49 protein-coding genes and 1 tRNA gene (1 of these 50 running past the window's edge) are annotated in these 57,671 nt (G+C 54.0%); 24 read left to right on the top strand and 26 right to left on the bottom strand.

Annotated features, from left to right (window positions below; genetic code table 11):
* Positions 1 to 194: 194 nt before the first annotated feature.
* On the bottom strand, positions 195 to 953 hold the full coding sequence (locus A3L12_RS01215) for a tRNA (adenine-N1)-methyltransferase (protein ID WP_088881914.1): 759 nt from the start codon (positions 951 to 953) through the stop codon (positions 195 to 197).
* Positions 937 to 1,572: a DUF257 family protein gene (locus A3L12_RS01210; RefSeq protein ID WP_088881913.1), complete on the bottom strand. Its 636-nt coding sequence runs from the start codon at positions 1,570 to 1,572 to the stop codon at positions 937 to 939. The genes A3L12_RS01215 and A3L12_RS01210 overlap by 17 nt, the downstream gene beginning before the upstream one ends.
* A gap of 55 nt (positions 1,573 to 1,627) precedes the next feature.
* Here A3L12_RS01210 and A3L12_RS01205 point away from each other — a divergent pair, with 55 nt between their 5' ends.
* Positions 1,628 to 1,975 (top strand): signal recognition particle protein Srp19, encoded by a 348-nt coding sequence (locus tag A3L12_RS01205; RefSeq protein ID WP_088881912.1) that lies wholly within the window; start codon positions 1,628 to 1,630, stop codon positions 1,973 to 1,975.
* On the opposite strand, the gene A3L12_RS01200 is transcribed toward A3L12_RS01205, so the two are convergent.
* A complete protein-coding gene (locus A3L12_RS01200) occupies positions 1,976 to 2,218 on the bottom strand; it encodes an Lrp/AsnC family transcriptional regulator (RefSeq protein WP_088881911.1) in 243 nt (80 codons plus the stop codon).
* 331 nt (positions 2,219 to 2,549) lie between these two features.
* Between A3L12_RS01200 and A3L12_RS01195 the strand changes: the two genes are divergently transcribed.
* The 5 genes from A3L12_RS01195 to A3L12_RS01175 all read left to right on the top strand — a co-directional run bounded on the left by A3L12_RS01195 (position 2,550) and on the right by A3L12_RS01175 (position 8,716).
* Positions 2,550 to 4,496 (top strand): ABC transporter substrate-binding protein, encoded by a 1,947-nt coding sequence (locus A3L12_RS01195; RefSeq protein ID WP_232462935.1) that lies wholly within the window; start codon positions 2,550 to 2,552, stop codon positions 4,494 to 4,496.
* 64 nt (positions 4,497 to 4,560) lie between these two features.
* A complete protein-coding gene (locus A3L12_RS01190) occupies positions 4,561 to 5,562 on the top strand; it encodes an ABC transporter permease (RefSeq protein ID WP_088881910.1) in 1,002 nt (333 codons plus the stop codon).
* 12 nt (positions 5,563 to 5,574) lie between these two features.
* Complete coding sequence (locus A3L12_RS01185) at positions 5,575 to 6,753, top strand: ABC transporter permease (RefSeq protein ID WP_088881909.1); 1,179 nt, start codon at positions 5,575 to 5,577, stop codon at positions 6,751 to 6,753.
* Positions 6,746 to 7,726, top strand: a complete 981-nt coding sequence (locus tag A3L12_RS01180; protein ID WP_088881908.1) for an ABC transporter ATP-binding protein — start codon at positions 6,746 to 6,748, stop codon at positions 7,724 to 7,726. The genes A3L12_RS01185 and A3L12_RS01180 overlap by 8 nt, the downstream gene beginning before the upstream one ends.
* Positions 7,727 to 7,735: 9 nt before the next feature.
* Positions 7,736 to 8,716: an ABC transporter ATP-binding protein gene (locus A3L12_RS01175; protein WP_088881907.1), complete on the top strand. Its 981-nt coding sequence runs from the start codon at positions 7,736 to 7,738 to the stop codon at positions 8,714 to 8,716.
* Here A3L12_RS01175 and A3L12_RS01170 read toward each other — a convergent pair.
* Positions 8,661 to 9,275, bottom strand: a complete 615-nt coding sequence (locus A3L12_RS01170; protein WP_088881906.1) for a hypothetical protein — start codon at positions 9,273 to 9,275, stop codon at positions 8,661 to 8,663. The two genes, A3L12_RS01175 and A3L12_RS01170, sit on opposite strands and share 56 nt — an antisense overlap.
* 73 nt (positions 9,276 to 9,348) lie before the next feature.
* Here A3L12_RS01170 and A3L12_RS01165 point away from each other — a divergent pair, with 73 nt between their 5' ends.
* Both A3L12_RS01165 and A3L12_RS01160 read left to right on the top strand, forming a co-directional pair.
* Positions 9,349 to 11,505, top strand: a complete 2,157-nt coding sequence (locus tag A3L12_RS01165) for an ATP-dependent DNA helicase (RefSeq protein WP_088881905.1) — start codon at positions 9,349 to 9,351, stop codon at positions 11,503 to 11,505.
* 45 nt (positions 11,506 to 11,550) lie between these two features.
* Complete coding sequence (locus tag A3L12_RS01160) at positions 11,551 to 12,108, top strand: dephospho-CoA kinase (RefSeq protein WP_088881904.1); 558 nt, start codon at positions 11,551 to 11,553, stop codon at positions 12,106 to 12,108.
* On the opposite strand, the gene A3L12_RS01155 is transcribed toward A3L12_RS01160, so the two are convergent.
* Positions 12,094 to 12,903 (bottom strand): ZIP family metal transporter, encoded by an 810-nt coding sequence (locus tag A3L12_RS01155; RefSeq protein ID WP_088881903.1) that lies wholly within the window; start codon positions 12,901 to 12,903, stop codon positions 12,094 to 12,096. The genes A3L12_RS01160 and A3L12_RS01155 overlap by 15 nt on opposite strands.
* A 71-nt stretch (positions 12,904 to 12,974) precedes the next feature.
* Between A3L12_RS01155 and A3L12_RS01150 the strand changes: the two genes are divergently transcribed.
* On the top strand, positions 12,975 to 13,388 hold the full coding sequence (locus tag A3L12_RS01150) for an RNA-binding domain-containing protein (protein ID WP_088881902.1): 414 nt from the start codon (positions 12,975 to 12,977) through the stop codon (positions 13,386 to 13,388).
* Between the two features lie 124 nt (positions 13,389 to 13,512).
* On the opposite strand, the gene A3L12_RS01145 is transcribed toward A3L12_RS01150, so the two are convergent.
* The 5 genes from A3L12_RS01145 to A3L12_RS01125 form a co-directional block, all read right to left on the bottom strand.
* Positions 13,513 to 19,713: a NosD domain-containing protein gene (locus A3L12_RS01145; RefSeq protein WP_198300053.1), complete on the bottom strand. Its 6,201-nt coding sequence runs from the start codon at positions 19,711 to 19,713 to the stop codon at positions 13,513 to 13,515.
* A 127-nt stretch (positions 19,714 to 19,840) separates the two neighbouring features.
* Complete coding sequence (locus tag A3L12_RS01140; RefSeq protein ID WP_198300052.1) at positions 19,841 to 20,215, bottom strand: hypothetical protein; 375 nt, start codon at positions 20,213 to 20,215, stop codon at positions 19,841 to 19,843.
* A 163-nt stretch (positions 20,216 to 20,378) separates the two neighbouring features.
* Complete coding sequence (locus A3L12_RS01135; protein ID WP_088881899.1) at positions 20,379 to 21,539, bottom strand: 60S ribosomal export protein NMD3; 1,161 nt, start codon at positions 21,537 to 21,539, stop codon at positions 20,379 to 20,381.
* A gap of 83 nt (positions 21,540 to 21,622) precedes the next feature.
* Positions 21,623 to 21,925 (bottom strand): DUF424 domain-containing protein, encoded by a 303-nt coding sequence (locus A3L12_RS01130; RefSeq protein ID WP_088881898.1) that lies wholly within the window; start codon positions 21,923 to 21,925, stop codon positions 21,623 to 21,625.
* Between the two features lie 65 nt (positions 21,926 to 21,990).
* Positions 21,991 to 26,262 (bottom strand): S8 family serine peptidase, encoded by a 4,272-nt coding sequence (locus A3L12_RS01125; RefSeq protein ID WP_088881897.1) that lies wholly within the window; start codon positions 26,260 to 26,262, stop codon positions 21,991 to 21,993.
* Between the two features lie 204 nt (positions 26,263 to 26,466).
* Between A3L12_RS01125 and A3L12_RS01120 the strand changes: the two genes are divergently transcribed.
* The 8 genes from A3L12_RS01120 (at position 26,467) to A3L12_RS01085 (ending at position 35,781) form a co-directional block, all read left to right on the top strand.
* Entirely contained in the window at positions 26,467 to 27,135 is a 669-nt protein-coding gene (locus tag A3L12_RS01120; protein ID WP_088881896.1) for a hypothetical protein, read from the top strand.
* Positions 27,132 to 28,106 carry a hypothetical protein gene (locus A3L12_RS01115; protein ID WP_088881895.1) on the top strand — a complete coding sequence of 325 codons (975 nt, stop codon included), beginning with the start codon at positions 27,132 to 27,134 and terminating at the stop codon, positions 28,104 to 28,106. Before A3L12_RS01120 ends, A3L12_RS01115 begins: the two co-directional genes overlap by 4 nt.
* Positions 28,107 to 28,109: 3 nt before the next feature.
* Positions 28,110 to 29,231, top strand: a complete 1,122-nt coding sequence (locus tag A3L12_RS01110; RefSeq protein ID WP_088881894.1) for a hypothetical protein — start codon at positions 28,110 to 28,112, stop codon at positions 29,229 to 29,231.
* A complete protein-coding gene (locus tag A3L12_RS01105; protein ID WP_088881893.1) occupies positions 29,204 to 30,607 on the top strand; it encodes a glycosyltransferase family 39 protein in 1,404 nt (467 codons plus the stop codon). The genes A3L12_RS01110 and A3L12_RS01105 overlap by 28 nt, the downstream gene beginning before the upstream one ends.
* 128 nt (positions 30,608 to 30,735) lie before the next feature.
* Positions 30,736 to 33,087: a phosphoenolpyruvate synthase gene (gene ppsA, locus A3L12_RS01100; RefSeq protein ID WP_088881892.1), complete on the top strand. Its 2,352-nt coding sequence runs from the start codon at positions 30,736 to 30,738 to the stop codon at positions 33,085 to 33,087.
* A 124-nt stretch (positions 33,088 to 33,211) separates the two neighbouring features.
* Positions 33,212 to 34,078, top strand: a complete 867-nt coding sequence (locus A3L12_RS01095; protein ID WP_232462898.1) for a DUF2334 domain-containing protein — start codon at positions 33,212 to 33,214, stop codon at positions 34,076 to 34,078.
* The gene (locus A3L12_RS08495; protein WP_088881891.1) at positions 34,053 to 34,415 is read left to right on the top strand and encodes a hypothetical protein; all 363 of its coding nucleotides are present in this window, start codon (positions 34,053 to 34,055) and stop codon (positions 34,413 to 34,415) included. The genes A3L12_RS01095 and A3L12_RS08495 overlap by 26 nt, the downstream gene beginning before the upstream one ends.
* The gene (locus A3L12_RS01085; RefSeq protein WP_088881890.1) at positions 34,384 to 35,781 is read left to right on the top strand and encodes an MATE family efflux transporter; all 1,398 of its coding nucleotides are present in this window, start codon (positions 34,384 to 34,386) and stop codon (positions 35,779 to 35,781) included. Before A3L12_RS08495 ends, A3L12_RS01085 begins: the two co-directional genes overlap by 32 nt.
* Before the next feature lie 65 nt (positions 35,782 to 35,846).
* On the opposite strand, the gene A3L12_RS01080 is transcribed toward A3L12_RS01085, so the two are convergent.
* From A3L12_RS01080 to psmB, 6 genes are all read right to left on the bottom strand, one after another.
* Positions 35,847 to 35,934 (bottom strand) — tRNA-Leu (locus A3L12_RS01080).
* Positions 35,935 to 35,990: 56 nt separating this feature from the next.
* Positions 35,991 to 36,674 carry a ribose-5-phosphate isomerase RpiA gene (gene rpiA, locus A3L12_RS01075; protein ID WP_088881889.1) on the bottom strand — a complete coding sequence of 228 codons (684 nt, stop codon included), beginning with the start codon at positions 36,672 to 36,674 and terminating at the stop codon, positions 35,991 to 35,993.
* A 4-nt stretch (positions 36,675 to 36,678) separates the two neighbouring features.
* Positions 36,679 to 37,029 carry a hypothetical protein gene (locus A3L12_RS01070; RefSeq protein WP_335755177.1) on the bottom strand — a complete coding sequence of 117 codons (351 nt, stop codon included), beginning with the start codon at positions 37,027 to 37,029 and terminating at the stop codon, positions 36,679 to 36,681.
* 39 nt (positions 37,030 to 37,068) lie between these two features.
* On the bottom strand, positions 37,069 to 38,403 hold the full coding sequence (locus A3L12_RS01065) for a pyridoxal-phosphate dependent enzyme (protein WP_088881887.1): 1,335 nt from the start codon (positions 38,401 to 38,403) through the stop codon (positions 37,069 to 37,071).
* 9 nt (positions 38,404 to 38,412) lie between these two features.
* The gene (locus tag A3L12_RS01060; protein ID WP_088881886.1) at positions 38,413 to 40,359 is read right to left on the bottom strand and encodes a beta-CASP ribonuclease aCPSF1; all 1,947 of its coding nucleotides are present in this window, start codon (positions 40,357 to 40,359) and stop codon (positions 38,413 to 38,415) included.
* Positions 40,360 to 40,369: 10 nt separating this feature from the next.
* The gene (psmB, locus tag A3L12_RS01055; protein WP_088881885.1) at positions 40,370 to 40,981 is read right to left on the bottom strand and encodes an archaeal proteasome endopeptidase complex subunit beta; all 612 of its coding nucleotides are present in this window, start codon (positions 40,979 to 40,981) and stop codon (positions 40,370 to 40,372) included.
* Between the two features lie 108 nt (positions 40,982 to 41,089).
* Here psmB and A3L12_RS01050 point away from each other — a divergent pair, with 108 nt between their 5' ends.
* Entirely contained in the window at positions 41,090 to 42,253 is a 1,164-nt protein-coding gene (locus A3L12_RS01050; protein WP_088881884.1) for a hypothetical protein, read from the top strand.
* A 113-nt stretch (positions 42,254 to 42,366) separates the two neighbouring features.
* Here A3L12_RS01050 and A3L12_RS08400 read toward each other — a convergent pair whose 3' ends face one another.
* Both A3L12_RS08400 and A3L12_RS01040 read right to left on the bottom strand, forming a co-directional pair.
* On the bottom strand, positions 42,367 to 42,717 hold the full coding sequence (locus A3L12_RS08400; protein ID WP_232462897.1) for a hypothetical protein: 351 nt from the start codon (positions 42,715 to 42,717) through the stop codon (positions 42,367 to 42,369).
* Between the two features lie 236 nt (positions 42,718 to 42,953).
* Positions 42,954 to 43,667, bottom strand: a complete 714-nt coding sequence (locus tag A3L12_RS01040; protein WP_198300051.1) for a hypothetical protein — start codon at positions 43,665 to 43,667, stop codon at positions 42,954 to 42,956.
* A gap of 403 nt (positions 43,668 to 44,070) precedes the next feature.
* On the opposite strand from A3L12_RS01040, the gene A3L12_RS08250 reads away from it, so the two are divergent.
* Positions 44,071 to 44,244, top strand: coding sequence for a hypothetical protein (locus tag A3L12_RS08250; RefSeq protein WP_157726680.1), 174 nt, complete (start codon positions 44,071 to 44,073; stop codon positions 44,242 to 44,244).
* A gap of 464 nt (positions 44,245 to 44,708) precedes the next feature.
* On the opposite strand, the gene gdhA is transcribed toward A3L12_RS08250, so the two are convergent.
* Positions 44,709 to 45,968 (bottom strand): glutamate dehydrogenase, encoded by a 1,260-nt coding sequence (gene gdhA, locus A3L12_RS01035; protein WP_088881882.1) that lies wholly within the window; start codon positions 45,966 to 45,968, stop codon positions 44,709 to 44,711.
* A 595-nt stretch (positions 45,969 to 46,563) separates the two neighbouring features.
* Here gdhA and A3L12_RS01030 point away from each other — a divergent pair.
* Both A3L12_RS01030 and A3L12_RS01025 read left to right on the top strand, forming a co-directional pair.
* Complete coding sequence (locus A3L12_RS01030; RefSeq protein WP_088881881.1) at positions 46,564 to 48,120, top strand: sodium-dependent transporter; 1,557 nt, start codon at positions 46,564 to 46,566, stop codon at positions 48,118 to 48,120.
* 141 nt (positions 48,121 to 48,261) lie between these two features.
* Positions 48,262 to 49,005, top strand: coding sequence for an alpha-glucosidase (locus tag A3L12_RS01025; protein WP_232462896.1), 744 nt, complete (start codon positions 48,262 to 48,264; stop codon positions 49,003 to 49,005).
* A gap of 14 nt (positions 49,006 to 49,019) precedes the next feature.
* On the opposite strand, the gene A3L12_RS01020 is transcribed toward A3L12_RS01025, so the two are convergent.
* Together A3L12_RS01020 and A3L12_RS01015 are read right to left on the bottom strand one after the other, a co-directional pair.
* The gene (locus A3L12_RS01020; protein WP_088881879.1) at positions 49,020 to 49,337 is read right to left on the bottom strand and encodes a P-II family nitrogen regulator; all 318 of its coding nucleotides are present in this window, start codon (positions 49,335 to 49,337) and stop codon (positions 49,020 to 49,022) included.
* A gap of 50 nt (positions 49,338 to 49,387) precedes the next feature.
* Positions 49,388 to 51,352: a 1,4-alpha-glucan branching protein gene (locus tag A3L12_RS01015; protein WP_088881878.1), complete on the bottom strand. Its 1,965-nt coding sequence runs from the start codon at positions 51,350 to 51,352 to the stop codon at positions 49,388 to 49,390.
* Between the two features lie 134 nt (positions 51,353 to 51,486).
* On the opposite strand from A3L12_RS01015, the gene rqcH reads away from it, so the two are divergent.
* Positions 51,487 to 53,436: a ribosome rescue protein RqcH gene (rqcH, locus tag A3L12_RS01010; RefSeq protein ID WP_088881877.1), complete on the top strand. Its 1,950-nt coding sequence runs from the start codon at positions 51,487 to 51,489 to the stop codon at positions 53,434 to 53,436.
* Here the strand turns inward: rqcH and A3L12_RS01005 are convergent.
* Together A3L12_RS01005 and nikR are read right to left on the bottom strand one after the other, a co-directional pair.
* The gene (locus A3L12_RS01005) at positions 53,433 to 53,843 is read right to left on the bottom strand and encodes an amino acid permease (protein WP_088881876.1); all 411 of its coding nucleotides are present in this window, start codon (positions 53,841 to 53,843) and stop codon (positions 53,433 to 53,435) included. The two genes, rqcH and A3L12_RS01005, sit on opposite strands and share 4 nt — an antisense overlap.
* A gap of 12 nt (positions 53,844 to 53,855) precedes the next feature.
* Positions 53,856 to 54,272, bottom strand: coding sequence for a nickel-responsive transcriptional regulator NikR (gene nikR / locus A3L12_RS01000; RefSeq protein ID WP_088881875.1), 417 nt, complete (start codon positions 54,270 to 54,272; stop codon positions 53,856 to 53,858).
* Positions 54,273 to 54,350: 78 nt separating this feature from the next.
* On the opposite strand from nikR, the gene A3L12_RS00995 reads away from it, so the two are divergent.
* Together A3L12_RS00995 and A3L12_RS00990 are read left to right on the top strand one after the other, a co-directional pair.
* A complete protein-coding gene (locus A3L12_RS00995) occupies positions 54,351 to 54,797 on the top strand; it encodes a hypothetical protein (RefSeq protein WP_088881874.1) in 447 nt (148 codons plus the stop codon).
* A gap of 255 nt (positions 54,798 to 55,052) precedes the next feature.
* Entirely contained in the window at positions 55,053 to 56,378 is a 1,326-nt protein-coding gene (locus tag A3L12_RS00990) for a TrpB-like pyridoxal phosphate-dependent enzyme (RefSeq protein WP_088881873.1), read from the top strand.
* On the opposite strand, the gene A3L12_RS00985 is transcribed toward A3L12_RS00990, so the two are convergent.
* The 3 genes from A3L12_RS00985 to A3L12_RS00975 form a co-directional block, all read right to left on the bottom strand.
* Positions 56,342 to 57,004, bottom strand: a complete 663-nt coding sequence (locus tag A3L12_RS00985) for a Ribonuclease P protein component 3 (protein ID WP_232462934.1) — start codon at positions 57,002 to 57,004, stop codon at positions 56,342 to 56,344. The genes A3L12_RS00990 and A3L12_RS00985 overlap by 37 nt on opposite strands.
* 65 nt (positions 57,005 to 57,069) lie before the next feature.
* On the bottom strand, positions 57,070 to 57,522 hold the full coding sequence (locus tag A3L12_RS00980; protein ID WP_088881871.1) for an RNA-binding protein: 453 nt from the start codon (positions 57,520 to 57,522) through the stop codon (positions 57,070 to 57,072).
* 83 nt (positions 57,523 to 57,605) lie between these two features.
* Positions 57,606 to 57,671, bottom strand: partial view of a 50S ribosomal protein L15e gene (locus tag A3L12_RS00975; protein ID WP_088881870.1) — the end only. 519 nt of this gene lie beyond the right edge of the window; the window shows 66 of its 585 coding nt (coding positions 520-585); the start codon falls outside the window, past its right edge; the stop codon is at positions 57,606 to 57,608.

Genomic DNA, 57,671 nt, shown 5'->3' with positions numbered 1-57,671 from the left:
CAGATCTGACCATCTAACCCTTCGTAACCGTGGAGTGTTTATAAATCTGTTGTTAACCAAAGGTTCAATGCCCGGGAGGATCCCCAAACGATAAACTAAAGGGTCAAAAAACGTTCGAGAAAAGCCACGTAAGATAAAAACCTATGGGGAGCGTGTTCTCTGGAGTTTACCTATGGATGAAATGGGATGGACGATCAAACCTTCCGCAGGAACGTTATGTAGCCCGTATGGGCGAGCATCCTCGTCTTCGGCCTCATACATTCCTCCTTTACCTCGTGCTCCCTGACGAGAACTTCCACGACCCTTGGCTTGTAGAACTCCTTCCTGTACTCCTCAAAGGCCCTGAAAAAGCGGTGAACCTGATTCATGCACGGCGTGTAGGCGACGAAGTAACCTCCGGGCCTCAGGGACTCCACGGCGTGCGGTAGAACGTTCTCCGGCCGGGGCAGGTCGAGGACGATGTGATCGGCTCTCTCCTCTATGCCCTCGTAGATGTTTCCGATCTTTATCTCAACCCTATCGGAGAAACCGGCGAGTTCTACGTTCCTTCTGGCTATTTCGGCGTGGTCCTCCCTGATCTCGTAGCCGATGATCCTTCCGGTCGGTCCCACGACGTTGGCCAGGAATATCGTGAGCGCACCGCTTCCCACCCCCGCTTCCACGACGGTGTCCCCTGAGGATATGCCCGCGTAGGCGATGATTATACCGGCGTCCTTCGGGTGAACGATCTGAGGTCCACGTCGCATTTTGGCCACGATGTCGTTAACATCCGGCTTCAGAACCCTGAACTCCTCCCCTTTGTGGCTGACTATCGAGCTCCCGTAGTCCCTTCCGATGAGCTCGCCGAGCCGAAGCACCCCCAGATCCGTGTGGAACTCATCCTCGGAGACGGTTACGAGGTATCTCTTCCCCCTCCTGTCGATCAGGAGAACCCTGTCACCCTTCCGGATCAAAGGTATCACACCCCTTCTTTAGCGTTACTCCTTCATCCGACAGCTGGAAGACCACGGGTGCCATCTCCTCCAGCATGGCAAGATGCGTCGGCTCCAGCACGTCCACGTTGAGGAGGTGTACGCTCACCCAGTCCTCCATTGGAATCGTGGTTAAACCCGTTATAAGGCTCTTTACCGCCTTGTCCCCTCCGAAGTGGACGTAGTGCGATAGACCGAAGGTTACCAAGTACCCGGGCTTCATCGGGAAACGCGTTATCCTGTTAACGATGGCGTAGTACTCCCTGAGGAACGTCTGGGGGTCGTAGACCGGAATCCTCTCATCTATGACTTCCCCATAACCAACGGTGCCGGGTCCCACCTTAATGACCTTTATCTTCTTCAGGAACTCTATTATACGGGAGTACTCACTGCCGGAGACCTTCCTTACGTAATTCCTGAAAAGGATACTGCCAACGCCGAAGAAATCCACCACCGTAATCCCGTTCCGCTCTACAAGGGCCGGGACGAGGAAACCCCAGGAGAACATTTCCACGGGGTAGCTCGATCCGTACTCGATTATAACGTTATCCCCCCTCCTGATCTTTTCGAAGAGGCAGTTCTCCAAGAGGGACGTTCTCATAGACCCACCAAAAGGATTTTTAATCATCCTCTTTTAAACCTTACCGGGTGGAAGGATGAAGAAGTTCGTGGTGTGGCCGAACGAACTGGATTCCCGGCTCAGCAGAAGGTACGGCAGGCAGGTGGGGAAGGAGTTTGCGGTTGAGGCTCCCGGAATCAAGGAGATAACGGATGCGGCAAAATCTCTGGGGATGAAGATAATCGAGCTTGACGGCTCAAAGCTCAATCCGCGCCTGGCCGGTCTCGATGAGGAGTACCGCCTGAAGGGAATGCTCAGGATCGGGAGCAAACATCCAAAGGGAAAAAGCCTGAGAATGCTGGGACAGAAGATCAGGGAAATCAGAAAAACCCGGACTAAGACAAAGGGCAGGAAGAGGCACAGATCCGGCGGGAAAAAGAGGTGATTACTCTTCCTCCGCCTCCACGACTATGGCCGTAGTGGTGTCTATAACGCCGTCGATGTTGTGTATGTCATGGAGTATCTTTCTCGTCAGCTCTCCGAGGTCCTTGGCCTCGAGATGGACTATCGCATCGTAGGGGCCCGTAACGGCATCGGCCTTTCTAACGCCCGGGATCTGCTTGATCTCCTCTATAACGCTCTCGACCTTTCCAATCTCCACGGTCAACAAAACATACGCCCTGACCATTTTTTCACCACCGCGAAAGGCTCTACACCTTTATTTGACCACAGCATCATTTAAGCTTTTCGCAGAGCACGTTACCCCTTCACACTCCTGGGGCTATCAAATGCATAGAAAGGTTTATTTATGCCTCTGATGTATAGATGGGCGCCCTAATGAAGGGGGGTGGCTATTGGTGAAAACAAAAACCCTGCTGGCTTTGCTGGTTGTGTTTTTAGTGGCGTTTTCCGTGGCCTCCAGTGGCTGTATCAGCGGTGGTCAGTCCGGCACCACCTCCACCCAGCCCGGTACCACAGAAACCACAACCCAAACCAAATCCACGTCGGCAATACTCGAGATGGGGAAGGTTTACGTCATAGAGACCGACAAAAGCGTCGTCGTGGTCGGACCCAAAGGCTCCAGTCCAACCGTAAGCATTCCCTCGGGCAAGAAGGTAATAAGGGTGGAATACGAGGTCGACACCGCCAACACTCCCGACGTCAAGACCCTGATGGAACAGGGGCAGGGGTTTGGTGCGATCGATCCGGCCTTCTTCCGTGACGAGCACGTGGATGCCCTCATCATAGCGGCGAGGCGCCAGACCGATCCGACGATAAGGACCGAGCTCTTCAAGGCGGTTTACATCCTCGGAAACAAGCTGGTTCCTGAGGTCATCCTCGGTCAGAACAGGCAGCTACGCGTTTACTGGGACTGGGTAAAGGGACGCTACTACCACCCGACCCTTGCAGAGCGCTACGATCTTCTCAGCGAGGACAAAAACGCTCCCTCCGTAAAGGTGGGAATCAAGGACTACACGAACGATCCGGACACGTACGTTATAGCCACCTTTGGCTGGCCTGAGAGCTTTGATCCCGCAATGACCTACGAGACCTTCGGATGGGAGATATGGCACGAGATAGGCGACACCCTCGTCACCTACTGGAAGGAGAACACGGAAGAGGTCAGCCCGGATCTGGCCGTAGCCTGGGCCCACAACGAGGAAGGCACGGAATGGTACTTCCTGATCCGCGGTGGTGTGAATGCCTACGACCCGTGGAACGAGAAGACCTACCCGATAGACGCCACGGATGTGGCCTTCACCTTCCTCCGTGTGGAGAGGCTTGGACACAGCGTCAGCTGGATGGTCAATTCCTTCATGGACGTTAACCACTCGGCGGCCCTGACGGAGGATGAGTTTGACCAGTACCTCAAGGACCACCCGCTCGTGGCCGAGTTCAACGGAAAGAGCACCCAGATCAAGAGCCTCGACGAGCTCAAGCAGTTCTTCGGTTACAGTGGGGACACCGCGGGAGTCTTTAAGCTCGTCCTTCCGGCTCCCTACGCCCCGGTACTTGGAGTACTCGCGGACCCGTTCCTCAGTGTCGTCCCGATGGAGTACCTCCTCGGCGACAAGTATCAGGAAGCACTCGAGGCGAGCAACAACGGGCACGACCCGAGCGCCTGGTGGAACTACCTTAGCGAGGGCAAGAGCGACCCGACCCACCAGCTCATGCACGACAAACCCGTTGGAACCGGACCGTTTTACGTTGCCGACTACCAGAAGGACGCCTACATAGTCCTCGAATACAACCCCCACTACTGGAACGCCACGTCCAGCCCGGGACACAGGAGGGTAATCTACGTCATCAACAGCGACGCCATGGCAAGGATCAACCTCTTCAAGACGGGAACGGCCGATGTCGTTGCCATACCGCCCGAGAAGATGGACACCGTCAAGGGACTCGAGCTCAACGGCTTCAAGTCGATCGTTCAGACGGACATCCTTCAGCCCATACTGACATTCCTCGTCTTCAACACGCAGAAGGAACCCTTCAACGACCCGCTCGTCAGGGAGGCCCTGGCCTACGCCGTTCCCTACGACCAGATATCCCAGCTCGTCTATCAGGGACTCCTTGAACGGAACTACGGGCCGATACCGAAGCCATGGCCCGGATACACCGAGGAGGGAATAATCAAGTACACGTACGACCTCGCCAAGGCCCAGCAACTTCTCCAGAAGGCCGGCGTCGATCCGACCAAGTACAAGATCGAGCTGATCTACAACGAGGGCAACACGGCACGTGAGAAGATAATGACCCTCCTCCAGAACGTCTGGAGCCAGCTCGGCTTCCAGGTAACGGTGAACAGCTACAACTGGCCCACCTACCTCGACAAGACCGAACACGGCGAGTACGACGTTTACGTCGTCGGCTGGGTTCCGGACTACCTCGACTCCGACAACTGGGTCGGACCGTTCCTCTACGGTGCCACGAGCTTCAAGACCCTTGAGGTAAGCGTGAGCTGATCCATGGTTTTCTTTTTTCCATGATTTCTCCTTTGATGGTCAGGAGGGAAGAGGGGGGAGAAAGTTGGCCAACCTGAAGAAGTTCCTAATAAGAAGGCTCCTCACGTTCATACCCACACTGATTGGAGTCACGCTCATAGTTTTTCTGATCGCCTACGTTATTCCAGCTGACGTTGCCAGGGCATGGGCCGGCGGTGAGAAGGCCAGTCAGGAGTACATGGAGCAGATAAGGAGGGAATACCACCTCGACGACCCCTGGTACGATCAGTACTGGTTCCTCATCAGCGGACTTGCGAGGAACAGCATAGTGGATCCGAGAACCTCCAACTACGTCTTCGACGATATAAAGGAGAGATTTCCCGTAACCTTCGAACTGGCGCTGGTGGCTTTCTTTTTCATACTGATAATAGGCGTCCCGCTGGGCCTGATCTCCGCCCTCAAGCGCAACACTTGGGTGGATACAATTATAAGGTTCTTCGCGCTCACGGGCGTTTCCATGCCCGTCTTCTGGCTGGGTTACCTGCTCATATATCTGTTCTTCGTCAAAGTTCGCTGGATAACGCTCGCGGGTTTCCCGGCCCCTCCGCAGCACGTGATAACACACATCCCCATGATAGACGCCCTCCTTACTGGAGATTTCTCAACCTTCAGCCAGCACCTCCACAGGCTCTGGTTGCCCGGGTTCACCCTCGGTTTTATGGGATCGGGGGTTATAGCCAGGTTCGTCAGGAACAGCTTCCTTGAGGCCATAAACAGTGATTACGTGGGATTCCTCAAGGCCAAGGGGGTTCCGAAGATGGGCATCTACCGTCACGCACTCAAGAACGCGATGGTGCCAATAGTTACGGTCCTCGGCCTTCAGTTTGGGGGCCTCCTCGGCGGGACGCCCATTACCGAGACGGTCTTCGGCCTGCCCGGAATGGGCTCCTACGTCATAGAATCCATCAGGAACCTCGACTTCCCGGCGGTGGTGGCCATAACGACCGTCTTTGCCCTGATCTTCCTCATAACCAACCTGGTTGTAGACGTGCTGTACGCCCTCATAGACCCGAGGGTGAGGTACTGATGAGGTGATAAAATGGGAAGGGAAGAGTACGAGAGGAACTTCCTTGACAGGTTCTCCGATGCGCTGGTTGAAGGCATTGGTTCCTTCATTGCCCTCTTCAAGAAGGACTGGAAGCGGAAAAACCGTTCCAAGATGGAAGAGTGGAAGCTTACGCTCTACGCCCTGAACCGCTCTCCGCCCGGGTTAATAGGCCTGATCCTCGTGTTGATGTTCGTGTTCCTCGGCATCTTCGGACCGAGGCTGGCACCTTGGAGCTACCGGTTCTTCCCGAGCAACTACAACTTCAACACCTACCTCGCCCCTCCCGGTTCAACTTACGTCATGAACGTCATCGAACTGCAGGGGAAAAACGTGATTCAGTACACCGCAACGGTACACTACCCCCTCGGCGCGGATCACTACGGCAGGGACCTCGTCAGCCTCATCCTCTACGGTGCAAGGGTGTCCTTCGTGATATCCATACTGGTCATAGTCCTGGGCGTTCCGCTGGGCATCGTACTGGGTCTGGTGGCGGGCTACTACGGTGGCAAGGTGGATGAGCTCATCATGCGCATCACCGACGTTTTCTTGGCGTTCCCCGCCCTGATACTGGCCATAGCCTTCTCCGCCGTCCTACCTCAGAGACTTCAGAACTTCATTTCGGCCCACGAGTTGCTTCAGAAGTTCGTGCTGTGGCTCTTTGCCCTCGAGCAGCAGGATGCGGGTAACCTCGGAAAGCTACTCGCGGTCATACTGGCGATGATAATCGTCTGGTGGCCGGCATACGCGAGGATCACGCGCGGTTCCACCCTTACGGAGAGGGAGAACCTCTACGTTGAGGCGGCGAGGGCCATAGGGCTCAGCTCGAGGACCATAATGTTCAAACACATCCTGCCAAACATCATAGGACCGATACTCGTTTACATCACCCTCGACTTCGGCGGTGTTATCCTTATGGAAGCAGGTCTGAGCTTCCTCGGACTCGGGGCCACGCCGCCAATAGCCGACTGGGGCAGGATAGTCTACGACGGCTCCCAGTACTTCCCGGAGAAATGGTGGCTGGTCACGTTCTCCGGCCTGATGATAATGCTCGTTGCCCTCGGCTGGAACCTCCTCGGCGACACCATGAGGGACATCCTCGATCCCCGGACGAGGAGGAGCATAGAGTTCAAGGTCAAGAAGTCCAGAAAGGAGGGCGAGAGCAATGCCTGAGCCCATTCTCGAGGTCCGCGATCTTACCGTCCACTTCTACACCTACGCCGGCATAGTAAAGGCCATCGAGGGGGTTTCTTTTGACGTCTACCGGGGAGAGACCTTCGCCCTCGTTGGAGAAACCGGCTGCGGGAAGAGCGTTACATCCCGGGCACTGACCCAGCTCATCGAAAGCCCCGGGAAGATAGTGAGGGGAAGGGTAATCTATCACCGCGAAGACGGAAGCTCCGTTGACCTGCTGAAGCTTTCTCCGGAGGAGATCAGGGACATCCGGGGTAAGGAGATAGCCTACATCTTTCAGGACCCGAACGCATCGCTCGATCCCCTGTACACAGTGGGTTACCAGATAGCCGAGGCCATGGTGGTCCACAGAACGGTCAGGGACTGGAAGGAGGGCCTTAAACGGGCCGTGGATGTGCTCCGGCGTGTTCTCATCCCCGATCCGGAGGAGAGGGTGAAGAACTATCCCCACGAGATGAGCGGGGGGATGAAACAGCGCGTTGTCATAGGAACCGGCGTCTCCAACAACCCGAAGATACTCATAGCGGACGAACCCACGACCGCGCTGGACGTAACCGTGCAGGCCCAGATACTCGATCTGATGAACAGGCTCAAGAAGGAGTACGACACCACGATTATACTCATCACCCACAACATGGGCGTCGTCGCGGAGATGGCCGACAGGGTGGCCGTCATGTACGCCGGTAAGATAGTCGAGATAGGTTCGGTGGAGCAGATATTCAAAAACCCGCTCCATCCCTACACCCGGGGGTTGCTCAGGGCCGTTCCAAACCCGATGACGAAGATAGAGCATCTCGAGGCGATACCCGGAACCGTTCCGAACCTGATAGAAGCCCCCAGTGGCTGTCGCTTCCATCCGAGATGTCCCAGAGCCGTGGAAATCTGCAGTAGAGAGGTGCCCGAACTGAAGGAGGTAGAACCGGGCCACTTCGTGGCCTGCCACCTTTACTGAGGTGATACCATGAGCGAGCCGCTACTCGAGGTTAAGAACCTCAAAAAGTATTTTCCCATCAGGGGTCTCCTGAGGACCACGGGTTACGTTAAAGCGGTGGACGACATCAGTTTCACGATAGAAAAGGGCGAAACCTTCGGTCTCGTAGGGGAGAGCGGCTGCGGAAAGACCACGACCGGTAGAACGATCCTCCGTCTTATAGAACCCACGGCAGGCCAGATCATCTTTCAGGGCAGGGACGTGACGAAGCTCAAGGGCGAGGAGATGAAGTGGTTCAGAAGGAAGGCCCAGATAATGTTTCAGGACCCTTACTCCTCCCTGAACCCCCGCCAGACGGTCTTTGAGATAATCATGGAGCCCGTCAGGTTTCACGGCATAGAGGTCGACGATCCGGAGGAGTTCGTGGTAAGACTGCTCGAGAGCGTGGGGCTGAACGAGATGCACCTCTACCGCTATCCCCACGAGTTCAGCGGGGGCCAGAGGCAGAGGATAGCCCTTGCAAAGCTTCTCGCCCTCAAACCCGAGTTCATAGTTCTGGACGAGCCCACGTCAGCCCTCGACGTTTCCGTTCAGGCCAACATCCTGAACACCTTAAAGGACCTCCAGAGGGAGTTCGGCTTCACTTACCTCTTCATCAGCCACGACCTCGGCGTGGTCAAGTACATGAGCCACAGGATAGGGGTTATGTACCTCGGAAAACTGGTTGAGGTGGGGCCCGCGGAGGAGGTGTTCAACAATCCCCTTCACCCCTACACGAAGCTTCTGCTCTCAGCCATCCCCATTCCGGATCCCGATCTGGCCAGAGAACTGAAACAGAAACGCATGAAGATAACCGGAGAACCGCCGAGTCCCATAAACCCGCCCGGAGGATGCCGCTTCCACCCGAGGTGCCCCATGGCCAAGGCAGGACTCTGCGATAAAAAAGAACCTCCCCTCATCGAGGTTGAGAAGGATCATTACGTGGCCTGCTGGCTCTACGGGGGGGAGTGATCCCCTTTCCCGTTTTTATTTCCAGCCACGGGAGGGCCATCCCGGCACCGGCGTCTATTCTGAGAAGCTCCCTGTAAACGGGGTCGCTGGCCTTACCGTCCCTGAATTCAACCTCCAGGAGGGCGTAGCCCAGAGGCCTGACCGGGGCTTTTTCAAGGTCTCCCGGGTGCTTTACGCCGAGGACCTTCCTCATTATCTCCAGAGCGAGGAGGGCTTCCCTGTTCCTTCGGGCGAGCTCATCGTCCTTCCTCAGGTGCCGCCAGTGTCCGGTGGGTATGCCGATCATCCTCCAGACGTTCCAGCGCCTCATATGGCCCATCCTCTCGTTGAATCTCTCACCGCTGAGCTCGTAGAGGGTCAGGAACAGCGACCTCAGATATTCCCCGACGGACTCACCGTCGAGGAGTGCTGTAGAAGGCCTCTCCTCAACCCTCCTCAGATCGTCGGCCCTCCTTATCAGGGTCGCCCGCCTTTCCACCGCATCCACCCTCATCGAGAAGTAGGCATCCAGACCGTACCTCCCGGTGTTCGTCTCGAAGAGCACGTAGGGAACCCTCAACGTCCCACCCCCAGTATGGTGATGGGGATAAGGATATAAAACCGCCGGTGGAAGACCTCAAGAGCTGAGGCCCATGAGAGTCGAGGATCTTCCTGTGGATGAGAGGATCAAAAAGGTCATCCTGAGAAGGGGAATCAAAGAGCTCTACCCCCCGCAGGCAGAGGCGCTGAAAAGCGGGGTTCTGGAGGGGAAGAACCTCGTTCTGGCCATCCCCACGGCGAGCGGAAAGACCCTCGTGAGCGAGATAGTAATGGTCAGCAGGCTTCTCAGTGAGGGGGGAAAGGCCGTTTACCTCGTTCCGCTGAAGGCCCTCGCCGAGGAGAAGTACCGGGAGTTCAGGGCGTGGGAATCCCTCGGGCTTAAGGTAGCTGCCACCACAGGCGACTACGACTCCACAGAGGAGTGGCTGGGAAGGTACGACATCGTGGTGGCAACCGCGGAGAAGTTCGACTCCCTCCTGAGGCACGGCGCGAGCTGGATAGGTGATGTGAAACTCGTGGTCGCTGACGAGGTCCACCTCATAGGTTCCTACGACAGGGGGGCCACGCTGGAGATGATACTGAGCCACATGCTCGACAAGGCCCAGATACTGGCCCTGAGCGCTACCGTTGGTAACGCCGAGGAGCTGGCCGGGTGGCTCAACGCCTCCCTGGTGATGAGCGACTGGCGCCCGGTGGAGCTGAGGAAGGGGGTTTTCCACCTCGGTGAGCTGGTGTGGGAGGACGGGAAAAGGGAGCACTACCCCGAAAACTGGGAAAGTCTGGTCGTTGATGCGGTCAAAAAGGGAAAGCAGGCGCTGGTATTCGTCAACACCCGGCGCTCCGCCGAGAAGGAGGCGGTCTCGCTCTCATCCCGGATATCAAAACTCCTCACGAAACCCGGGACGAGGGGACTTAAGGAACTGGCCGATTCGATCAGGGACACTCCGACGGGGGAGAGGCTCAAAACCGTCCTCCGTGGCGGGGTGGCCTTCCATCACGCCGGCCTGAGCAGGGAAGAGAGGACGCTGATAGAGAACGCCTTCAGGGAGGGTCTGATAAGGGTTGTAACCGCAACCCCCACCTTAAGTGCGGGGGTGAACCTTCCGGCCTTTCGGGTGATCATAAGGGACACCAAGCGATACTCCGGCTTCGGATGGACGGACATACCCGTCCTCGAGATCCAGCAGATGATGGGTAGAGCAGGAAGGCCGGGCTACGACAGGGTGGGGGAGGCCATAATCGTCGCCAGAACCCGGGACCCGGAGGAGCTGATGAAGCGCTACATCCACGGGAAGCCGGAGAAGCTGTTCTCGATGCTGGCCAACGAGAACGCCTTCAGGAGCCAGATTCTGGCGCTGATAACGAACTTCGGGGTGCACAACTTTCGGGAGCTGATACGCTTTCTCGAGAGAACCTTCTACTTCCACCAGCGGAAGGATACCAGCACGATTGAGTATAAAGCCAAGGAAGTGGTTTACTTCCTCATCGAAAACGAGTTCATAGACATGGACACGGAGGATGAGTTCATAGCGCTCCCCTTCGGAAAACGCACTTCCCAGCTCTACATCGACCCGCTGACGGCCAAGAGGTTCAGGGATGCCTTTCCGAAGCTTGAGAGGAATCCAAACCCCTTCGGGATCTTCCAGCTTATCGCCTCAACGCCGGACATGGCAACGCTGAACGCGAAAAAACGCGAGCTTGAGGACTACCTCGATACGGCCTACGAACTTGAAGGGGAACTCTACACGGAAATCCCCTACGAGGACTACAGGTTTCAGGGCTTTGCCGGAACCGTGAAGACCGCAAAGGTGCTCCTCGACTGGATAAACGAGGTTCCGGAGCAGAGGATATACGAATCCTACGGCATCGACCCCGGGGACTTCCGCAGGCTCATCGAACTCGCCGACTGGTTGATGTACTCGCTCATAGAACTCTACAGGCTCTTCAACCCAAAGAAGGAAGTCATCGAATGCCTTCGCTCACTGCACCTCCGCCTGAGGCACGGCATCCGCGAGGAGCTCCTCGAACTCGTTAGCCTGCCCGGGATCGGGAGGAAGAGGGCGAGGGCGCTCTACAACTCCGGATTCAGGACGAAGGAGGACATAAAACGGGCCAAAGTCGGCGATCTCCTTCGGGTTGAAGGTATAGGCATGGGGGTCATCGAGAACCTCGCCAGGTACTTCGGTCTGGAACCACCGAGGAGGGTGAAGGAAAGGAAACGGAAGACACTGGATGACTTCCTCGGGTGAGGGTCAAACTTTTAAATCCCCCTCCCCTATCCCGGCGTGGGCACGATGATAGTTATCGTAACGGGAATGCCCGGCTCGGGAAAGAGCAGGATCGTCAGGGAGTTCGAAAGAAGGGGCTTTCGGAGCGTTTCTATGGGGGACATCGTGAGGGAAGAGACCGTAAGGAGGGGACTCGAGCTCAGCCCTGAGAACGTTGCCCGTGTCAGCATAAGGCTCAGGCAGGAGCTGGGGCAGAACGCGGTTGCGAAGCTCACCGTCGAGAGGGTGAGGAGCCTGTTGAAGGAAAGCGACGTGGTGGTCGTTGACGGCGTTCGCTCGCTTGACGAGGTCGGAACCTTCAGGAGCGCCTTTCCCGACGAGAGAATAGTAATAGTGGCGGTTCATACCCCGCCGAAGCTCCGTTTTAAGAGGCTTAAAGCGCGGGGAAGGCACGACGACCCCGAAACCTGGGAGGACTTCGAGGAAAGGGACTGGAAGGAGCTGAAGTTCGGTATAGGCAACGTGATAGCGATGGCCGACTACATGATCGTGAACGACGTTCCCCCGGAAGAGTACGAAAGGAGAATAGGGGAACTGATAGAGAGAATATTAGCCGAGCATTGAGTCGAGGAACAGCATAACGTAGAAGCCGATGAAGAAGCCGAGGGTTACGAGGGTCTCGCTCGTCTCTCCCCTGTATATCTCCGGCACCATCTCCTTTATCGTGACGTAGAGCATAGCCCCGCCGGCCAGTCCGAGGCCGTAGGGCAGAAGCCACGAGAAGAGGTCGAAGAAGTAGGCCCCAACAAGGACCATTGCCATCTCCGAGAGGCCGCTGAGAACACCCATCACAACCGGCTGGAGGCGTTTCCCCCCTATCGCCGCCAGCGGCAGAGAAATCACCGTTCCCTCCGGGAAGTCCTGAATGCCTATGGCCACGGTGGTGATGAGACCGAGCTCGAGGCTGTAAACGAGGGAAACCCCGACGGCGAGGCCCTCGGGCAGGTTGTGGATCATCACGGCTATCACGAGAAGCCACACCTTTCTGATCCTGTCCTTCATGGAAGGTGGTCCTTCATAACCCTTCACGAGGTGTTCGTGGGGCAAAAAGCGGTCTATTACGTATATGAGGAGAATCCCAAGCGCTATCCCGAGCCCGGCTGGGGTAAAGGAGCCTGTGGAATTTATCGCGGGGATTATAAGGGATGTGAAGCTGGCCACGAGCATAACCCCTGCGGCAAAGCTGAGGGAAAGGTCAACGCCACCTGCCGGGAGCCTCTTTGCGAACAGCGCGATCATGGCCCCGAGGGAAGTCATCAGGGCAACGAAGAGGCCCGCGTAAAAGGCCACCCACATCGTCTGACCGTTCGATAATCCCGATATCCATCCGGCGAGGCCGGTTATGAAGTTCTCGAGCATTGTTAGGTCACACTAATTAACCGGAGGATGGATTTATAAGCCTTTTCCGGAAGTTTAAGGGGGGTGAGGAAATGGAACTCTTCGAGGAGGTCGAGGTCGAGGCTCCCGTTTATCCAACCGAGGACATCGAGAAGGTCAGGAGGGCGATGCTCAACCTGATCCCGGATCTGGAGTTCGAAGCCTTTGAGGGCAGGGATTACGTCACGCTCACCGGGAAAACGAGGAGCAGGAAGGCACTCAGCAGGCTCTACGAACTCTTCAGGGGGCAGGCGATACTCGACACGGCCAGATCCTTCCTCGAGGAAGGTCACTTCGGGGAGGAGATAATAATCCGGGTGAACAAGCAGGCCGCCTATGCGGGGGTTGTGAACTTCAACGAGGAGGGCCCGCTGGGGCCGATAACGATAATCATAAGGACGAAGGACCCCGGCAGACTGATGAAGTGGCTCGCACCGAGGACAAAGGACGGCGTTCCGATTGAATAGTTTCAACAAGACTCCAGGAGAATTGAAAGAATAATAGCACTATCGTGCAGTATCAAGTGGGGTTAATTGAAAATTAAAAAATTTTAGTATAAAAGAATGGAAGAAGGGAGAGGTTGGAAAGGTTTCAGCCCATTTCCACTATTGTTATGGTGTCTCCTGCGCTGAATCCGCTGGTGTCTCCAAGGTCCTCGCCCGGCAATGGAATGTCGGCTCCAAGCTCGGTATCCTGCCAGAGGCCAACGAGGTAGCGAATGCCGGTGTAGTTTGCGAGGTTTGGATACACGTTGCTCATGAAGTAGTAAGCTCCTGCCGCCGTGCTGTCCGCGTCAGTACCATAAATCGTCACTACGAAGGCTCCAGTATTGTCATCCTGGAACACTTGTATAATGAAGTATCCCTCCGTGGCATTCCACCACGGTTTTGGAGCGCTCCACGTGAAGTTAGTGTTAGGAGTTACGATGGTTACGTTGCTACCGTTGATCAGCATGTGCACTGGGGCAATGTCCTCGTAGGCTGCGGTTACCGGGTTGACCAGTGGGCCGCCCACCGAAATAACCACGTCACTGGCATTCACGGCACTCATGTTAAAGTCCTTGGCAGGCACTGACTTTGTCCTTGCGCCACCAACTGTACGACTCATATAGAAGGCGGTTGAGTAAGCGTCAGGCGTTCCAAGGTTGTTGAAGACGAAGTAAACAGTGCCGGCACTCCCAACCCTCTGCACATACTCATCCACCGTGGCATAAGGCTTCTTCTCGACTGTAACCTGCACCGGTGTTAGGTCGCCTATCGTAACGTTGTAAACTCCCGGCTCTTCAAGAGTGTAGTTGAACTCAACTGTAGTGTTGGCTCCAGCCGCAAGCTCAACTTCTCTGGTAGCCTTGACTTCGCCGTTAACTTTGAATTCGACAGTGAAGGTGCCTGACACTTCTCCGATGTTCTTAACCACGGCACTTGCCGTGATATCGAGTGGAGCGGTGCCGTTGAGAGGCTCTACCGTCAGGTTGCTGAACTCTGGTGTTGCAGGCTTGAGGACCGTAACTTCTACTGGTGTTAGGTCGCCTATCGTAACGTTGTAAACTCCCGACTCTTCAAGAGTGTAGTTGAACTCAACTGGAACCACTTCACCGAAGGGTACGGTCACGGTCACGTTCTTTACTGTTATATTGTTGACCATGAGTTCAGCCGTGTAAGTACCGTCGAGGTCGCCCGTGTTGGTGACGTTTGCCTTGACGTTAATTGTCAGTGGAGCGGTGCCGTTGAGAGGCTCTACCACGAGGCTTCCATCGACAAGGCGGATGTTTGCCCCGGTTACATAGATGTAAACCTGCTTTGAGACTTCAACACTGCCCTTGCTGAGTGTGATGTTGTAGTAGCCCGCCGTCCAGTCGGTGGTGTTTACCGTGTAGAGGAAGGCTCCGCCCTCGCTCACCTTAACGTTCCCGTTGAACTTAACATCGCTTGCGTTGTCGGCCTTGACGATCTCAAGGGCAACGGTGCCGTTGATACCGAGGTTGGTATCGGCCGTGACGTTGAAGAGCTCTCCTGCTTTAACGGGCTTCGCTGGGACAACAACATTCTCGATCACTGGGGTGTCTGTAATTGTTACGGTCTTGGTTGCGTTGGCATTGCCATAGTATGTGGCCTCTATCCTGAGGTCGCCGGGCTGGACGTCATTCATATCCATATCGAAGTAGTACTCGTAGCTACCGTTGACGAGATCGGCGCTCGAAGTTGCATTTCCACGCACCCAGTAGAATTTGAGGGTTATTGCGTCATCTTCAGTGACGTTGTCGAGCTGGCCGGTAATCTTTATCTTGCCATCTGGGTAGTACTCGTTCCTGTCGGTGTTCAATGACAGGACGCCCTCGTTGGTAACGTTGACTTGGATGGTATGTTTATACTTACTCCAGTTCACGGTCACGTTGTAGAGACCGGGTTCGATGAACTTGTGGCTGAAGGTGAAGACATTCTCGTCCCCGCTCGTATCGAGCTTGACTGGAACCTCGAAGACGTTCTCCTGATCGACCTTGGTTATGTTGACCGTCACATATTCTCCTGGTGCGAGTAATGTTGTTCCCTCGAAGGTTACGTTCTGGCCAACGACAACGGTTCCAACCGGTTCGATGTAAAGTGCAGGATCCTCCACTATCTCGAATTGCTTCTCAATCCAGAGGTGACCATCGGTGACGTTCATGTAGTGGGTTGGATAGTTTTCTGGGTCTTTGCTGTAAATGTTTTGGGTTATGTCAAACGTCACGTTGAGGAGCCTGTATCCATCGTTGTAATCTCCAAGGCTGACGCTAAGACCTGATGCTTCGGTGGTTGTGACACCGAACGCCCATACCGTGACGTCATACTCACCAGCAGTCAAGTTCGCCGTCGTATTGAGGATCATGAACATCTTGCTTCCAAGGACAACCTTGCTTGGGACATACACTGGAGTAAGCTCGTCGGTCACTTCGAGGGTGAATACCTTCACCTCCCCGTTGTCGACGGTTATGTTTATCGGCCATGAACCAAGTTTGGTGCTTCCATTGGTCGTGAAGGTGACGTTGAAGACCTTCAGATGGGTGGTCGAGTTGAATGCTTCCGCTTCACTAACCTGGGGTTCTAATGGAGCACCGGTGATGTTAAGATCTGAAGCTGAAACGTTTGCGGTTGTGGTGACCTGAATCGTTACTGATGTACCGAGGTTTATCACCGAGCTATTCTCGCTCAGCGTGACCTTGTGGTCTGAAATCGTTATCGGGTTGCATGCCTCGACGTTCGGGATGTCGGTCTCGTTGACGATGACCTTGAACTCGCCGGGCGCGTTGAAAGTTACGGTGAAGTTGTAGGTCTTGGCAGTCGAGTTAATTATGATACTGCTATTGGTCGCATTTGCACCTGCATCTACCCACTGCCCGGCAGCGTTCTTCTGATAGACTGTTATGTTCACGTTGGTGCTATCAAACTCGTCGATCCTGAGGAACGTTCCGTTGAAGGTTACGGTGTCACTTGGGTAATAGGCTCCCCACGGCGACTCCTTGTGCTTGAGCGTAAGGTTCTCTTTAATCGTCACATTCTGGACTGTTGTGTAGTTGCTAGTGCCGTTGCTCATGAAGAAGACCACGTTATAAGTCCCAACGGGCAGGTTATTCATAGTACTCGTATCCACGATGTAGTCAACGTACTCGTTTGTAACCGGGACATTAGTAGCAACCGGGTATTCGTGACTTCCATTCACGAGGGTGAGGTTGTACTCTGTGGTTCCATTCCAGTTGGGCTTTGTGATGGCAAGACTTATCTTAAACGGTTCGCCTTTAACGACTTCCGTTGCGTTAAGCTCCATCGCTGCCGGCTCATCTTCAGGCAGTATTACAAAGTCTTTCGTGTACACAACGCCAAGGTTCTTGACTTTGATGGTCAGGGTGGCGGTGCTTAAAGTCCCGTCAATTACGGTAACCTTTGCCCCGTTCAGGAAGGTCAGGTTGCTGGCGCTTTCGTTTTCGTACACGTTACTGTTAACAGAATTGTTACCGTCAACCTCTGTCCAGTTGACACCGGGAGTTAGTTCGACTGTAAGGTCGTAGTGGAGGCTCAGAGTCAGATTGTTTTGAGTGCCGTTGGTGAGGTTGGCGTACTCCACAAGCTTCTGATTAGCGGTGCCGTTGTTTATCGGGAGGAGCTTTATGACTGGCTGGAGGACATGTACTTCTGTATTGGTAGTGAAGTTTATGCCATGTTCATTGGTGATGTTGAGGGTAAAGGTGCCGTTCGTCCTCATGGTGAAGTTGTTTGAGAAGTACCATTTTCCTTCAGTGGAGTTATACTTTACGAAGTTCAGCGTGCTTTCAAATGCCGGAACGTAGAGTTCGGCGTTATCCGGGGTGGGCAGCGCATAGTGTTCTGGAACCTCGGGACCTTCTAAAGTTGCGTTTATCTGAAGTTCGTCGTTGATGAGGATGTTCCCCCCACCAGTGACTTCTTTGCCTGCTCCTATTGACCACACACTTGACTCTGTAACTTCGTAGACGTAGAGATCTGTGAGTGTTTGACCACACACGTAAACCCTCAGGATCCCATGTCCGCTAACTGTTACGTTGAGCTCGTAGGTCCAGTAGGTCACGTTGTTGATAATTTCGGAGCTTATTGTCTTCAATGACGGTGCTAAAGCATTTGATACATTACCAGTAATGTTCGAGAAAGTAACATCGTCCGGGCTGAGACTACTGTTGTCCGCATTGAAGCGTATTGTTACTGTTTCGCCGCTTATGAAGACATCATCGTTGCCATCCGTCACGTCAACGAACTGGATGCTCGGTGTTGCAACGGTTATCCGCTTTGATATGTTTGATGTTGCCCCATCATCGTCCGTGACTGTGAGGGTTACTGTGTAGGTTCCTGGCTTGGTGTAAGTATGCTGAACTGTTTTACCTGAAGCCGTTATTCCGTCTCCAAAGCCCCATGTCCAGTTTACAATAGAACCGTCAGGATCGTAACTTGATGAAGCGTTGAAGGTTACCGTTTGATTTACCTCTGGATTCTCTGGGGAGTAAGTGAAGTTTGCAACCGGATTTAAATTATAATTCTCCCGCGGTTGCACTAGCGGGTATTCATCCTTGTTGTTCGCATCTATTATATACTGGGTATCACCGATTCCATCTCCGTCCGAATCTGAACCGGTGTAATCACTCCAGTAATTCCCGGGGTGGCTCGTGTGTGTTGTGCCGTTGTAGGTGTACTTAATCGGAGTTGGCGAATTCCAGATGTTGATTGAATTTTCAGAATAAACGTTATTTGTGTTGTTGAAATTGTTGAGGTAGATCGTGTTGTTGTTTGATGAATCGAGCCAGATGCCAGCCCACGCGTTTGATGTGATGTTGTTAGAGACTATATTGTTATTGCTGGATCCATAGATGAAGATTCCAGCCCCGCTGTTTGAAGTGATGTTGTTAGAGGTTATATTGTTATTGCTTGAGTAATAGAGATAAATGCCCTCTCTGTTGTTTGAAGTGATGTTGCTGTTCTTAATGGTGTTGTTGCTGGAGAATCCAAGTTCAATTCCAACATCAGTGTTACTGATATTCAAGTTCTCTATGAGCATTCCAGTAGTGTTAGCAAGTATGACCTGTCCGGCATCCTCAGGGACATTTCCCCCAACCCTGTTCTTGAAGTAGTAAACCGGCTTACCGTTAACAGTATTGTTCTCTATAACATGAGTATTCCAGTGCTCTATCTTATAACCCTCTATGACGATTCCATCGTTAGTCATTGTATTATTGGTTACAATATTGTAGCTGGAGTAGTAGAGGAAGATGCCACGTTCCCCGTTTGATGTGATGTTGTTGGAGGTTATGGTGGTGTTGCTGGATCCGCGGAGCCAGATACCAGCCCAATTGTTTGAAGTGATGTTGTTAAAGGTTATATTGTTGTGGCTCGAGGAATCGAGATAGACTCCATTCCCGCTGTTTGAAGTGATGTTGTTAGAGGTTATATTGTTGTTACTTGAGGAATCGAGATAGATGCCATTCCCGTTGTTTGTTATGACATTAGAGGATATTGTGTTTCCTGAGGATTCCACCCATACCCCACCGTTACCCCAGCCACTGCCGCTGCCGGTTATCGTGAATCCCTGAATCGTGACGTTGTCGGCGGTGATCGTGACGACGCTCCCACTTCCGGTACCGTTTATGATACAGTTTGCAGGACCGTTCTCGGACTTCAGGGTTATCGATTTGTTCACAATAACGTTCTCATTATAAGTTCCATCCCTGACAATTATTGTGTCCCCCGGTCTGGCGTTATTAATAGCCTCTTGAATCGTTGTATAATCGTCGGGAACGTAAAACACCCTCATAGGAATGGTCAGTACAAGTCCTGTAATGTCTGAAGTTATGTTGTTTATGTGGAACTCCATTGGAAAATCAGGATACAAATCAAAATCGAAAGTTCCGTCGTTATCTTTATCATACCCCACTCTGAGAACAATGTCCGGGCCATAAGCCTGAATACTGAACGAACCAGTTGAATCTGTCACTGAACGAATGCAGGGGTCGCAGTTGGAGATTTGCACAACAACGCCCTTAACAGGATCCCCTTCAGGGGTTTTGATTGTGCCTGAAATGGTATGTTTTTCCATGGACGTGTGATTTTCGTAGGTATAAGTAACCGTTGTCCCCGCGTATATGCCTGCCGTTCTGTTAAACCATAACTTTACGATTCCAATACCCTTAGCCAAAATAAAGTACCCATATCCTTTGGTATAATTAGAGGGATATGGGCTATTTCTTGTATCGATGTCCACTCTAATACAATCGTTGAATACTTTCCCGTTAATCACCTGTTGACCAACAGTTTTTACTTTATAATCTATTCCAATAGAGCTCCAATTGTCGCCAGATTTAAACCATCTTGGCAATGAAAAATACATATAGAAAAGTCCTTGATTACTACCAGGGCAACCATGACTAAACCCTGGTTATGTTGGTACCATCCTCGTTTCTAAGGGAAGTATAGCCGCCTATCGTGCAATCACGGAAATAACCAGATCCACCATACGCTTTGTTTAATGTGAAAACAAAATCCTCCCCATCGTAATCCTTGATTGAATTATGGCATTGAACTACAGCCCAAACAGTGGAATTAAGGTTGTCATAGCTGTCCACCACGTTATATTTGATAGCATGCCCCACCGTTATATTAAAATAATCCAAACTACTAAAGTATTCACCACTGGGCTCATCTGGATTTGCTGAAGCTGCTGGAACTATGCCCGGGAAAAAGCTGAATAACACTAAAACCACGCAAATACCGGCAAGAAACTTTTTCTTCATCACCACCACCCCTATATTTATTCATTTTCGTTTTAAATATTGATGTAAGAGCATATATAAAGATTTCTGATATTTCATATTCGTATATACGGTCGTTCTTCCCCCGGAATGTCTCTTACTGGTTGAAAATCAATGAAGGCATTTTGATCCTTCTTTGCCCTGACGTGCTTTATCAAATCTTTTCCACGTAATATTTTCCCTTCACCTTAATGAGCCTGTAGACTCTACCTTCTTCCAGATCTATGTGGGGACGTTCTATTTCAAAAGTTTCATAACTTTCCATGTCCATGAGCTGGACTTCCCCCGGAGTTACGCTCGTCACCATGGCGTTAATCTCCTCGTGCTCCACCCTCTCTATTCCATCTCTCTTTACGGTTCTCCAGTCCCGGTGCTCCTTTTCCAGCGTTTTGAGGTTCCTCATCTCCATGCCCCTGCCGTCGATTCCCTCGACCTCGTAGACGTTTCCCTTCCTGTCCTCCACGATGTCCCCCTTTAAAAACCCGGGCAGGCGAACGCTCACGCTCGTCCTGTAGACCTCTTTGCTTGTCATCCTGTCCTGACCGACCAGCTCGTAGGCCTCGCTTATACTCCCACCGAAGCGCTCCTTTATCGCATGGGCGAGCTTTCTTGCCGAGGAGGTGGACCCCATGTAAAAATCGAGCCCCTCCTCCTTCTCTATGGTGTCCTGAATGAAGCCCATCCTGTCCCTGCGCATTATCTCGTCCACCTTCTCCTCAACGAGTTCCCCAACGGCCTTACGCTCCTCCTCCGTGAGCGGTCTGCCCTCGGCCCGAACCTGAAGGATGGCCTCGAAATAACCTCCCAGGAACCTTGAACAGCGAGGGCAGACGGTCTGGCGGACGTAAACCGTAACCTTTCTCGTTTCGTCGTGGAGTTCGCGCTGAAGCTCGTGTATCCGGGCCTTAACGCGAACCTCGTAGGTTATTATTGCCGGGAAGTGCTCGATGTGCCAGTCAACGGGCTGGAAGCTGACGAGGGCCTTTCCAACCGGAAGTTTTTCAACCTCCTCGAGCTCTTTCGGAGAAACCACCTCGAACTCCCTGACCCTTTCATCGAGGGAGTTACCCAGAACCTCGAGGAGAGCGCTCTCACTTACCTCGAACAGCAATTCCTCGAGCTCGTAGCTTTGAGGATCGACCCAGACGCCTCGTTTCTTATAGCTGCCACAGTTCTGGCAGAGCTCGGTGTCTATTTTGTCATCTATAAGCAGTACAGGGTTTTCCTTTCTAAAGCACACCTGACAGAGGCCCTCTATCAGCGGGCCGCCCTCGCTCTCACCTATCCCGCACCTGTAACAGAACCTCTCGCTCATGTTGGGCCATTTGAACGGGGTGGAATATAAAGGTTATCGCCCCGGGGGAGGGAAAACACTAGGAAAGAGAATGACAGTCCGGTTCATAACTTCAGCATCTTCGCCATCTGGGCGTGGGGAACTCCCTGGATCCGCAGTATCCTCGCTTCATCGACGTAACCGAGCTCCACGGCCCTGCCAACGCATCTTTCCCCGGTTAGGTTGGCTATTGTGGCTTTCTCTAAAAGCTCTTCCAGTGCATCCTCTTCAACAAGTTCACCCTTGTAGAACCTCTCCTTAACTTCCAGTTTAAGCTTTCCTTCCCTGAACGTTCTTCCGAGGAGCTCCTCGTCGCATGCAGCCAAAAGAACCTCCCCCTGAACCCGGTATACCCTAACGTATATCACGAATCAGCCACCTGTAGTGAAGAGGTGCGGAGGTTTAAAAGGATTGGTAAAGAAAAGACAGGGCATCAGCCCTGAGTCTCGATTTCCTCTATTGCCTTGTTGAGGAGGCTGTAGGCCCTTATGATGTTCATGTAGGCCATGCGGAGGTTCGGCAGTGCCCCTATCCCCATGCTCTCCGCCTCCGGAACCATGAACTTCTTGGCCTTCTCATAGTACGTGTCGGCGAGCTGCTTGTAAGCCATTGCCTCCTGCAGGGTTTCGTTGTCGACGCCGAGCTCGAGGGCCTTCTGGTAGAGCTTGTCGAACTTTATGTCGTACATCCAGTAGAGCATGTACCAGACGTAGTTGTAGGTGCTGACGATCCAGCGGGAGGTCTTGTATTCTACCGTCAACGTCACCGGGGAGGCGTATTTGACCTCCACCACGGCGTACTTCGCGTTCTGGCCCGTGAGGAGGTAGTAGCTCACCACGTGATCGCTGTTTATCTCAGCGTACTGGGTGTCCGCGGGAAGCGTCACGAGGACGTATCCGGTCGTTCCGCTCGGACCTTCGACGGTTAAGGTTATCTCCTTGCCCGTGTCCGTGTAGTCAGTTACCGTGCCGAGACCGAGAGCAACGTACGGTGGCAGCTGGGTGGAGGAATATACCGCGCTCTGAACAGGCTCCTTAACGCTGACGGTTACCTCCTTTGACGCGTCCTGATAATAGTCGCTGAAGACAGCTATCTGGAACGTCTCCTCCAGTTCGAGCGGTGTGAAGTAAACCTCGACTTCACCGTTGTCCGTGTAGTACTCTTTGCCGTTTACGAGGACCTTCGCCGGGAGACCTATCCTTTCCATCGTTGAGAGGTCAAGGAGCCTTATCGTCAGCTTTGATTGTTCTCCGAGGGTTGCTTCTGGATAGACAGCAACGTACATCTCCGGCATTCCAACCTGGAAAATCATCGGAGCGTAGGTCATCGCTTCTCCGGTGTCAGCGTTCAGGAGACCGAGTATGCCGAGGTAGGTTCCGCTATCTGAGAGTTCCACGTTGGCGTTGATGGTCCTGGAGGTTCCGGCATCGAAGCTGAAAGGCGTGCCGTCGACACTCACGTCACCGTTGTCGCCGAGGAGCTGGTAGTAGAAGGTGTAGTGGATCGGGTTGTAGCCGACTGTGTCGTAGCCGTAAACCGCAACGAGGTAATATCCCGGCTCGGGCATGAACTTCTCGAAGACCTCATCGCTCGTCGGGCCGATCTGGTCGTAGTAGAGGGTGTAGTTTGCGAAGTTCATGAGGTCATCCAACGTTGGGAAGTAGTAAACGTACAGGTCGAGGTCCGCGCTGGAATTCTCTGGCTCGGTGATTCCAAGCCTGAGGAAGTAGGTCGTCGGGTTAACTATGAACACGCCGATAGTATCAAACTCGTCCTGGCTGACGTTTCTGGTCATCGCGTAGGCTACGTCAAGCCTTCCGAGACCGTAGCCAGCTACGCTGGCGTTGAAGTTGCCGTAGTCGTTGGTGACCTTCGCCGTAACGGTGACGTTCGAGGGCTGGGCGGTGTCCTTCTTTATGATCTCAGGGGATATCGAGACGGAGGCACTCTCAACCTCGATTTCGTAGTGGGCATCCGTATAGCCCGTTCTGGCGTAGGAGCTGACGCTGACGTAGGCTGTTATCTCCCACGTCCCATCGACCGGGTTATCAACGACCCACGTGTACTCAAGCGGTCCACCCGGACCGACGTAGTAATATCCGGGCACACCATCGTAGACCACTTCACCCATTGGTCTCGCGATGACGAGCTTGACCCTTCCCATCGGGTTGCCCTGCTCATCCGTTGGCACGCGAAGGGTAACGCGGAGCTCCTTCGTGCCGCGCGGAACCTTGAAGAAGTAGTGCTTGGCCTCACCCGATCTGGCGGTGTCGGACAGCTTGGCGTGGTTCTCTCCATTGGGGTTCATTGGTACGTCAACGACGACCGGGATGTAGCCGTCAACGTAGCTCGTGTCTGGATCGTCTATATAAACAAGTCCGACGTAGGTGCCGCTCTTCTGGAGCTTGGAGTAGTCGATGTTTATGGAGAACTGGCCCATTACGTCACTTATGTACACCGCATTGGCGCCGTAAATGGTGACCTCCGTCGTGTTGGGAATTATCCAGTCAACGCTGGTGCTTATACTGTAGGTCTTGTTCTCGAAGACGTACCAGAGACCCCATCCGGGCTCGTATACCATCGGTGAGAAGTACACCGGAACGCTACCCGGATACTCGTTCCTTATGTAAACTCCCCTGTAGAGGTAGGGGAAGCCGAACATGTACTGGAAGTACCCGTTGAAGTCAACGTATGCCTGTGAGATGGGTATCATTGGCTCCTCGATCGGGTTCTTGAAGCTCGTGAACGTTGTTCCTCCAAAGATGTAGGTGGTTGGTTCCTCGCTGAGTTCCTCGAGTTTTTCTATGGCCTTGTCGACCTGTATGAGACCGAACCCCTGATCTATCATCGTCTGGTTGGTGGGCTCGGCGCTGAGCTCGAGGGCGCGCCTTATCATTATCGGGTTGTAGGTGATGTTGTGCTGCTTGGCGTAGCTTATCATCAGCGCAACGGCACCGCTGACGTGCGGTGTGGCCATTGAGGTGCCGCTCCAGAAGTCGTAGTAGGCGTATGAATTATTGTTCATGACCGTGTACCACAGCGGGAGGCTTGAGAATATGGCCGTTCCCGGCGCCATAACATCCGGATCGATCATACCGTCGTCCCTCGGCCCCCTGCTCGAACTCATGGCCGGGCCGTTCGCAACACCGGGCAGGCCGTAGAGGAGATCCCATCTATCGCTCTCCCAGTAGTTGCCGACGGTTATCACGAGGTCGCTGTCACCCGGGGAGTGGACGGAGTTGGTACTCGGTCCCTCGTTTCCGGCGGCTATGGCGAAGGTAACCCCATAAAGGTCAGTGATCAGGTTGGCGTAGAAGTTTTCGGGGCTCTCTATACCGTCGTTTATCTCACCGCCACCGCCGAGGGACATGCTTATGACATCGGCACCGTTAAGGGTGGCGTATATCATGCCGTTGATTATCCAGCTGTACCTTCCAAAGCCGAGCTCTCCCGGAAGGACCTTTACCTCCATGAGCTGGGCGTTGGGTGCAACGCCGTAAACATCATGGAAGACAGGATCGCTGGGCAGACCGACGCCCGCTACCGTACCGCTGACGTGGGTCCCGTGTCCGTGCGCGTCCCAGATGAAGTATGCCTGTCCATCATCCGGATCGAACTCGGCAAAGGCGACGTTGACTTTTGTGGAGTTAACGGTAACGTAATCGTGGGTAAGGTCGAATATACCCATCGGTTGGTCGTTGGTGAAGTTGTTGTCGAGGTTGAAGTCTATGTAGGCTATAAAGTTCCCGCTCTGGTTAACTATCAGGACGGGATAAACGTCGCTGAGATCACCGAAGAGACCGAGCTCATAGGGATCGTTGGGAGTTCCGGTGAAGTTGTTGAGGTCGAAGTACCTCTCCGGAAGGAGGCCGAGGTAGTAATCGTCACCGCTTATGTTCCCAACGTAGTAGGTGCCCATGGTGTAGTTGGTCTCGGCCGGGTGGCCGTAATAGAAATAGTAGGCTCCCCAGTCGATTGTGACGTTCTGGTTTACCTCTATGGTTCCGTTGGAGGTGGTGTTGGTCGAGTAGTAGATATCAACCCTTCCCTCGTCGCTCGCGTCGTGTACGTCTATGATCTTTGGCCTGCCATCGAGGGTTATCTGGAGGAAGGGGTGCCCGACGTCGACACCGGTATCGAGGACTGCAACGGTAACGTTATCGCCGTAGACCCCGTAGTCCATCCAGGTGTCGTAGGCCCTTATGGTAAAGACGCTCATGAACATGTCGGGAAGGTTTGGTAGGTCCTTCTTGGGAGAAACCTCACCGATCCCCGCCTCCGGGGCTACCGGTTCTGGCAACTTAACGGTTTTATCCTTCCACACGTGCAGTATTCCCGGTATCTCGGCGAGCTTTTCAACGTTTGAAACGGGCATTTCAATGACGATGAACTGGAGTTCGGGTTTGCTTATCGGATCTACCTTTCCAAGCTTTTTAATGGCGTTGTAAACTTCAGCCGCGTGGTCCTTATCGGGTGCCACTATCAACCTCACACTTTTATCGCTGTTCTTAAGAACGGCTTCGATCTCCTTCTGTAGAACGTTGCCCGGGATGAAACCTGAGGATCCTTTTTCGACCGCTGGATCCGTGACCTTCTGAGTGGCGGTTACCGGGGTAGAGGGAGCCGCCTGCACTGAATAGGCCGCTGGAACCGCCCCGAGTAGCATCACCACTACAATTAAAATGCTCAACGCTTTTCTACCCATCCTGACACCTCCGACTTGTAATGCTCAACTATACCCTGAGTGGAGCATCGATATAAAGATTTCGCCTCGAAAGCCCTTTCGTGAGCCGTAAGGGGAGTATAACACCGGCGGTGACTACGGCAGCTGTCCCTCGGAAGGAAACCCCGGGGAAAGGTATAAAACCAGCCCCTCCAAAGGGACCCAGCAGAAAGTGTGGTGAGTGATATGGACTGGAAAAAACCCGTTGCGGTCATATTGCTTATGGTTGCGCTCGGATTCATAATAAACGATCAAGTAAAGCACTATCAGGGAGCCGAGATCTACGAGGCGGCCAACAGGGCCTACTCCCTGCTCAGGAAGGGATTTAACGTCACGCTCGAGGTGGAAAGCGTCGATGGAGAGAGAATGGAGGGCACCCTTATAAGCGTCCGCGGATCCACGATAACCGTACTCTCCAACGGCAGGATCGTCACCATCGGCGGGCCTGAGGCAACCGAAGAGGACGTAAGGGCGAGGTTCATAGGGATCAACTACAGCGGGAAGGTTTACGTCTACAAACTGATCCCGCCCCTCCGTGGAAAACTCGGGGACATAGTGGATAACCTGACGGTGGAGGCCCACTCGGAAAGGTTCAGCGGGATCCTCTACATCGATGGAAGGGTTAGCCCGATCGAACTCGGGGAGCTGAAGTACAGGGCCGATTATCTGACTTACGGTTCCATCACGATAGAGCACATGACCTCCGAAGGGGCGGTGATAACCGCCAACATGGTGCCCATCCAGTTCCTTAAGGAAAGCCTGTCGGATCACACCGTTTACATGTACGGTACCCTTTACGTCAACTCGGAGGAGAGGAACCTTCCACTGGAATTGCTTGAGGTGAGAAGCGGATGAGGAACCTGCCCCTCCTCATTCCCCTGCTCTTCATGACCTTCGTGTCCCTTGGACTGGCCCGGCCGGAGACCCTCATAGTGAGCTGCCTCTTTGCCCTATCCATCTTGGCGGGCATATGGGCGGGGGAAAGGGTTAAGTGGAGGGATAACGGTCTGGGGATCGAGGAGAAACACGTAATCTGGGCGTTCTGGATTTCTATAGCGCTGGTTTTCATCCAGATACTTATGCTGGGGAACGTTCCCCTCCTGAACCCGGCCGTCAGAACTTCCCTAAGCCCGCGCCTTACGGCTTTAACCTATTTTCTGGGGGTCCCGGCGAGCGTGTACCTTTTCCTCAGGGGCAGAAGGTACGCCCTCCTCTACCCCTTCGTGGTGGCCCTTTACGCCTACAGAACCCCCATTCTGGTGAGCCTTCTCGCCATCGGAGGCGCTTACTACGAAACCGCGATGGAAAGGAAGGGACCGGGGGGTTACCGCATAGCGGGGCTCCTTCTTCTCGCCCTCCTCCTCGGGGTAGGGATCGGCTTTATGAGGGGTGAAACTCTCCAGAGTCTCTGGACGAGGATTCAGGGGACCACGTCGGTTCTGGACGTTATAATCCTCCGGACGGGCTGGCATGGTTTCTACCACGGTGAGCTGCAGTTCAGCGGGATACAATCCTACATAATCGGGGGCTACTCACCGAGGGGACTGATAGCGAAGTTCCTCTACATCAAAACAGGGGCCACGATAACCGGAACCCTGCTCGGTGGCATCTATCTCGATTTTGGCATTTTCTCCCTCCTCGAAGGCTTCATCCTCGGCCTCTACTACGGTACGATAAAGGAGGCGACCGCCACTTCAACCCTGGCCCTCTACTACTCCACCCTCGCCTATGGATTGGTTGGGGTTGAAACCGGCATACTCGACCTCCCGGTTTATCTGCTCTTCATTCTCGGGGCCTACGTCGTGATAGACGGTCTGAGGCGTTGAGAAATGAGGCTGAACTCGATCCTATGGGGTTTCCTTATAACCTACACCCTCTGTGGGATAGTGGCGAAGCTGATCTTTAACGATCTTCTCCCCTCTCCCCGGTTATTGCCCCTCATCTACGCCCTCGCCTTCTCCGGCGCTATGGTAACCGGCTACATGACCGCGGAGAGGTTTCCCGTAAGGGTCAGGATCCTGACCTACGGCCTCGTTGTAGTGCTCGTCCTCTCGGCCCTCGGGTCGTGGGGGTTTTTAATGGCCCTGCCCATTGTAGCAGCCCCCCCGGTGTTTGCAAGGGAAGAGGGAAAACGGGTTAAGGAAAGGCTCGCTTCAGCTTCCTTAACCACCGACACGCTCCTGATCGTGGCAGCCGTTGCACTTGTCGCGTTTCCCCTCGTTACGGGCAGAGTACCTCTCCTTCACCCCGGGCTGAGGTACACCGGTGTGAGGTTCTTCTATCTTGCCTCGGGGTATCTCATAGCCGCTGCCATCTCCCTGAGGGGTGACTTTCGGGTCTTTCTGCTCGGTCTCTTTGTGGCGGTGGTTTCGACCTTCAGAACGGTAGCTGTTGCGGTAACCGTGACCTACCTTCTGAGGCTGATGGGGGAGAAAAGGACAAAGCCCGGGAAAGGGCTCTGGTTAAAACTGAGCGTTATAACCGCGGGCGTTTTGATAGTCTTTCTGGTGAGGTATCAGGCCACGCTGAGCACGTACCCGGAATGGAGACTGGGCTTTTTTGGGACCCTGCTTCACCGCATGGGCCTGACCTACAGCGTGTACGAGAGGCTCTTTAGCATGGGGATGCCATGGGGGAACCCGGAGATACTCCTCTCAAAGGATCCCAAGGGTTACGTTGGGAGACTGTTTGGAAGCAGCGTGGGTTACAGTTACACGATCTTCGGCCAGCCATCCCACGATTTTGGGGTCTTTGGCATCGTCGAGGGGTTTCTCCTCGGGGGCATACTCAGGGATGCGGAGTGGATGGAGAGCACCAAGGTTCTGGCGTTAACGCTCTTCATCCTGATGGTGCCCATAGGGATAGACGCCTTCTTCCTTCCTGCCGTGGCCTTTCTGGCCTACAGCGCACTGGGAGGGATAATATGGGAGAGAACAGGAAGCTGGCTTTAATTCCCTTCATCGGAGCATTGATCCTTGGGATAGCGACGTTTCCGCCGTGGAACACCCTTACCTACGACGGGGCTCTGTACATAGACATAGCCCGCAACCTGGCCAGAAACGTAACGGACTTCACCTATCAGGGAGTTTACATGATGTACAGGCCACCGCTGTATCCCTACACGCTCTCGGTTCCCTTCAGGTTCACCCCACTGGAGCTCCACCTCACGGTGGCGAGGCTGGTTTCCCTCCTGAGCTTCGCCCTCACGGCCCTTTTAGTATACCTCCTGGTTGAGGAAACCTCGAACGACCGGGTAAGGGGCATCATCGCTTCCTGCTTTTACGTTTTGAACCCCCTCGCCTTTACCATGGCCACAAGGGAGCTCGTCCACAGCGAGTTCACCCTGTTCTACACCCTCGCCGTTTATCTGCTGTACACGGGCAGAAAGCGGAAGAGCACCGCGAGAATATACCTCGCCTTCGTCTCAGGGGGGCTGGCGATACTCACCCGTTACACCGGGCTTTCCATCATCGGCGTTTTCTTAGCATACCTCTGGCTGGTGGATGACTGGGAGTGGGTCAGGAGGAGGGAATACCTGCTGGGCTTCCTTCTCCTGGGCTTAACCCTTGCCCCGTGGCTCTACATGGGGCATCTTTACTACGGCGGGGCCCTGAGGCCCTTCAGCGTTGCTTCGAAAGTCGTGACCCTCGACCGACCGGTTTCGGCAGGGGAATACGTGAAGATGCTCCTTCAGGATCTCGGGTATCTCCTCCCGGCGCTGGCCGCTGTCGGTTTCCTGAGGATAAAGAAGGACGAAGAGGGGTGGCTTCTGATAAGCTGGCTTTTCATTGGCCTCGCGGGGATAATGGCGGTCACCCATAAGGAGACGAGGTTCATAACGTTCCTCTCCCCGGCGATAGCGGTGTTCGCATCCGGGGGAGTTTTCCTCCTGATGGAGGGTCTTGAGCGGGCGTTCAAGAGGTACGGGGTGGAGGTTTCCCCCGAGGGGAGGATCGCGGCGGCGCTGCTCTTAACTGCCTTCCTCATCGTTCCGGTTGGGCTCAGGGGTATGGACCTTAAGGAGGAGTGGAACTCCGTGGGGAGCGTTGAGTCGGAGGTTCTCAGGTACGCGTCGGAGCACTACGAGGCTGATACCCTGCTCGTGTCCCCGGGGCTTTACACGATGGCCGGACTCTACTACCCGGACGCCCGTATCGATATGCTACTCCCGGAGGGCAGGGCGGGGGAAAGGGTGGCCGATGGTTATTACGATTTGATAATCCTGAAGAATCCGGAGGCAAACCTGAACCTGACCGGGAAGTACATCAGGGTGGGGGAGTTCCACGGCGGGACGTTTGAGATCTTCATAAAGAAGGAGAAAGGGTGAGGATTGAGAGAATGGACACATCTATCTCTCTTCTCATTTCTGTACTCTGGAGAACAGCCGTGGATAGTTAATTTTAAATACGGACCCGGGATATACCACCCGCAGTAAGCATTTGTGGAGGGATTGGCATGAGCGAATACAGGTTTATAAAGTGGTTTGAGGAGCTTGGAAAGGAGGACGTTCCCCTCGTTGGCGGTAAGGGGGCCAACCTTGGGGAGATGACCAACGCCGGTATTCCGGTTCCGCCCGGGTTCTGCGTTACCGCCGAGGCCTACAAGTACTTCGTTGAGAACGTAAGGCTCGAGGACGGTAGGACCCTTCAGGAGTGGATTATGGACGTTATCGCCGGGACAAACGTTGATGACTCCAGACAGCTTCAGGAGAACACCGCTAAGATCAGGGAAAAGATAGTCGAAGTCCCAATGCTCCCGGAGATAGCCGAGGAGATCGAGAGGGCCTATAAGGAGCTCTCACAGAGGTTCAACAAGGATGCGGTTTACGTGGCCGTCCGCTCCTCCGCCACGGCTGAGGACCTCCCCGAGGCTTCGTTCGCGGGCCAGCAGGAGACCTATTTGGATGTTTACGGTGTTGAGGACGTTATAGACAAGGTTAAGAAGTGCTGGGCCTCACTCTGGACCGCGAGGGCAACCTTCTACAGGGCCAAGCAGGGCTTCGACCACAGCAAGGTTTACCTCAGCGCGGTCGTCCAGAAGATGGTCAACAGCGAGACGAGCGGTGTGATGTTCACCGCCAACCCGGTCACCAACGACAGGAGCGAGATAATGATAAACGCCGCCTGGGGCCTTGGCGAGGCCGTCGTTAGCGGAAGCGTTTCCCCGGACGAGTACATCGTCGAGAAGGGCACCTGGAAGATAAAGGAGAAGTACATAGCCAAGAAAGAGGTCATGGTTATCAGGAACCCCGAGACGGGGAAGGGCACGGTTTATGTGAAGGTCGCGGACTTCCTCGGCCCGGAGTGGGTTGAGAAGCAGGTTCTCACGGAGGAGCAGATCGTTGAGGTCGCCAAAATGGGCGCCAAGATTGAGGAGCATTACGGCTGGCCTCAGGACATAGAGTGGGCCTACGATAAGGACGATGGAAAGCTCTACATCGTGCAGTCAAGACCCATCACGACCCTCAAGGAGGAGGTTAAGACGGAGGAGGCTGAGATGACCGAGGAGATGAAGGTACTCCTCAAGGGTCTCGGGGCCTCACCCGGAATCGGCGCAGGTAAGGTCGTGGTAATCTTTGATGCGAGTGAGATCGACAAGGTCAAGGAAGGAGACGTTCTCGTAACCACTATGACCAACCCCGACATGGTTCCGGCCATGAAGAGGGCGAGTGCCATCGTAACCGACGAGGGTGGAAGAACCTGCCACGCCGCTATCGTCAGCAGGGAGCTCGGCATCCCGGCCGTCGTTGGTACCAAAGAGGCCACCAAGGTTCTCAAAGACGGAATGCTCGTAACGGTTGACGGTACCAGAGGTGTCGTCTACGAGGGCATCGTCAAGAGCCTCGTCAAGGAGAAGGAGGAGAAGGCCGAGGGCGGAAAGGTTGTCGTCGCAGGCGCTCCCCTTGTAACGGCCACCGAGGTCAAGGTCAACGTTTCCATGCCCGAAGTTGCAGAGAGGGCCGCAGCTACGGGTGCCGATGGCGTCGGTCTCCTCAGGGCAGAGCACATGATCCTCGGCATAGGCGCCCACCCGGTCAAGTTCATCAGGGAGGGCAAGGAGGAAGAGCTCGTTGAGAAGCTCGTGGAAGGAATTAGAACCGTCGTTGAAGCCTTCTACCCGAGGCGCGTCTGGTACAGAACGCTGGACGCACCAACGAACGAGTTCCGAGAGCTTCCGGGTGGCGAGGAAGAGCCCGAAGAGAGGAACCCGATGCTCGGATGGAGGGGAATCAGGAGAGGTCTCGACCAGCCGGAGCTTCTCAGGGCCGAGTTCAAGGCCATCAAGAGGCTCGTCGATGAGGGCTACGACAACATCGGCGTCATGCTCCCACTCGTCAGCCACCCCGAGCAGATCAGGAAAGCCAAGGAGATCGCCCTTGAGGTCGGCCTCGTTCCCCACAGGGATGTGGAGTGGGGTGTTATGATCGAGATCCCGGCCTCGGCGCTGATCATCGAGGACCTCGTCAAGGAGGGCCTTGACTTCGTAAGCTTCGGAACCAACGACCTCACCCAGTACACCCTCGCCATCGACAGGGACAACGAGCGCGTCTTCAAGCTCTACGACGAGAAGCACCCGGCGGTGCTTAAGCTCATTGAGAACGTCATAAAGGTCTGCAAGAAGCACGGCGTTGAAACGAGCATATGCGGTCAGGCCGGAAGCGATCCAAAGATGGTAAGGAAACTCGTCAGGCTTGGAATCGACAGTGTCTCCGCCAACCCCGATGCGGTCGAGCTCATAAGGAAGGTTGTTTATCAGGAAGAGAAGAAGATAATGCTCGAGGCCGCAAGGAAGGCTCTCAGGGAGTGAATCCTTTTATTTCCATTTTTCTACTTTCTACTTCCTAATTTAGCAATCTGTGGTTTTTAGGGGACATTGAACATTAATCCTTACAAGGACAAACTTTTTTAACTCTAAAATGTAATGCCATGTGGTGGTGTGTTTGAAGCTCAGGCTTTTTATCATGCTCATTGTACTGATCTCCCTTCTCCCCATAGGTATAATTCACAGAGAGGACTCTCCAACCATGGAGTACGAGGTTTCAAGCATCACCACCGCCGGTTATGAGAATTATACCTCTTATAAAGCGTTATTTTTGAGTTCCAATTTTTCCAGCCCCAACATGCGGCTCTCAAATTCCAAACCCGCCCAACCTATTATATTCCTTCATGATGTAACCCCCAGGTACTTCATGGAGCTTCGGAAAGTTGTGAAAATCATAGACAGACACAATTACTCTTCCAGAACAGTCCTCTTCGTAATTCCCCGCTTTGATCCCCCTCACTATGGCGATAAATGGGACTTGAGGCGAAACCCCCATTTTGTCTCATATCTCCATGAGCTCCAAGCAAAAGGGTACAGGATAGAGCTTCACGGTTATGAGCACACATTCCATGAATTCAACTGTTCGTATGCTAAAGCCGGGGAGAAGCTCGAAAATGCAACATTCTTAATGGAGAGCGTGGGATTTGGAAATTTCAGCTTATTTCTACCCCCTGCATGGGCATTGAACAATGAGTCCATTGATGCCATTGAGGAATATAATCTGACAACGATCATGCCCGATTACTTTATACTCCCAAACGGGAGCATAAAAAGGGTGTGGAATCATGAATATACATGGTACATTGAGAGAAATGAGACTGATATACGGGTTTCGATGGCACTCCGCGACTACAACCGGACCAGCAGGGCAGGGATTCCCTTCTATCTCTCCCTTCATCCCCAGACCATAATCTATGGAGGCGGGCTGAAATTTCTGGATGAATTTCTGAATGCTATGTTGCAGATTAACCCATGAATTGGACTATTTATCAGTTGGATACAGAGCGGGCCTTGATGGAGTTTACAACGAAATCGAGCCACCCGGTTATGTTGAGGGAAATGTCTACAAGATGGATGAAAAGAAGAAGGAAGAGCTGGGGATTGAAAGCCTCCCGTCAAGCTTGGGTGAGGCACTGAAAGAGCTTAAAAAGGACAGCGTCGTCAAATTAAAGGGGGCAATTAGGGAGACCGATTTTTGCGATCTTCTCCCTTCCTTTTACCGCCCTCTGGTCTTTTTATCCATAGTAAGGTTTTTATATCCACGTTTCGATGGATGTCTCAATGAGAAACGAGAAAGTCGCACGGATGCGTGAGGAGATACTCAACGGATCGATAGTGAAGACTCTATTGGTGTTAGCCTACCCTCTGATCATAAACCAGCTGGTTCAGGTTCTCTACAACCTGACCGATACCTTCTGGCTCGGAAAACTCGGGAGGGTGGAACTTGCCGCCCCCGGAACGGCGTGGCCGCTCGTCTGGTTTTTCATGTCTATTGGCATGGGTTTTGCGACGGCCGGCTTCGCCTTCGTGAGCCAGTACGTTGGAGCGGGGGAATACGAGAAGGCCAACAGGGCCGCCGGTGCGCTTTACTCCCTCATGATGCTCTTCGCCGTTGGCGTGGGTCTGTTTGGAGTTCTCTCGGCCCCTTACCTGCTCAGGTTTATGAGCGTCACGGATACGGTTTACCCGTACGCCCTCGCCTACACGAGGGTAATCTTCGCGGGCATTCCCTTCTCCTTCACGCTCTTTGCGTTCAACTTCCTCCTGAGGGCCATAGGCGACACCAGAACGCCGGTTAAAATAAACATGGCGACCGTGTTCCTCAACATCCTGCTTGACCCCCTGCTCATATTCGGCTGGTTCGGTTTCCCGAGGCTCGGGGTCATGGGTGCGGCGATCGCAACGATGCTGTCCAACACCCTCGGCTCTCTCGTCGGCGGTTACCTCCTCTTCACCGGGAGGGTTGGGATACACCTGACGATGGAGAACCTTAAGCCTGACCCAGCGTTCTACTCTCGCATCTTTCGGGTGGGAATACCCTCGAGCGTTGGTTCCTCAACGACCGCCCTCGGCTTCGTCATACTCACGAAGATAATCTTCACCCTCGGAGGAGCGTTCGGTAACGCCGACGTGGCCTTTTCAACCTACTCCATCACCAACAGGCTCACCAACTTCATGTTTGCCTTCTCGGACGGCATAAGCATGGCAATGGGTACGATGATCGGCCAGACCGTCGGGGCAGAGCTCTACGACAGGGCGAAGACCATAGCGGAGAAGGCGATGGCCATAAACTTCACGATACTCGGTGCTGGAACGTTGCTCTTCATCCTCTTCAGGGTCGAGATATTCAGGTTTTTCATCGACGATCCGGCGATAATAGCCGAGAGCACGAAGGTTGTGAGGTACTTCTCCGCCTTCCTCCCCTTCTTCGGGATCTTCTCGGCAGTGAACAACGTCTTCCGGAGCTCGGGTCACACGAAGAAGAGCATGTTACTTGCCATATTCCGCCTCTGGGTTCTTCGTCTCCCCCTGAGCTACGGCCTCGGGGTTCTCTTCAGGGACACCGCCGGGATGTGGCTTGGAATGGGCCTGAGTAACTTCATAGGGGCGCTGGTTGCCCTCGCGTGGTTCCTCAGGGGGAGCTGGATGAGTCGCATCATCGATTCCCCATCCTCGTGATTCTCCACGGAGCCCAACAGTACATCCCCCTGCCCCGGGGGGAGGTAAAAAGTCTGACTTCGATATGGTGCGGGGGCGGGGATTTGAACCCCGGAACCCCTGCGGGAGTGGATCTTGAGTCCACCGCCTTTGGCCAGGCTCGGCAACCCCCGCCTGAATCCAGAATCATGAACCGCAAACCGGTTTATAAATTTAACTAAGGGCAAAAATCAGCGTTCCATTCTTTTGACGCCTTCCCTCGTTCCCACCAGAACAACATCCGCCACGTCGGCGAAGATACCGTTCTCAACGACCCCGGGAATGTTGTTGAGCTCCATCTCAAGGTCGAGCGGATCAGCTATGCGGTGGAATCTAACGTCAAGGATGAAGTTGCCGTTTTCCGTGACGACGGGTCCGTCCTTTCTGGCGGCCATCCTCAGCTCGGCCTCGGCGTTGAAGATCTCCACCTCCTCCGCCACGGCACGCCAGACTTGAGGAATGACCTCAATGGGAACGGGCATCTTCTGGCCGAGCCTCTCGACGAGCTTGCTCTCGTCCACGAGGACGAGGAAAGTTCCGGCGCGGTATTCTATGGCCTTCTCCATGGTCAGGGCTGCACCGCGACCCTTTATGAGGTTCATGTTCGGATCCACCTCATCGGCACCGTCAACGGCTACATCTATAGCGTCCACCTCGTCAAGGCCCACGACGGGAACTCCGCTCTCAATGGCAAGGAGTCTCGACTGATAGGACGTGGGAATGGCGTAGACGTCCTGAAGCTCCTCCTCCATGATGAGCCTGCCGAGGTACCTGATGAAGTATCCTGCTGTGGAGCCGGTGCCGAGACCGATTACCATGTCGTCCTCCACGAACTTCAAAGCTTCCCTTGCGACGGCCTTCTTCAGCTCCTCCATGGACTCACCCCACCACCGTTCCGTTATGGGTCAGTCTGTAAAGCAGGCTCTGGTTCGAGTAGAACTCCGGCTGGAAGTTGACCATCACGGTGTAGCTTAGCATGGTGAAGTAAAGCCAGAACAGGAGCCATCCCCAGAAGGCCTTCTTGAGTATCTGACCCTCTTCAATCTCCGGCGGAAGCGTCTTTATCATCGCCATGACAACCTTATCCGTGAGGAGAAAGAGCACAAGGCCCGTAACCCAGCCGTACTGAACCCTGGTAGCTGCGATACCACTGACCAGACCACAGATGAGTCCCCAGAGGTAGACTGAGAGCGAGAACTTGTTTTCAGGCGTTAGCTTCACCTTCTTCACCCACGCTTAGCTTTAAAAAGACCTTTTAAAACCTTTCCGTTATTCCGAAAGCGTCTCAAGGAACTTCCGTCCCTTTTCCGTTAACCTGTAATACACCCGTCTCCCTTCCCTGTGGGATTCTCCTATGAGTCCAAGGCTCTCGAGCTCCCTGAGGTGCTGGTACACCGCCTGATACCTGACGGGTTTCCTGAGGGCCTCCCATATCTCGTAGCCGTACATTCTCCTCCCGCTGAGGAGCCTCAGTATCTCGAGCTTCGTTCCGCCAAGGGTGAACTTCTCCCGGGTTTCGTGGTAATGGCCCTTGAGGCCGGAACTCGTCACTACGAGGGCTATCCTGTCGTCCCTCTCGAAGTGTCCCTCTTCCGCGAGCTTGAGGAAGGCCGGGATTATGACCGCTGAAGCGTATTCCCCGAAGATGCCTTCTCCAGCAAGTAGCCTCTGCCCGAGGTCGAGCTCGTCCTCACCGACCACCACGGCGGTTCCACCCGTTTCCCTTATGGCCTCGAGGGCGAGTTCCTTCATGACCGGATCCTTAACGTACAGCGCAAGCGCCCTCGTCGGCTCGGCCCTCGGTTCGAGACCGAGAACCTCGCTCGCTATGGGGGAACACCTCTCCGTCTGGACGGCTATGAGTTCCGGCATCTCCTCGAGGACGCCGATCCTTCTGAGCTCGGCCAGGCCCCTGTAGATGCTGTAGAGGTTGCTTCCGCTCCCCGTGGGAACCACGATGTGGGTCGGCTTCAGCTCCTCCCAGAGCTCGAAGGCGAGCGTTTTCTGCCCCTCGAGTCCTATGATGTTGCTCTCGGGGGTGACGTTGTAGAGTCCCTCCCTCTCAGCAAGCTCCTCAGCGTAGCCTATGCCCTCATCGACGCTCTCACCGTAGCGTACGAGCTTTGCACCGAGGGCCACTATCTGGTTGAGCTTTCCCTCTTCGATCAGCTTCGGAACCACCGTGTAAGCCGGCTTTCCGGCCCGCGATGCGTATGCCGCGAGGGACGCAGCCGCGTTTCCGTTGCTCGCCACGATGAAGCCCTTCCGGGCGTAGGGCAGGCCGTAGGAGACGGCAACGGTGATGAGCCTGTCACGGAAGGAACCCGTGGGGTTTCGGGTTTCGTCTTTTATGAACACCCTCAGCCCGAGTTCCTCGCCGAGCTTCGCCCTCAGAAGGGGTGTTCCCCCCTCGCTCAGACTGACGATTCGTTTAACATCTGGAAGAAGCTCGCGGTACCTCCAGACGCCGGGCACTCTCCTTTCCCATCTGGAAACGTCCACCGAGTCGTAGTCGTAGCTGAGCCTGAGGGGTTCCCCGCAGGAGCAGGTGGGGGGAACAATGGAATCGTAGGGCCTTCCGCAGGAGGGACAGCGAACCCGCATCGGGATCCCTTACTTGAGCCTTATGGCGTCGAGGTTGTTCGGGGCCCTCGTTGAGATTCCGAACTTCTTGTGGATGCTCGTTGAGAGATCGAGGCACTTGTGGGACTCCCCGTGGACGGTTATGACCCTCTCGGGTTTTGGCCTCAGGCGGGCGACGTAGCTGATGAGCTCCCTTCTGTCGGCGTGACCGGAAAAGCCGTCGATGGTGTGAACCTCCATGTTGACGTTGACGACTTCCGTCTTTCCGTCCTCCCCGACCAGCGGAATCTCCCTCATGCCCCTCTGGACCTGCCTTCCGAGGGTTCCCTCGGCCTGATAGCTGACGAACACCATGCTGTTCTTCGGATCCGGGGCGAGTTGCTTGAAGTACTCCACGCTGGGCCCTCCCACGAGCATGCCGGAGGTGGCCACGATTATCGCGGGCTCACCCGAGTCTATTATATCCTGCCTCTCCCTGCTGTTGGCGACGGGCTTGAATATCGGGTTCAGGAAGGGGTTGTAACCCTCGTGGAATATCTGCTCGCGCAGGTGCCTGCTGAGGTACTCCGGGTAGGCGGTGTGTATGGCCGTGGCCTCCCATATCATCCCGTCGAGGTACACGGGCACGTCTATTCCACCGACGCGGGCGTACTCCTCGAGGACCATCATTATCTCCTGAGCCCTCCCAACGGCCATGGCCGGGATCAGGACCTTGCCTCCCCTCCTGATGGTCTGGTGGATGACCTCTATCAGCCTCTTCTCGGCCTCCTCGCGGGGCATCTGATAGTCGTTGCTTCCACCGTAGGTGGACTCCATCACGAGAGTCTCGAGGCGCGGGAACCTGTTCACGGCCGGCTCGAAGAGCCTCGTCGGGATGAACTTGAAATCACCGGTTATGGCTATGTTGTGGAGCCCGTTGCCTATGTGGAGGTGGACTATCGAGGAGCCGAGGATGTGGCCCGCGTTGTGGAGGGTGAGCCTTATGTCGGGTGCTATATCACGAACCTCCCCGTAATCGAGGGTTATCGTGTGCTTTATTACATCCTTGATGTCCCTCGGCCGGTAAAGGGGTTCTACGCCGTTCATCTTCTGTATCTCGATGAAGTCCTGCTGCAGGAGAACCATGAGGTCCCTCGTTGGTGGAGTGGCGTAAACGGGCCCATCAAAGAGCTTGTAGCGGAACAGGTAGGGGAGCATTCCTGAGTGGTCGAGGTGGGCGTGGGTTATAACCACCGCATCCAGCAGGCCGGCGTCGAGGACGTACCTGAACTCCGGAGCATCAAAGTGCGGAAAGGCCTTTTTGGGATCCCTGAGGGCCGCTACGTTGACGCCGAAATCGACAAGCACGTAGCTTTCGTTGGTCTGGAGGAGAAGGGCACTCCTGCCGACCTCCCTGAAACCGCCGAGACCGGTTATCCTGATCCAATCGCTCTTCAACTCGGGCTTGCGGTAGATGTTTCTTCCAACGTTCCTGAGAAACTTCCTGCGGTCTTTGGCCTCCGCCTGAAGTATCTGCCTTATCGAGTATATCGTCTGGCTCTGCAGGGGTGGGGTCCTAACCACTCTGGGGGCCCAGTGGACCCTCTGGGTTATGAGCCTGAGTGTTTCGCCGTTCTTTCCTATCACCAGCCCCGGTTTTCTGGCCTCTATGAGGACCTCGCCAACCGATGGATCAAAGCTTATGTTGCTTATCTCAGCCTCGGGCGGAACTATCTCCCTTATCAGCTCCTCCGCCTTCTCCGGTGGCAGAAGAACATCCGGATCGGGACGAACGCTTATGCGCTTTTTGAGAACCTTGGCGAGGTTCCTTATCAGGTTCTCGTCCCTCATTATCGCGTCGGGGTTCCTGACGTATATGACCAGCTCGGGTCCCTCGAACTCAACTTCCGTTATTCCGGCTTCCCTTGGAACCATCTGTCTTATAATTGCCTTTATGTCCTTCAAAACGTCATCAACGAACGTCTCTCTTCTTATCAAAGCCATCACCTCACTCCAGAAGGGCTCTTATTTCCTCTTTGCCTAGTTCCCTGTAACCCCCGGCCGTTACGGTGACGAGGGTTACCCCGTCTCCAGTGAAGACGTCCCTTCTCGTGGCCACCTTTATGGCCCGGAGGGCGAGCCTGATTCCCTCCTCGAGTTCCATATCATCCTCGTAACCTTCCTCAAGAACCGCAAAGGCGAACTCCATTCCAGAACCGGCCGAGGTGAACCTGTCTTCCGTAACACCCCCGGCCATATCCACCGAGTAAAGTCGGGGTTTTTCGTCGTAACCCGCCACGAGAAACCACCCGAAGTAGGGCATGATCCTGCTGCCATGGAGCACGTTGGAGGTTAACGTGGCGAGGGCCCTGACGCTCATCTCCCTTCCAACCGTTGCCCTGTAAAGTCTGGCCTCGGATCTTAGAAGCCTGACGAGTGAGAGGATGTCTCCAACGCTCCCGGCCCCGGCCAGGGCCAGATGATCATCTATCCGGAACACCTTGGTAACGTTCTTCGAAAGCACCATGTTATCGAGCGATGCCCTCCTGTCGGCCGCTAAAACAACGCCGTCCTTACATACAATGCCGACCGTGGTCGTTCCCTTTAGCCTTTCAGCCAACTACAACACCCCTGCTGGTTATGTTTTTTAGAATAGAAGAACCTCTACAACGCCGGTTTGGGGGAATAGTATTTAAAGGTTTCGTCCAAGTTCCCGGGGAGGGGTAAAATGAAGGAAGTGATCCTCCTGACGGGTCCGCCCCTCAACGGGCGCGACGAATACATAACCGGGGCACTGAAGCTTCAGAACGGGGAGAGCTACGCCTATTACCATGTCTTCGACTACATCAGGGAAGTGGGCAAGGAAACTGGCGTCAGGATAACGAGGAAGAACGTCCTCGACTTCGCCATAAATCATCAGGATCTGATGAACGAGATCAGAGACGAGGCCTTCAACAGGATAAGGATGGAAATAGACGAAAGCGACCGGAAGTTTCACCTCGTCTCAACCCCAAGCCTCTTCCGGTGGGGGAGTGGAAGCGTTATAGGGTTTACGGCGAGCAACCTAAAGCTTCTGAGACCGGACCGCGTGATAATAGTCCTTGACGACGTTCTTTCCGTCAGGAGGCGGGTCATCAACGACCCCGAGTGGTTCGAGCGCTTCGGTGGAGATGCCGAGAACATAAGGCTCACGACCCTCGTCATGTGGCGCGAGGATGCCATAAACCACGTCAAGACCCTCATCCATGAGCTAAAACAAGAGGGAACAAACGTCCGCTACGTGCTACAGTTCGGCATAAGGCACCCTCCGGAGGTGTTCCTCGATCTGATATTCCGGGAAAGGGAGAAGCCCCTGGTTTACCTCAGTTACCCGATGACGGGCCACGAGGAGGAATACTACCACCGCGTAAGGGGTTTCTACGCCAAGCTAAGCGAACACTTCACGGTTCTCGACCCCGGGGCTCTGGACGACTGGTGGGTCGTTGCCGAGTACGACGCCCAGGTTGAGGAGAACCCCTCGGTAAAGCGCATCAGGATAAAGCACCTTCTCGACGGCGAGGAGGTTGAGGAGCTGGACAGGGAAGACATAGAACAGGCAACGGATATACTGAGAAGACAGCTCGTCGAGAGGGACTTCAACCTCGTCGGCGTCAGCAAGGCAATAGCGGTTTACCACTACGCCGAGGGTGTTTCGGCCGGGGTTATCAGCGAGATGGCCGAGGCCTACAGGAAGCTCGCGGCGGTGTACCTCTACTACCCCTTCAAGAGACGGCCGAGTCCCTTCATGGAGTTCTACGGGATGCAGAACCCCTCAAGGAGAACAATGTTCAAGGATGAGGACGAGATGATAAACGCCATGGTGGAGGAGAAAGAATACTGGGCGAAGGCCTGAAAACCCTAACGTCCTTTATTTCCTCCAAAACTGGATGGCGGGTAGACCTCGACGCTGCCGTGCTCCCTCTTCCACTTCCCACTTGAAGATTCACATCGAGCGAAGCCTTTGAATTATGCCAGCAGAAGGAGCCACAGATCTCCCCTTTCGGTATGCATGAAGAGGAAGGTCAACTCATCGCCGTTTGGAAGGGTTATGCGCCTAGAATTGACCGAGACGCAGAACGAGTCCAGCTGAAACGGGACGTAGTAGTAGGTAAACGAGTCGACAACCTTCTCACCACTGTAGATTTTGAAGTTGATTTCCTGTCCTCCGGTTGATGTAATGTTCTTCCGTTGCCCCCAGAGGACCTTATAATCCTCAAGCTGTGCCTCCCCGCTGAAGCTAACGTTCCAGATGCCCAGAACGGCATATCTGTAAAGCCTGCCCTTCACCTCGATCGTCGTATCGTTCAGAACGGTCATATTCAGATAATCCCGTTCACTTCCGGGAGAGAGGGGTTTCTTCAAGGTTGTGTTGCAGGTTTCAAGGTCTCTCTTTGCCTCGCTGAGGAATGCTGTAATATTCCCCTTCAAACCTCCGGAAGCCTGGATTTTAGTCGGCGAATTATTCGGGGAATTATTCGGCACACCCAGACATAACGCGGAAAAGACCAGCAGAGAGATTACAAGAATTAAGAGACTGGTGCGGGACATGAATATCACCATACTTGATAATTGTTTGGATAATGCTCTCCACCAACTTTATATCCGATATACAGATCTCCGGGACTCATTAACTTAATCTGAATATCTTCAGGGGTAGTCTCATATCCACTACCTTCAGCCTCATATACATATCCATGAGGCCAGCGAGTAGATGTCCACGGTTCTATTAACCAGTTTGCGTTTACTATCCTAAATGCATTGTATCCTCCTAACTTGGCGAGCTCAGAAGGATTTACAGTGTATGCCTCTAAAATCCCCCCGATTGGGGTCGATACATTACTGGAATCATCCAACGTGTAGATGTCATACAACATGTTTGTGCTGAAGTCCAAGAAATAAAGATGCACTTTGTTAGTTGAATCTTGAGGTATAAGTCTGATACCAAGCTCATAAACAGTATTTGGCTTTGGTCTAAAAATCTGTCCATTTAATTTGAAGGGTGGACAAGCCAAACCGCATTCAAGCTGAGGATTTGTAGAGCCTGCTGAAATATGCCAGCCCCAATCGGGATGGAAGCCCAGTGAGGTTTGATAGAAGTTGCCCTCAGTTGTTGACATAGAAGCCCAGATCACTATCAGACACTCTAAGTCCTCTGGCAGTATTGGTGGGGTCTTTACTTGTATAAATCCCCCATAAATCTTGTCTGAGGGATTTGGACTTCTTATCCCATATTGCCAAGGATGGATGGTGCAGGACATGAATATCACCACTTACACTATGGGGTAGTACTATATAAATTTTTTGGTAGAAGTGTTGTGTAGCACAAAAGTAAAATTTTTAATTTTTGTATCTATCTACGTTTAGGTGATAAGGATGCAAAAAAGTGGAAAGAATGTAACAATTGTGAGAAGGGAAGAAATGCTCTTCATAGACTGGAAAATTGGGACGAAGAAATAGAAAAGATGAATAAGGGTAAGAGGGGAAGATCTTATGATTATCCAGAGCATGACATTTCTCAAGATACTACACGTATTCAACAGATACAGACAGGTGGAAGGTAAATTTGTATAAGACGCTGAAGGAGAGCAAGGACGATTTTGTTATTGCAATATTCTGGAGTGAAAGTAGCAAATAGAGGAAAATGGATGAGGGAGAAATGGAAAGTTTACATTGGATAAAAGTTCATCTGTTAATGTAAATACAAAAGAGATTATTGCATTGGAGGTTACAGATGAGAGAAGAGGAGATGGCAAAATGCTTAAGCAGTTAATAGAGAAAGCAGGAGCCGGAGGAAGGAAAATAAGAAGGGTTTTGGGAGATGGTGCATATGACAGCAAATTTTGAGTATTTGAATAACAAAGGAATAGATGCTGCGATAAAGATGAGAAGAAATTCATCTACCAGGGCAAGAGGTTCTCCTTCAAGCTAAAAAAAGAAATGAAAGAACTTGGTTATGAAGGGTGGAGAGATAAATATCAAATGGAAAGAGATGGATGACTGAAACTATTTTCGAGAGAAAAAAGAATGGAGGATATGTTTCATCAAGAAATTGGGAGAATATAATAAAAGAAGTAGATGTTCAATATGGTGTATTGAATCTAATGATGAATGAGATTCCTGTTTATCTGGCAATCAAATAAACATCGGGCGAATTCCAGTTGAATAGCCGGGGTATAAGCAATCCAATTAGAATTATGCCACACAGCAGGTAAAAGACATCACAGACCATACCGGATTCCGCACTTCCGGCTACAGCACAAAGGGTTCATTGATCAGCATAGAAAAAGAGGGAAAACAAAGGAAAGGTATCACTTCTTCACCCATCCTCTGTCGAGCATTGCCTGGTAGACCCTCTGGACCGCCACAACGTAAGCCGCGTCCCTCATGTGGATGTTCTTCTCCTTGTGGGTGTTGTAGACGTCCCAGAAGGCCTTTGTCATCTTCTTGTCGAGCCTCTCGTAGACCTCTTCAAGCGTCCAGTAGTAGCCGTTTATGTTCTGGACCCACTCGAAGTAGCTGACGGTAACACCACCGGCGTTGCAGAGGAAGTCCGGGATCTGGAGTATGCCCTTCTCCCTAAGGATCTCGTCCGCTTCAGGTGTAACCGGGCCGTTGGCAACTTCGGCAACGATCTTGGCCTTTATCCTGTCGGCGTTGTCCTTGGTGATGACCTCCTCGATGGCAGCGGGAGCGAGAACGTCAACCTCAAGTTCAAGGAGCTCCTCGTTGGTTATGTTTGTGGCTCCCGGGAAGTCCTTAACGCTGCCGTGCTCCTTCTTCCACTTGAGGACCTCGTCGGCGTTAAGTCCGTCCGGGTTGTAGATACCGCCCCTGCTGTCGCTGACAGCCACAACCTTCATTCCGTACTCCTCGCTCATGATCTTGGCCATGTAGTAGCCGGCGTTACCGTAGCCCTGTATGGCTATCGTCTTGCCCTTGAGGTCCATTCCGAGGGCCTTGGCGGCCTCTCTAACCGTGTAAGAAGCGCCCTTGGCCGTGGCATCTCCCCTGCCGAGTGAACCGCCAATGCTCAGCGGCTTGCCCGTGATGACACCGAAGGCGGGGTTCTTCCTCCTCGCGATTGATTCGTACTCGTCCATCATCCAGCCCATGATCTGCGGGTTGGTGTAGACATCCGGCGCCGGAATGTCCGTGTAGGGACCGATGACATCGTAAACCGCCCTTATGTAACTCCTGGCGAGCCTCTCCTTCTCCCTCGTGCTCAATTCCTTGGGGTTGACTATGATACCGCCCTTACCTCCACCGTAGGGTATGTCAACAACGGCGCACTTCCAGGTCATCCACGTGGCTAAGGCCTTAACCGTGCTTAGGGTCTCCTCGGGGTGCCACCTTATGCCGCCCTTTGTAGGACCGCGGGCCCAGTTGTGCTGAACCCTAAAACCGGTGAAAACCTTAACGGAACCGTCGTCCATCTCTACGGGAACTGAAACCTCAACGATCCTCATGGGTTTCTTGAGCCACTCAAGGGCTTCTTCGCTTATGTCCATGAACTGGGCAGCCCTCTCGAGCTGCTTAATGGCCATCTCAAACGGGTCTTCCTTGACCATTCACACCACCTCGGTTTCGGTAATCTGCGATAGGACTTTAGGCGTTTGCATATATAAACCTTTCGCCAGAACGGAGTGGAAAACGGTTGATTCTGCACAAAAAGTTATATACGGAAATTTTTAATGAAAAGAGCGAACCTATGGAAATTTTGGGGTGAAAACATGCCTGTACATCCATAATTTTCTATACTTTGAAGAACATAAAACGTCTTCAGTGGATTATGATGTACGGGGGTGCCCTCAGCGAGAAGTCGATCATCACCGCTCAGCTCACTCTCGTTCCAGTCATCGGGCACCGTACAACCCTTGGTTTTTCGGGTTAAATAGTTAATGGAACTGCTCCCGAACCTTTTGGTCACCACCGGCTAACTGCCCTTTTTCTACTGACATAAATCCAATCCCTCCCCTGGTTCTTTTAAGGTATCTTGGAAAAATGATGAAACCGGGGATGGAATAGTTTAACGGTCGAGTAAATCGTCTTTTGTCGAAAGAGCCCATCAGAAATCTTTTTATAGGATGAATTTTTCTATACCCAGTGTCCCGTAAGCGTACACGGGACGCTATGCCCATGCGTTTAAGAAAGGGGGTGTATATTATGGAACAGAGGGATCAATGGGCGACCAAGATCGGTTTGATTTTAGCCATGGCTGGAAACGCAGTTGGACTTGGAAACTTCGTCAGGTTTCCCACACAGGTTGCCCAGAACGGTGGCGGAGCCTTCATGGTGCCGTACTTTATAGCACTGTTCTTCCTGGGTATACCCGTGATGTGGATTGAGTGGGTCGCCGGTCGCTACGGTGGTAAATACGGCCACGGTACCCTTGGCCCTACCTACTACCTCATGGCCAGGGAGAGCGTTAGTCCCAGAAGCGCCTTCTGGTGGGGAGTCATAAGCGGCATGCTGGCCTTTTCGTTGACCGTCCTGTTGAACAGCTACTACCTGCACCTCATAGGCTGGTCGGCGGCTTACTCATGGTTCAGCATAACTGGGGCTTACTTCGGTCAGAACACCGGGGACTTCTTCAGCAATTACCTGAGTAACCACGCGGAGATCATGCTGTTCTGGGGCATAACCGTAATCCTGCTGGCGATAGCCGTCGGGCAGGGTGTCAGCAAGGGTATCGAGAGATGGGTCAAGGTAATGATGCCACTGCTTTACATCTTCGCCATTATAATGATCGGCTACGTCTTCATCCTGGGTTCCCCCATAGACCCCAACTGGAGCACCATCGATGGGTTCAAGTTCATCTGGAGCCCCAACTGGTCTTACCTTGGAAAGCACTTCTCAGCGGTTCTGTTGGCTGCAACGGGGCAGATATTCTTCACACTCAGCCTGGGTATGGGAATCATCCAGAACTACGCCTCCTATCTGGGTCCCGATGAGGATGTCGCTCTGAGCGGTCTGGCAACGGTTTCACTCAACGAGTTCGCCGAAGTGGTTCTCGGTGGTTCGCTCGCCATCCCGCTGGCAACTGCCTACGCTCCCAAGATCGTGCCGCCCGATGTCCTCAGCCAGGGTAAGAGCGAGGCACTCGCATGGATAGGGAAAGAGTTCGGTCTGGGATTCTCCTACACAAGCCTGCCCAACGTTTTTGTCAGCATGGGTAGTGCAGGAAGGTTCTTTGGGGCACTCTGGTTCCTGCTGCTATGGTTTGCAGGGTTCACCTCGGCCATAGCCATGTACAACTACCTCGTTGCGCTCCTCGAGGAAGATCTCAACATAAAGAGGAACGTCGGCACATGGGTGGTGTTCCTGATATACCTCCTCGCGGGAATTCCGGTCATATACATCAGCGGCTACATGGATCAGGTCGATGCGTGGGTCAGCTTCCAGCTTACGCTGCTGGCGCTCGTCGACATCATCGTCGCGGTGTGGCTCTTCAAGCCCGACAACTTCTGGGAGGAACTCCACAAGGGTGCGTGGATGAGGGTTCCCGGTTGGTACAAGCCGATAATCCTCTACATAGCCCCAATACTCCTGCTGATACCCCTGGTAGGCTCCGCCAGGAGCCTCGTTGGAGCAACGCTCGAATGGCCGGCAAGGTTGGCAATAATCCTGATGTGGATCCTCGGTGCAGTCGAGAGCTACTACTCGATAAAGAAGAAGTACAGGGAAGAGCTGGAGAAGAACGAGGTCATAATAAAGGTCTGAGGTGGTGAAAATGGGAAGCTGGGTAATCTACATGCTGACGGCATGGCTGATAATATTCGCCATGATGGGATGGAGCATCAACAGGATACTAAAGGCGGAGAAAGGGGAAGCGTCTTAAACCCTTTTCTTTTTCTATTTGGGGTGGTCCATGTGAAGAGCAGGGAAGTGCTTCTTGAAACTGCGGATGTTCTCGAATCGGCCCTTGAAAAGATCGAGAGGCTTGAGAGCCTGAGTGAAAAGGAAAAGTCGAAGGTCAAAAAATTCCTCAGGGAAGCTGTGGAGAATTTCAGGGCGCTCGCCCCCGGAATCGAGAAAGACAATGAAGAACTGGCGGAGTTCTTCTTTAAAAAGGCCAAAGAGCTTAAATTGATGAGTACCGATAAGGCCATCGAGAGGGAGGGCAAGAAAAATTACCTGAGGGCCGTGAACAAGGTTCTCCTGTACTCCAGATCGGCGAAGTATGACTTTATTCCGAATACGCTCGTTGAGCTGAAGAAGGCATACCGAAAGTACATCTTCGGAATGACCTCCTTCTTCGTGCTTACCGGGGCGTACCTCAATCAGTTCTTCGCCATAACCGCGCTCATACTGGCCATCCCGATAATCCTCTCGATGCTGTCCCTCCAGAGGAGGGGTTATACCGGACTCCTTCTGGCCTACGCTTCAGCTCCGATTCCACTGGTTGTGGGTTTCAACGCGCTGATATACTCCCTTGGTGCCCTGCGCGACCCGAATCAGATAAGTGTTATAGCGGAACACCTCGGAAAGAGCCCCTCCTTCGCGCAGGCGTATCTTGTGTTCCTGCTGCTCCTTGCGGCGGTTGAGGTGTATCTGGTATCCAGTGGGCTCCTTGGACTGTACAGGCACAGGCACGCCTTCCTTTAAGTTAAAGAAAACCCTCAGTAGAGGGCTTCGTTTCCTCTTTCCCCTGTTCTGATCCTTACAGCGTCCTCCACGGGGATTATAAACACCTTGCCGTCCCCCGGGGTACCGCTCCTTGCGTTTCTAACGATGCTTTCCACGACCTTCTCCACGTCCTCATCCCTGACGACCACCTCGAGCTTCATCTTTGGAAGCAGATCGTAGGGTGGAACGCCCCCCTGAACTCCCCGTCCCTGAACCGGGTAGGCCGTCAGGGGTACGATACCCAGCTGTTTGAGGGCACCTTTAACCCTGTCAAAATCCCTACTCCTGATAACGGCCTCGACCTTCTTCATGGTGATCACACCTATAAAATGTAAAAACTCCAGAAAAAGCTTTCGAAAATTCAGGAGAGCTGGGATAGAAACTTCTTTAACAGTCGGGGAGAGATGCCAGTTTTTTTGGCCAGTTCATTCAGGTCGGCCCTCTTGAGGTCCTCCACGGTGTAAACTCCCGCACTCTGGAGTTTGGCGAGTCTCTTTGGTCCGATGCCCCTTATTTTCAGCAGGTCGCTCTCCCCCTTCTGAACCTTCTTTTCGGTTTTTTCCTGCTTTGCCTGGAGCCCGGAAGGCGTCTTCACTTTTTCCCGGAATGTGGAGAGCTCCGTGGCGTAGGCCCTCGAAACTTCGGTTTTCTCTTCGGCTGTCCTCTCTTCCTCTTCCGCCGGGACTTGGGGTGGTTCAACGTATTCGGGAACTTCGGGCGGGTTTTCACTCACGTACTCCTCGATTATCACCGGGTTAAAGGCGTTGTCCCTTTCCCTGAGCTCCTCCAGAAGGGAATCGTTAAACTCACCCGTTCTGACGTACCTCTCCAGCTCGTTCGCCAGCCTGTGGAAATCCCTGCTGTGAAGGAGCACACGTTTCTTTGCGTATTCCTTTGCCTGACCGGTGGTTATGAGGAACTGCCAGTCGCTCGCCTCGAGTATCAGGAGCTCCCTGGCAAGCTGTTTCAGAGTTTCTTCCACCTTTTCATCCTTCCCCATGTATTTGCTCGCAAGTCCAACCATCCTGTCCTCGGCCCTGTAAACCTCCTCCCACGTCCAGGTCGTTTCCTCGTTCCACCACGTGGAATGGTCCGAGCCGGCCCCCCAGGAACCTTCCGGAAGCTCGATCTCGTGCCTCCTACCCCTGTAACCATCGAGGTAAGCCGAGATGGTCGTTGTAACGATGCCCTCCGTGGCCATCAGTTCGAGAACCCTGCAGAGCCATTTAACGCCCTCGAACCACCAGTGGCCGAAGAGCTCGGTATCGTAGGGCGAAACAACTATCCCCTTCTCACCCGATTTTCTTTCGTGGTCTGACAGGAGCCTCCTGACGAGCCCAACGAAGTGCCTCGCGTGTTCCTCAACCCTTTCCATGGCCTTTTCAGGGTCGTAGAATTCCTTCCGGCTGAGAGGGACTTCTTTTCCCGTTATGCGCCAGTACTGACCGCCGCTTTTTGGGGCCTTCCTGTGGAACTCCCTGTACCAGAAATCACCGGGGTATCCGTGGTGGGCGCTCCATACCTGATGACCCGTCTCCCTGTTGCGGGCAAACACGGCCACGCTGGAGTCCTTTATCCAGTAGGGCCGCAGGGTGCTTTTGTCCCCCTCGTAGAGTGGGACCTCACCGTATACCTCGACCACGGGTCCCCTATCGATAAGACTGCTTTCCACGAAGAAGTACTCGATGCCGAACTCCTCGAGGAACTTCTCTATGCCCTGTCGTTTAACTTTCCTGCCTCCCGGAAGCTCCCACTCACCCTCGGGCCTGTAGGCGCACTCCGGAAGCCATATGCCCCTCGGCTTTCTCCCGAAGTGCTTTTCGTAGGTTGCCACCCCGTTGGCGAGCTGTGCCCTTATGGCCTCGTCCCTCCCGAGGAGCGGAAGGTAGCCGTGAGTCGCGGCCGAGGTTATTATCTCAACGTAGCCGGCGTCCTGAAACTCCCGGAACTTTCCGACGATGTCACCGTTTATGGCCTTCCAGTAGTTGTAAACCTTCCTGAAGTGGTCGAGGGAAGCCCTGACCGCATCCTCGCTGTACTTCCCTGATTTCAGGTCCTCCTCTACGGCCTCTATCTTCCTGAGGAGGTACCTCTCGAACTCCCCTTTGATGTACTCATCGGAAAGCTGCTCCGCCAGAACCGGGCTCACGTTGATCACGAGCTGGAACCTGACGCCCGAGGAGCGGAGTCGCTCGAACTCCATCAACAGCGGCAGGTAGGTTTCGCTCATAGCCTCGTAGAGCCATTCCTCACCGAAGGGCCACTTCCCGTGCTTTCGAACGTAGGGCAGGTGGGTGTGGAGAACGAAGGTAAAGTATCCTTTCACTGCACGTCACCGGGCCTTTGTTACCCTGAGGGTATTTAACCTTATTCTGAACAGGGCTGAACCCGTGTTTCCTTCTGTGCACTGGACTTCTGAAAGCTTTTAACCCCCTTTCCCAACCTTCACCGGGTGAAGAAATGAAGGAGGAAATGAGCAGCGTCGATATACGCTACGTCGTGAGGGAACTGCAGTGGCTGGTCGGCTCGAGGGTTGACAAGGTTTACCACGACGGCGATGAGATCAGGATAAAGCTCCGCACGAAGGAGGGCAGGGCCGACCTGATCCTTCAGGCGGGTAAGAGGTTTCACCTGACGACCTACATAAAGGAGGCTCCAAAGAGCCCCTCGAGCTTCACGATGCTCCTCAGAAAGCACCTCAGCGGTGGCTTCGTGGATGCCATAGAGCAACACGGCTTCGACAGGATAGTCAAGATCCGCGTTGGCGATTATACCCTCATAGGCGAGCTCTTCAGGAGGGGAAACGTGATACTCGTTGATTCCGATAACAGGATAATAGCGGCCCTGCGCTACGAGGAATACAGGAACAGGGCCATAAAGCCGAAGGCGGAATACCGCTTCCCGCCGGCGAGGAGGAACCCGCTCGAGGTGACGCGCGAGGAGTTTATCGAACTGATGCGGGAGGAGGAGCTGGAGCTCGTGCGTGCCCTCGCAAGGAAACTCAACATGGGGGGCATGTACGCCGAGGAAATCTCCCTCCGGGCCGGGTTTGAGAAGACCGTTCCGGTGAGCGAACTCAGCGATGAGGACATGATGAGGGTCTACGATGCCATGCTGGAGACCTTCAACGACGAGCCGAGGCCCAACGTGGTCTTCAGGGAGGGGAGGATGTACGATGTCGTTCCCATAGAGCTGAGGATCTACGAAGGCCTTGAAAAGCGCTACTTCAAAACCTTCAGTGAGGCCCTCGATGAGTACTTCGGAAAGATAACCGTCGAGAAGGCCAAAATGGAAGCTACAAAAAAGCTTGAAGCCCAGAAAAGGGCCCTTTTAATGACCCTCAAAAAACAGGAGGAGATGCTCGAAGGGTTTAGAAAAGCCGCGGAGACCAATCAGGAGATAGGGGATCTTATCTACGCCAACTACACCCTCGTCGAGAACCTTCTAAGGGAGTTCGGGAAGGCGGTGGAGAGGCTCGGATGGGAGGGCTTCAGGAAGAGGATAGAGGAGGGCAAAAGGGCCGGCAACAGGGTGGCCCTCATGGTCAGGGCCATCGATCCCGGGAGCAGGGCGGTGAAGGTTGAGATCGAAGGGAAACCCGTCAGGCTCTACCTCGGCAGAAGCGTGGGCGAGAACGCCGGGCTCTACTACGAGGAAGCCAAGAAGTTCCGGCGCAAGTACGAGGGCGCGCTGAAGGCCTGCGAGGATACGAAGAGAAAGCTCGAGGAAGTCGGGAGGCTCATCGAGGAGGAGATGAAGAAGGAGGTCCACGTTAAGAAGTTGGAGCGGAGAAAGAGGAAGTGGTTCGAGAAGTTCCGCTGGTTCGTTTCGAGCGAGGGTTTCCTCGTCCTCGCGGGCAAGGACGCGAGCACCAATGAGATGCTCATCAAGAAGTACATGAGCGAAAACGACCGCTACTGCCACGCCGACTTTTACGGTGCACCCCACGTGGTCATCAAGGAAGGGGAGAAAGCGGGAGAAAAGACCATGTTCGAGGCCTGTCAGTTCGCCCTTTCTATGAGCAGGGCATGGAGCAGGGGGCTTTACAGCGGGGACGCTTACTGGGCGAAGCCGGAGCAGGTGACAAAACAGACCCCGAGCGGCGAGTACCTTGGAAAAGGTGCCTTCATGGTCTACGGTAAGAGGAACTGGCTTCACGGCCTCCCCCTGAAGCTCGCCGTTGGGGTGATCAACTACGAGGGTGAGGAATACGTTACCTGCGCACCGGTCGAGGCCATGAAGGCCCATACCGACAGGTACATCGTAATCAGGCCCGGTTCGCTGAAGAAGAGCGAGCTGGTGAAAAGGATCAAAAGAATAATCGAGGGATGGGGCTACAGCGTGAGGGAAGAGGACATAATGGCGGTCCTTCCACCGGGAGGTGCGGACATAGTCGAGGTTGTTGGTTAGAGCTTCTCACCGCCGGCAAGCAGTAGACCCGCCGTAAAGCTCAGAAAGGCCATTACGTAGCCTTTGTCTATTACCTTCAGGTATCCGGGACCGTGGATGTACCACAGAACGAGGGTGAAGATCAGCATTCCAAGGACGCCTAACGCGGGCCCCGTCCTTCCGCCTCTGAGACCGTAGAGGATCCCGAGTAGTATGAGCAGCAGTGCGATGAGGAAAAGGATGAACGCTATTATCCCACCGTTGCTGTCTGGATTGAGCCACGAAAGGGAAAAGGTCAGGCCATCGGATCCGAATAATGTGCTCCTAAGGACTTCGATGAACGTTATCCTCTCCCCGTCAACGCGGAACCACGGGAAGAGGAAGGACAGGACCACGAGCAGGGACAGGGGGAGGGAGATCAGCCTCATTCGACCACCCCCTCAAACCAGCTCCCTACCGGTTGTCGTCATAACGAGCTTTCCGTGCTTCACGCCCTTCAGGCTTATGAGCCTCTCGGCTATCTCCTTTACCCTCGAGGCCTTTCCCCTGACCACGACAACCTCAAGGCAGTTGTGAGCGTCCATATGAACGTGAAGGCTCGAGACTATCTCGTCGATGTACTCGTGCTGGAGGTCGAGCAGTTCCCTGACCACATCGGCCTCGTCGTGGTTGTAGACTATGGTGATGGTGCCGGCGACGTCCCCTTCGCCCGTTTCCCACTCGTGCCTGACTATGAAGTCCCTCATCATGTCCCTTATGGCCTCGCTCCGGTTGACGTAGCCCCTCTCCGCGATTATGCGGTCGAACCTTTCGAGGAGCTCATCCGGAACCGAAACCCCAAATCGCGTTATCCCCATGACACCACCGTGGTTCTTTAACCTTCATCGTTAAAAAAGTGACGAAACACTTTTATTGAATCTTCCGGAGGAATGCCCATGTCACTCGAGGGGCTCTACGCCATAGCCACGAGGGAGCTGGCCAGGGATCTCGTGTTTGAGATAGGGGACGAACCGGTAACGCTGTCGATAAAGGGCGTCCTCCTCGCCAGAAGTAATTCGAGGGATTACAACTTCTCGATCTTCAACCTGACCCCTGAGGAGTTCGTCCTCGCGGTCCAGATGAAGGGTTTCGTGGTTTACATCGGGATAGAGTCCGATGAGGAGCTTGAGGAAGACGTTTACCCCGAGCTCGTCAGGTTACTGCTCGAGCATCTCGCCCCCTCGATAGCCCTTCTGGTAACCCGGGCGGAAAGGGAATACACGGGCAAATCCGACATGCTGCTCGACGACAACATGGGACTCGACCTCAAGGAGTTCCTTTACGGGCTTATGCTCAAACACCGGAAGGGGGAAACGACCTACGAGCAGACGGAGATAGCATAGCGGGGAAAGGTTTTTAAAGGGTGATGTGTTTCCCGCACCGATGAACAATGACAATCAGGAGTGAGTGTTTTTGGAACCCGTAATGCCCTTCCCGGTTCTCCCGGATTAGTTGAAGGAAGGGATCGTTTTTGGTGCCCGTAACCTAATGGGGTCCGTTTTTGGCGCCCCGCGTTCCCGGGTTAAAGCCCCAGCACGCTCATTATTCCCTCGCTTTTGGGATTTCTTCTGGGTGGTTAAAACAGGGGAGGTGTTAGAATGAAAGCCGTTCTGCCGGATGAGAAGATACCGAGGAGATGGTACAACATACTGCCCGACCTTCCGGAGCCCCTCGCCCCACCGCTGGACCCGGAAACGAACGAGCCAATGGAACCCGAGAAGCTTTTGAGGATCTTCGCCCGTGAGCTGGTGAAACAGGAGATGAGCAGGAAAAGGTACGTTGAGATTCCCGGAAAGGTGAGGGAACTCTACGCCAAGATAGGTCGTCCCACGCCTCTCTTCAGGGCCACGAACCTTGAAAGGGCCCTCGGAACGCCCGCGAGGATATACTTCAAGTACGAAGGGGCCACCATCACGGGAAGCCACAAAATAAACACCGCCCTCGCTCAGGCGTACTACGCCAAGGAACAGGGGATAGAGAGGCTCGTAACCGAGACCGGTGCGGGCCAGTGGGGGTCGGCCCTATCCCTGGCGGGAGCCCTTCTCGGGCTCAAGGTTAGGGTCTACATGGCCCGGGCAAGCTACCGGCAGAAGCCCTACAGGAAGACGGTGATGCACCTCTACGGGGCGGAGGTTTACCCGAGCCCGAGCGACAGAACAAAAGTGGGGAGGAAGTTCCTAAAGGAAGATCCAGACCACCCGGGTGGACTGGGGATAGCGATAAGCGAGGCCATAGAAGACGTTCTGGGGGATGAGAAGGCCCGTTACTCCCTTGGAAGCGTTCTGAATCACGTCCTTATGCATCAGACGGTTATCGGTCTGGAAGCTAAGGAAGAGATGGCCGAATTCGAAGAACCGGACGTTATAATTGGCTGCGTCGGGGGAGGGAGCAACTTCGCAGGTTTGGCCTACCCCTTCGTCAGGGAGGTCCTCGAGGGAAAGGCCGATTACGAGTTCATAGCCGTTGAACCCCGGGCCGCTCCTTCGATGACGAGGGGCGTTTACACCTACGACTTCGGGGACTCGGGCGGATACACGCCGAAGATGAAGATGCACACCCTCGGCCACACCTATTACGTTCCGCCCATTCACGCCGGAGGCCTGCGTTACCACGGTCTCGCTCCGACGCTCAGCGTTCTCATAAACCACAACATCGTGAGGCCCATCTCCTACCACCAGACCGAGGTTTTCAGAGCCGCCGAGCTCTTCGCCAGGACCGAGGGGATCATCCCCGCTCCCGAGAGTGCGCACGCCATAAAGGGGGTCGTGGATAGGGCTCTGGAGGCAAAGAAGAGCGGAAAGGAGGAGGTCATACTCTTCAACCTGAGCGGACACGGGCTGCTCGACCTCAAGGGCTACGAAGATTACCTCGAGGGCAGGCTCACGGATTACGAGCCCGAGCACTTCCCCGCTCTGGAGGGGTGAACCCTCCCCTTTAATTTTGAGAGAACGCTCCGGGGATAGAAGTTAAGACTCGCCTTGGCCTGAGGGATCTCCATCCCGATGCTTATCCCGAGACTCATAAGATCCCGCGGAGAACGAACCTCCCACCTGCTCGCTGCGGAGCTCGTGATGAACCTCGGAACCGAGTACTTGTCCACGAGCTGCCATGTTTTTGTCATGAAGCGCAGTATCTGGGCCCTCTCATATGGCCCGGCCCTCAGGAGGGGCGAGAGGGAGAAACCTATCGCAACTTTCCTTCTCGAGGCTATCCCTGCCAGAACGTGGTCGAAGCCGGGGTCCTTTCTCCCCAGCCACGGACTTATGAGTCCATCGACTCCGCTCTCGAGTGCAAAGCGGTTGACCCTCATGTTCCCGCCCTGAACGTAGATCAAAACACCATGGATACGCTTTTTAACCTCCCTTATAAGCGCCGGCTTCCGGGTGACCACGAGCAGGGCAACCCTGCCGTACCTCTCCCGGAGTTCCCTGAGTTCCTCTTTAAGCGGGGACCAGTCGGGGGTGCCTTCAAGGACGAGCTCCCTCGTGAAAACGACTTCATCGAACCACTCACGGGCCAGCTCGTAAGCTTCCTCGCTCCTCACGTCCATCTCGACGAAGTGATCCCTCGAGAATGAGAGCTCCTCGATTTCGGTCTCTCCACCCTTTTCGGGGCTCATCCTTCCAGCCACTCCCTCAGAGCCTTCACAACGCTCTCCTTCCTCATCGGGAAGGCCTTTACCTTTATCTTCACCTGAATCGTGTCGCCACCTTCATCGATCTCCGGCTCGCCGAGGTAGGCCTTCTGCTTGTTGAAGCGGACGTAAAGGGTCCCCTCTTCGTCGACCTTCTCCTCAAGGTTATCGAGGATGTACCTCCTGCTCTCCCCGTCCAGAAGCTCCTTGAAATAATCAAGGAACTTTCTAACAGCTTTGCTTCGCTTTATCTCAACGTTGACGACCTTGATGGGGTTCCCGAAGAAGCCCGTGGTTTCCTCCACCTCAACGTTTACATCGTCCTCTATCCCCTCTGGGATGAACGTTTCCAGGGCCTCGAGAACCTTTTCCTCGTCCTCGGTGGCGTGAATGAAGGTTGTGATCCTGACGTGATGGGCCCCTATCCCGGCCATTCATCTCACCGCGGAGAATTGATGGGGGAGCTTTAAAAGGTAACCCCTGATGGAAGCAAGAGGATAAAAAATCGGAAGGGCCGTCACTTGCCCCTGCCCTTGTTGGCCCTTATGCTCGGCCTGACCTTTTCGGCACCCTTGCCCTTGTT

It is taken from the genome of Thermococcus sp. P6, assembly GCF_002214525.1.
Lineage (GTDB): Archaea > Methanobacteriota_B > Thermococci > Thermococcales > Thermococcaceae > Thermococcus.
This window is presented reverse-complemented; position numbering and strand designations above follow the sequence as displayed.

Excerpts from the sequence above, each read along its gene's own strand:
- A3L12_RS01155 (WP_088881903.1), bottom strand. The coding sequence starts at position 12,903 with ATGCTCGAGAACTTCATAACCGGCCTCGCCGGATGGATATCGGGATTA.
- A3L12_RS01085 (WP_088881890.1), top strand. The coding sequence starts at position 34,384 with ATGAGAAACGAGAAAGTCGCACGGATGCGTGAGGAGATACTCAACGGA.
- A3L12_RS01030 (WP_088881881.1), top strand. The coding sequence starts at position 46,564 with ATGGAACAGAGGGATCAATGGGCGACCAAGATCGGTTTGATTTTAGCC.
- gdhA (WP_088881882.1), bottom strand. The coding sequence starts at position 45,968 with ATGGTCAAGGAAGACCCGTTTGAGATGGCCATTAAGCAGCTCGAGAGG.
- ppsA (WP_088881892.1), top strand. The coding sequence starts at position 30,736 with ATGAGCGAATACAGGTTTATAAAGTGGTTTGAGGAGCTTGGAAAGGAG.
- A3L12_RS01200 (WP_088881911.1), bottom strand. The coding sequence starts at position 2,218 with ATGGTCAGGGCGTATGTTTTGTTGACCGTGGAGATTGGAAAGGTCGAG.
- A3L12_RS00985 (WP_232462934.1), bottom strand. The coding sequence starts at position 57,004 with ATGGACGTGAGGAGCGAGGAAGCTTACGAGCTGGCCCGTGAGTGGTTC.
- A3L12_RS01165 (WP_088881905.1), top strand. The coding sequence starts at position 9,349 with ATGAGAGTCGAGGATCTTCCTGTGGATGAGAGGATCAAAAAGGTCATC.
- A3L12_RS01195 (WP_232462935.1), top strand. The coding sequence starts at position 2,550 with ATGGGGAAGGTTTACGTCATAGAGACCGACAAAAGCGTCGTCGTGGTC.
- nikR (WP_088881875.1), bottom strand. The coding sequence starts at position 54,272 with ATGGGGATAACGCGATTTGGGGTTTCGGTTCCGGATGAGCTCCTCGAA.
- A3L12_RS01120 (WP_088881896.1), top strand. The coding sequence starts at position 26,467 with ATGGACTGGAAAAAACCCGTTGCGGTCATATTGCTTATGGTTGCGCTC.
- A3L12_RS01125 (WP_088881897.1), bottom strand. The coding sequence starts at position 26,262 with ATGGGTAGAAAAGCGTTGAGCATTTTAATTGTAGTGGTGATGCTACTC.
- A3L12_RS01005 (WP_088881876.1), bottom strand. The coding sequence starts at position 53,843 with ATGAGGCTGATCTCCCTCCCCCTGTCCCTGCTCGTGGTCCTGTCCTTC.
- A3L12_RS00980 (WP_088881871.1), bottom strand. The coding sequence starts at position 57,522 with ATGGCCGGGATAGGGGCCCATCACGTCAGGATCACAACCTTCATTCAC.
- A3L12_RS00990 (WP_088881873.1), top strand. The coding sequence starts at position 55,053 with ATGAAAGCCGTTCTGCCGGATGAGAAGATACCGAGGAGATGGTACAAC.
- A3L12_RS01105 (WP_088881893.1), top strand. The coding sequence starts at position 29,204 with ATGGGAGAGAACAGGAAGCTGGCTTTAATTCCCTTCATCGGAGCATTG.
- A3L12_RS01050 (WP_088881884.1), top strand. The coding sequence starts at position 41,090 with ATGAAGGAAGTGATCCTCCTGACGGGTCCGCCCCTCAACGGGCGCGAC.
- A3L12_RS01150 (WP_088881902.1), top strand. The coding sequence starts at position 12,975 with ATGGAACTCTTCGAGGAGGTCGAGGTCGAGGCTCCCGTTTATCCAACC.
- rpiA (WP_088881889.1), bottom strand. The coding sequence starts at position 36,674 with ATGGAGGAGCTGAAGAAGGCCGTCGCAAGGGAAGCTTTGAAGTTCGTG.
- A3L12_RS01185 (WP_088881909.1), top strand. The coding sequence starts at position 5,575 with ATGGGAAGGGAAGAGTACGAGAGGAACTTCCTTGACAGGTTCTCCGAT.
- A3L12_RS08400 (WP_232462897.1), bottom strand. The coding sequence starts at position 42,717 with ATGACCGTTCTGAACGATACGACGATCGAGGTGAAGGGCAGGCTTTAC.
- A3L12_RS00995 (WP_088881874.1), top strand. The coding sequence starts at position 54,351 with ATGTCACTCGAGGGGCTCTACGCCATAGCCACGAGGGAGCTGGCCAGG.
- A3L12_RS01135 (WP_088881899.1), bottom strand. The coding sequence starts at position 21,539 with ATGAGCGAGAGGTTCTGTTACAGGTGCGGGATAGGTGAGAGCGAGGGC.
- A3L12_RS01210 (WP_088881913.1), bottom strand. The coding sequence starts at position 1,572 with ATGAGAACGTCCCTCTTGGAGAACTGCCTCTTCGAAAAGATCAGGAGG.
- A3L12_RS01160 (WP_088881904.1), top strand. The coding sequence starts at position 11,551 with ATGATAGTTATCGTAACGGGAATGCCCGGCTCGGGAAAGAGCAGGATC.
- A3L12_RS01175 (WP_088881907.1), top strand. The coding sequence starts at position 7,736 with ATGAGCGAGCCGCTACTCGAGGTTAAGAACCTCAAAAAGTATTTTCCC.
- A3L12_RS01180 (WP_088881908.1), top strand. The coding sequence starts at position 6,746 with ATGCCTGAGCCCATTCTCGAGGTCCGCGATCTTACCGTCCACTTCTAC.
- A3L12_RS01020 (WP_088881879.1), bottom strand. The coding sequence starts at position 49,337 with ATGAAGAAGGTCGAGGCCGTTATCAGGAGTAGGGATTTTGACAGGGTT.
- A3L12_RS08495 (WP_088881891.1), top strand. The coding sequence starts at position 34,053 with ATGCTATGTTGCAGATTAACCCATGAATTGGACTATTTATCAGTTGGA.
- A3L12_RS01205 (WP_088881912.1), top strand. The coding sequence starts at position 1,628 with ATGAAGAAGTTCGTGGTGTGGCCGAACGAACTGGATTCCCGGCTCAGC.
- A3L12_RS01065 (WP_088881887.1), bottom strand. The coding sequence starts at position 38,403 with ATGCGGGTTCGCTGTCCCTCCTGCGGAAGGCCCTACGATTCCATTGTT.
- A3L12_RS01115 (WP_088881895.1), top strand. The coding sequence starts at position 27,132 with ATGAGGAACCTGCCCCTCCTCATTCCCCTGCTCTTCATGACCTTCGTG.
- A3L12_RS01110 (WP_088881894.1), top strand. The coding sequence starts at position 28,110 with ATGAGGCTGAACTCGATCCTATGGGGTTTCCTTATAACCTACACCCTC.
- rqcH (WP_088881877.1), top strand. The coding sequence starts at position 51,487 with ATGAAGGAGGAAATGAGCAGCGTCGATATACGCTACGTCGTGAGGGAA.